Source organism: Dongia sp., assembly GCF_041905885.1.
Taxonomy (GTDB): domain Bacteria; phylum Pseudomonadota; class Alphaproteobacteria; order Dongiales; family Dongiaceae; genus Dongia.
Genome location: NZ_JAYRKD010000040.1, coordinates 1 through 49,380, shown reverse-complemented (window position 1 = coordinate 49,380; position 49,380 = coordinate 1). Strand labels below are relative to the sequence as shown.

Here is a 49,380-nt window from a genome sequence, read left to right as displayed (position 1 = left end):
CAAAAGCCAGTGGTAAACTCGTGATCGTCGCAGCTTGCTGTGGCATGGGGGTGCTCCTCTTGTGTGCTTGGCAGTTCACATCTGGAGTACCCCTTCCTTGCCCTGACACAAAATCTCTTACGTCACCTGCAATGCAAGCTGAGAGACGCGCAGCGACGGTCATGGTATAATCGTTGCGCTGTTTGAAATCGTGAATGCGGCACCGAACATCGTGCCCGCGGGATGCTCACCCCGTGGGGCGAAGCCGGAACCTTTACCAACCTTTACGCCAGCGGGATAAGGTCTCCAGCCTCTCAAATGGAAAAATCGTTCACCGGCAAAGGCCTGGCGTAGCTTTCTACCCCTTCCAACCGGCGGGGTCGTAAAGGTTCGCGCGGGGTCTCGCCGAGGGGCGGCGCTACTTCTTCTTGCCGTCGCTATAGGCCAGCCGCACCGCGGCCTGCGGCGACAGCACCTGGAAGGTGAAGCTCTCTTCCAGATAGAGCGTCACGGTCTTCGCGGTATGGTCGAGATAGCCGATCGAGAAATCCTCGCCGACCGTGATCTTGAAATCGTCGCCGCGCATCGAGAGCACCACCGCGCCATCCACGGCCGGCGCATAGACGATCGGCCCGTCGATCAGCCGGCGTACATGCTGAATGACCGGATAGCCGTTCTTCGTGCTGTCAGTGAGACCGGTATAGCATTGCGGCCCGAGCGCAATCGCATAAGGACCGTCGACGCCGGCATTCCTGAGCCGGGTGATCGCCTGCGCGACCGCGACCGGGTAGTCCTCGTAATTGTGGGTGATCGCGATCGACCCACCGGGCGCCGCCTCGCAGATGCCGGCGATCTTGCCCGCGGCATAGCCGTGGAACACCGCTCCATCCTCGGCGAGCGCAATCTGTCGCGCCGCGGCGATCACCGGATCGAGATCCGGATTGTCGGCGCCGCGATCCACCGCATCCAGCTCTTCGCGTGAGAGCTCGAACACGGCGCGCAGCTCGGTCAGCGGCTGCACCCGGCGGACTGCGGCGGTGACGCCCTCGCGCGGCGCCGGCTCGGCCGGTTTCACCCGGCCGGTCGAGACCGCGGACTTCTGCCAGCCCTTGGGCCCTTCGAAATCGACCAGCTTGCGCGCGGCCAGGGTGGTCTTCAGCGTTTGCTTGGCTTCCTCGTCGATCTGGGTCCAGGCTTCGGCGGAGATCGGCGCGAGATGGCGATGCAGATGGCTCATGTTCAGGCTCCCGTGACGACCAGGCTGCCGGTGCCACGCAGGCTGCCGATGCCGAGCGATGAGTCGGCCGGCGCGCCTCCACCACCGCTTGCCTCCGCTTCCTCATCGCCTTCGCCCCCGCCGTGTTCCGCGGCGACTTCGATGTCCAGGATCGAGCCTTCGGTGAAGAGATAGGTCCTGAGATGCTCATCAAGCTTGGGATCGCCGCGGCGCAACCATTCGAGCACCATCGCCGCGTGTTCCTTCTCCTCGTCGCGGTTATGCGCCAGGATCGCCGCGAGTTCCGGGTCGGTCGCGGCCTCGAAGCGCTGGTTGTACCAGTCGGCGGCTTCGAGCTCTTCTTGCAGCGAGACGTAGGCGCGGTGCTGGTCGATCGTTTTCGGGCTCAGATTTTCTTCGTGCAGCGAAGCGCTGGAACTGGCCATGGTGCTTCCCTCTGGGTGATCGCCTGGAGTGATTCTAACGACGGGCGGTGCCGGGATGGAATCAACCCAGGGGGAAGACGCGAGTTCCGCTAACCCAATGGGTTATCCAAGGGCCTTCTTGAACAAGGCCTTGCTGCGCGCCTCGGCGGTCATCGCCGAGGCCTTGTCATAATGGTCGCCGCCGGTCCGGGCGAAGGCATGGTCCTGGCCGTGATAGACATAGATCTCGATCTCCGGCCGCGGCGCGAAATGCGCCTTGATCCGCTCGATCGCTTCCTTGGGGACGAACTGGTCCTTATCGGCGAAGTGCATCACCATCGGGCATTTGATGTTCTGCGATTCATCGAGGTTCTGCTCGATGCCGACGCCGTAGTAACAGACCGCGGCATCGACCTTCACCCGGCACGCCGTGAGGTAAGCGAGCTTGCCGCCGAGACAGAAGCCGAGCGTGCCCACCTTGCCGGTGCTCTCCGGGCGCGTCCGCAGCGCTTGCGCCGCGACGCCGATATCCTCGATGCCCTTGTCGACGTTGAAGCGCTTGAAGAAGTCGAAGGCGCGCTCCCATTCCTTTGGCGAGTAGCCCATATCGACGTTGGGCTCCATGCGCCAGAACAAGTCGGGCGCCAGCACGGTATAGCCTTCAGCCGCATACTGATCGGCCACCTCGCGGACATAGGCGTTGATGCCGAAGATCTCCTGGCAGAGCACGATGCCCGGGCCTTTGCCGGAGGCGGCCGGCGCCAGGTAGGCGCGGAAGGTGCCGCCGTCCTTTGCGGTCAAGGAGATGTACTTGCCGGCCATGTCGCCTCCTCATTGTGCAGCTGGATCGGCGCGCGGGATGAGCGCGCCACGGCGACATGCTACAGCAGCCGCCGCAGCGAGCGCAAAGCGCCGGGTTTTTGTGAGATTTTTCGACGCTCTAGCCCACGCCGGTTCTGATGGTCCGGCTCAGCGATCGGTCTTTTGCCCGGACAGGACGCGCTCGATCGTCTCTATCAGCGAGGCATTGGAGAAGGGCTTGTCGATCACGGCGACCGCGCCGAGATGCGTGGCGACCGAGAGGTTGTCATAGCCGCCGACCCGGCCGCCGCCCGACATCGCCACCACCGGCACGTTCAGATTGTGCTGGCGCAGGGCGTTGATCAGCTCGAACCCATCGGCGTCGGGCATGTAGATGTCGGTCAGCACCAGGTCCGGCTGCTGCTCCGACACTGCGGCGATGGCCGCTGCGGCGTTGGCCGCCATGATCACGGTGTAGTCGTAGGCCTCCAGCAGGACGCGCAGGGACTGCAGGAGATCCGGGTCATCATCAACGACCAAAACAGTGGCTTCCGGCTTCTCCACGTCAGGCAATCCCGTCACCCTGCATGCATCCAGCCACCCACCGACCAATGGTTGCTGTGTTATCCTGCGGGAACCTTGATACAGATCAACCGAACATTCAAGCGAGAGCGGGCCGCCGCGACCTTTGAGATCGCAGGGCCCGCTCCGCCTCGGGAATGAAATGCTATTGATATATCAGGTGGATTCGCCTTCCAGCAGATCGGCGACGCCTTTCGGGTCGGCGCGGCCGGACGCGACCAGGCAGCCCTGGTTGAAGAAGGCCACCAGCACGTAGGACGCCGGCTGGCCGGTCTCCACGACTTTCGCGCCGAGCACGATCACATGATCGGCCGACAAATGGGTCTTCGGCGGCTCTGCGTTCACCCGCTCGACCACCTGCTTGGCTTCCATCCCGTCGATATTCGCCAGGACCTTGATCGCGACACCGGTGGACTTGTCGCGCACCACAGTCGCCCAATCCTGAGCGCTGATGCATTTGCCACCTTCACCCTCGGGCGGTGCGGCAAGGGCGCCGGTTCCGATCATCAGGCCGAATAAGGCCGAGCCCGCGGCCAGGAGCGCGCGTTTCATCTGAACCTCCAAAGTCCCAGTGAGCTGGCCGGTCCGACCGCTCCAGCGGTTCAGGCGGCGCCATCGGTCATGGGAAAGAAACCGGTGATCCGGCGGCGTGATCCATGGGACCCCTCAAAATGGAGCCGCTCCGAACCGTATTGGCCGCCAGCGCGGGTGTGGGAACGCCCCGGGCGCTGCGCTGTTGGGAATCCCCTTCCGCGGCACTGCCGGGTTTTTCCTCTCAAGATTTCACTTCAAATCCCCCGGAAAACCGCCTGAATTTCATCAAATGTTAGGAAGCTGTCCCCAATATTAATGCCCGTTACATCGATCGGACGGCTTCTGGAGGCGGCGATGCGGGCGTTTTCGAACTGGAAGATCCTGTTCAAGCTGCTCACCCTGGTCGGCGCCATGTCGATGGTGATCGCCATCGTCGCGATGGTCGGCGTGCACGGCGTGACCGAGCTCGATCACGAGGCCGAGGACGTCGCCGGCAGCGGCCTCGATTCAGCGCTCGGCGAGCGCATCCATCAGGACGTGCTCGGCCTCAACCGCGCCGAGTTCCGCCTCGCCGCCGATCCCTCTGCCGCCAGCCTCGCCGCCGCACTCGAGGAGATTGAACGCCGTCGCACCGGCCTCGCCGACAAGCTGGCGCAGGCCGGCAAGCAGGCCGATCCGCAACAGACGGCCAAGCTCGCCGAAGTCGCGAAGGCGCTGGAGGCTTATCTGCCCGAGCTCGACGAGACCGTCGCACGCGCCAAGGCGCTGGGTGACAAGGTCGAGGCGAACGAGGCGCGGCAAAAGATCATCGACGCCGCGGTGCAGAGCCGCGCGGAAGCCGATGCCCTGGGCGACGCGGTCGAAGACTACGCCGCCCTCTCGCAGCAGGAGATGAACCAGGAGGTCGAGGAAGCGCTGGCCACCGGCAGCCGGCTGAAGCTCATCATGATCGGCACGGCGATCATCGGCGTTTTGGGCGGGCTGGGGCTCGGCTACCTGATGGCATCCTATGCGATCGCCCGCCCGGTCGCCGCCTCGGTGGCGCGGCTGCGGCTGCTCTCCGAAGGCGACACCGATACCCCGATCGCCGGCACCGAGCGCAAGGACGAGATCGGCCAGATCGCGGCGACCATGCAGGTCTTCCGCGAGAACCTGATCCGCAACCGCGAAATGCAGGCGCGCGAGATGGCGGAGGCGGAGACCCGCGCCCGCCGTGCCCGGGCGATCGAGACTCTGACCGAGAACTTCGACCGCGCCGCCAGCGTCGTCCTCAAGACAGTGGCAGCTGCGGCGACCGAACTGCAGGCGACCGCCACGACCATGACCGCGACCGCCGAGGAGACCGCACGCCAGGCGACGGTGGTTTCCGGTGCGGCCGAGGAAACCACCGCCAATGTTCAGACCGTCGCCACGGCGACCGAGGAGCTCTCCGCCTCGATCCACGAGATCAGCAACCAGGTGACGGAATCGACCCGCATCGTCGGCCAGGCGGTGGTCGAGGCCGAGGAGACCAACGGCAAGGTGCAGAGTCTCGCGGATGCGGCGCAGAAGATCGGCGACGTCGTGCGCATCATCAACGAGATCGCCGGTCAGACCAACCTGCTCGCCTTGAACGCCACGATCGAGGCGGCCCGCGCGGGTGAGGCCGGCAAGGGCTTCGCCGTGGTCGCCTCGGAGGTGAAGACGCTTGCCACCCAGACCGCGCGCGCGACCGACGAGATCACCGGCCAGGTGAAGGCGATCCAGGATGCGACCGCGGGCTCCGCGGAAGCGATCCGCGGCATCGGCACGACCATCCATCGCGTCAACGAGATCTCGACCGCGATCGCTTCGGCGGTCGAGGAGCAAGGTGCGGCGACCCAGGAAATCTCCCGCAGCGTCCAGCAGGCGGCGCAAGGCACCCAGGAAGTCTCGGCCAACATCGGGAGCGTCAGCACCGCTGCGCAGGATACCGGTAGCGCCGCGGCGCAGGTGCTGGAAGCTTCGAGCGAGCTTGCGAAGCAGGCCGAAGTGATGCGCGAAGAGGTCGAGCGCTACATCGCCGGCGTGCGCGCGGCGTGACCGGCCCCGGCGCGCCGGATTGGCGACCCCGGCTGGACTTGAACCAGCGACCTACCGCTTAGAAGGCGGTTGCTCTATCCGCTGAGCTACGGGGCCGTGCTGAGGCTTGTGGTCAATGCGTCCAGTTGCCGATCCGGTCGAAGCGGAAGTTGTCGGCATAGGCCTTGGGCTGGACCTTTCTGACCGCGGGCTCCTCGACAATGTAGGGAATGCCTTCGCGCTCGGCATAGGCGACCGCCTCTTCCCGGGTCTCGAAGGTGAGGCGCAGTTGCCGGCGGGTGTCGTCGGAGCTGGTCCAGCCCATCAGCGGGTCGGCCTCGCGGCGCGAGGAGGGTGCGAACTCCAACACCCACTTCTGCTGCGCACCCGCGCGTCCCGATTGCATCGCATTCTTGGTCGGTTTGAAAATTCGCGCCTGCATCTTCCGATTCCGCTTTCTCGCCGTTTGCTTTTGCCGCTGGTCGGGGTGACTGGATTCGAACCAGCGACACCCTGCTCCCAAAGCAGGTACTCTACCGGGCTGAGCTACACCCCGAAACCCGCGGCAACCGCGCGGAAACTAAAGGAAAGCCCCGGTTTTCGCAACCGCGGCTATGGCGCTTTCCGAGTCTCTCGATTAGGCTGGCGGCTACAACTGCAGGCGGCATTTCGGGGGTTTGATTGCGTTTGAAATTCTGTGCGGCGGCGCTGGTGGCCGCGTTTCTCGGCTGCAGCGACTGGGCCTTGGCCGCCCCGCGGGACCTCCAGGCCTGCTACGACGCCAATGATGCGCAGGACTGGGCGCGGGCGATCAAGCTCTGCAGCCATGCCGCGCAGTCCGGCGGCCTTTCCGATGTCGATGCCGCAAGGGCCTACAACGACCTCGGCATGGCCTACCACGCCCAAGGCGACTACGACCAGGCAATCGCCAGCTTCGATCAGGCCATCAAGCTCCGGCCCGACTATTCGCAAGCCTTCTATGATCGTGCCATGAGCCTGGAGTCCAAGGATGCCTACGAACAGGCGATCGCGGACTACAGCAAGCGGATCGAGCTCAAGCCGCAGGATGCGACCGCCTACTACAACCGCGGCAGCGACCGCATGCTGGTCGGCCAATACGCGGAAGCCGTCTACGACTTCGACCAGGCCGCGCAGATCGACGCCGACTACACCGAGCTTGCCGCCTGGAACAAGGGCATCATCCAGTACTATCTCGGCCAATACCCGGAGGCGGTGACGTCGATCAAGCAATACCTGGCGGTGAAGCCGCGCTACACCTTCGGCGGGCTCTGGCTCTACCTGGCCGAAACCGGCGCCGGGCGTGCGGCGAAACCCAACCTGATCGCCCGCTTCGGCGGCGCGGATCTCAGCGAATGGCCCGGTCCGATCGTCTCGCTCTATATGGGCGTCGCCACGGCCGACGAGGTCCGCGCCGCGGCCAAGCAAGGCGATCCGGATTATCGCGACGACCAGGCCTGCCAGGCCGCCTTCTACATCGGCGCGCTGGCGCTCGTCTCCGGCCAGATCGAGGACGGCCGCCGCGATCTCAACGAAGCCGCAACCACCTGCCCGAAGAGCTTCTTCGAGCGCGGCGCCGCGCAGGTGATGCTGGATCGTTAGTGCAGCCGGCGCGAGGCGGTGTGGGTCGCCCGGATCGGCGTTTGCGGCTGCGGCCGTGCCGGCTGGCCGGCCATGGCGGCGAAGTCCTCGATCGGCATCGGCTTGCCATACAGATAGCCTTGCACCACCTCGGCCCCGGCATCGCGCAGGAACTCGGCCTGCTGCGGGGTCTCGACGCCTTCGGCGATGATCGCCATGCCCAGGCTGTGGGCCATCGCGATCGCGGCCCGGACCACGGCCTGCGGGCCCTCGCCGCTCTCGAGGTCGATCACGAAGCTGCGGTCGATCTTGAGATAATCCACCGGAAAGCGGCGCAACTGCGCCAGCGATGAATAACCGGTGCCGAAATCGTCGATCGCCAGCTTGCATCCCAATGTCGCCAGTGAGCGCGTGGTTTCGCTCGCCCGCTCCGGCTCCAGGGCCAGCATCGATTCCGTCAACTCCAGTTCCAGGCGCTCCGGCGCGAAGCCCGTCACGTCGAGCGCGCCGCGGATCGACTCCACGAACTCGTCTTCTGCGAACTGGCCGAAGGAAAGATTGACCGAAAGCGTGAGATTCTTCTCGACATAACCCGGAATGGCCGCGGAGAAATCCATGATCGCGCGGTGCAGGATGTAGAGGCCGAGTTCGCCGATCAGGCCGGTCTCCTCGGCGATCGCGATGAACTGCAGCGGCGAAACCATGCCGAGCTCCGGATGCTTCCAGCGCGCCAGCGCCTCGCAGCCGATGACCGTCTCGGTCTTCAAGTCAACCAGCGGCTGGTAGACCAGGAAGATCTGCCCCTCGCGCATCGCCGCCGGCAAGGCGGAGGCGAGCTTGGCGCGGGTCTGCGCCGCTTCCTGGAGCGCCGGCGTGAAGTAGCGGACGCTGCCGCGCATCTCGGTCTTGGCCCTGCGCATCGCCAGTTCCGCCTTGGTCAGGAGTTCATCCGCCGTCCCCTGATCGGCCGGGAAGACGCTGATACCGATGCTGGCGCCCAGCCGCACCTCGACCGGACTGGCCTCCATCCCGCTGTTGAGCGCGGCGGAAAGCCGGCGCGCCAGATTGGCCGCGTCGTCGGCGCTCTTCGCCATCCGCTGCAGCACCACGAACTCGTCTCCGCCGCAGCGCGCCACATTGTCGGTTGGCCGCAGGCAATCGTTCAGGATGACGGCGATGCGCTGCAGCACCTCGTCGGCCGACTGGCGACCGACCCGGTCGTTCACCACCTTGAAATGATCGAGCCCGACATAGATCAAGGCGAAGCCCGGACCACCGCGCTCCTGCTCGGCGATCGCGCGGTCGATCACGTCGACCATGCTGGCGCGGTTGAGCAGGCCGGTCAGCTCGTCATGCTGGCGGAGATAGACCAGCCGGCTCTCGACCGACTTGCGCTCGGTGATGTCCTCGGAAATGGAGATGTATTTCTCAATCTGGCCGCCGGCGCCCAGGACCGGCGTGATGACCTGCTCGACTGTGACCAGGCTGCCGTCCTTGCGGCGGTTGACGAACTCGGCGGTGAAGGAACGCCCGTCCTTGATCGTCTCCCAGAGTCGCCGATAGAAGGAATCCTCGTGCTCGCCCGAGCGCAGCAGGCGCAGGTCGTGCCCCATCATCTCCTCGAGCGCGTAGCCGGTGATCCGCTCGAAGGCCGGATTGGCCCATTCGACAAGGCCTTCCGGATCGGTGATGACGATGCCGTTGACCGCGCTCTGCAGCACGCGCGACTGGATCTCGAGCTTGCGTGCCTGCCGGATTCTCTGCACCAGCCGCCAGGCTTCGATGCCGATGACCTGCAGGCTCGCCGCATCCTCGGCGTCATAAGCGCCCGATCGGCCGGCGACGCTCAGGCGCGCGACGATCCTGCCGCCGTCGCGGATCTCGCCATCGAGCTTCAGCTCGCCGGCGCGCCGCGGATGTTCGCCAGGTCCGAAGCGATAGGTGGCCTCTATCGCGCCTTTGTCGTCGAGCACATAGAACACCCCGCGCGGGCTGTCGGTGATCCCCGCCGCATGCTCGGCCGCGCAGGCGAACAGCGCGGATTCCGATCCTTTGTCGCCCAGCGCCACCAGGTCGAGCTGGGCCTGGCTGCGGCGGTTGTTGCGCTCCAGCGCCAGCTCGGAGTTCTTGAGCTCGGTCACGTCGAGATGCGAGCCGATGATCTGGCGCGGCATGCCGGTCATCGGATCGACCTCGGTCACCTCGGCGATCGCCGAGACCCAGAACCAGCCGCCGCGGCCGTTGTCGAGCCGGTGCTCCATGCGATAGCGCCCGAGCCGGCCGCCGATGAAATCCTGCATCGCGCGCAAGGTCGCCTCGCGCTCGGCCGGATGGATGCGCTCGGCCCAGAGATCCAGGCTCTCGGTGTAGGAGACCGGCCCGATCCCGAGCTGCCAGGCGTAGATGTCGTTGTAGCTGATGCTGCGCTTCTGGACGTCGATCTCGAACAGGCCGAGCCTTGCGGTGCGCGTCACCAGGGCGAGGCGCGCCTCGCTTTGGCTGAGCGCGCGTTCCTTGGCGAAGAGGTCGGTCACATCGAACACGAATACATTGAGGCAGGCGCCGGCATCGGTGACCGCGCTCAGGAGATAGACCCGATCGCCGATCTCGAAGCGTCGTTCGGTGCGCCCGGTGCCGCGCATCGCGCGGACCGCTTCCTGCCACTGCGCCCAGAGTTCTGGTTCCGCGCCGATCCGCCCGAGCAGCGCATTGGCCGCGGCGTTGGCATAACGCACCTCGCCGGAAGCGGCGATGCGCAGGATCGGATGCGGGTTGTCCTCGGGAACGCCCGCGAGCTGGACCAGCTCGGCATGATGCGCGGCGCGCAGCCGCGCGCGCTTGGCCAGCAGGAACAGCACCAGCGCACCGACAACGGCGCCGACCGCGAGACCACCAAGGGCGGTGCGCGCCAAGAGACCGCCCTGATCCTCGAGCGCGTGAGCAGGCGCGCCGCCCAGCACGGTCTGGGTGACGATCAGGACAATACTCGCCGCTAAAACGCGCATTCGCTTCAACAGGCGCATCCGGACGACCGGACCTCCCCTCGATCTTTGAAACGATCTTATTCCTAGATTCGCGGGACGCGCCCGAGACTCCGATCCCAACTAATCCTGATTTAGCGCCCCGAATGGCTAAGGTTCCCTTACTGCGGATGGTTAACGAACGCTTAAAATCCAAGGATCTGGCGTTCATAAGTCATTGCTTGACGACATCATAAGCATGCTTATGTTATGCATCCATATCAACCGCGCAGATTTTGCCAGATGCTTCAGATCACCTTCGGGTTTCTCCTCCACGACACCGCGCGCCTGCTGCGCCGGGACTTCGAGCGGCGCTCCAAGGGCACGGGCCTGACCCGCGCGCAATGGGCGGTGCTCGCCTATATCGCGCGCAACGAGGGCTCCAACCAGGCGGCCCTCGCCGACATGCTGGAGATCGAGCCGATCACCCTGGTGCGCCTGCTGGACAAGCTCGAGGCCGCCGGGCTGGTGGAGCGCCGCCCCGATCCCAACGACCGCCGGGTCCGCCGCCTGCACCTCACGGAAGCGACCGGGCCGCTGCTGGTCCAACTCCAAGGCCTCGCCTCCGAAACCCGGGAGTCCGCCCTGGCCGGACTGACCGACGCGGAACGCGAGCAACTGACCGACCTTCTGATGAAGGTGCGCGGCAATCTCTCCGGCCGCGAACTCAAAGCGAGCGACGAAACCATTTCAACACCGAGTGCAAGAACAGCCAACCATGCCTGATTCAGGTTCAGCCGCAGACGCCGCCGCGCCGACCAGCGGGCCGGGCACCGCGCCACAGACCCTTGCGCCCCGCGACGGGATCACCCTCGCCTTCCGCAAGCGGCGGCGCTGGCGCCGCCTGCTGCTGGCACTGGGCCCGGTCGCGGTCATCCTGGTCTCCGGTTACGTCTACCTGACCGGCGGCCGCTTCCAGGGCACCGACAACGCCTATATCAAGGCGCATATGACCTCGATCAGCCCGGAAGTCTCCGGCCGCGTGGTCGAGGTGCCGGTGCAGGAGAACCAGGTCGTCCGGCAAGGCGAGATCCTGCTGCAGATCGATCCGGAGCCGTTGAAGATCACCTTGACCGGCGCGCAGGCGGAACTTGCCGCCGCCCGCAACGACATCGAGGCGCAGAAGGCCGCCTATCGCCAGCGCCAAGCCGACCTGCAGATGGCCAACGACAATGTCGGCCTGGCCAAGCGCGAATACGCGCGCCGCGAGAAGCTGTTCAACGCCAAGACCATCTCGGAATCCGATTACGACGAGGCGCGCAACCAGTACAGCGTGGCGCAGGCCCAGGTCTCCGGCGTGAAGCAGGACATTCAGCGCATCCTTTCGGACCTCAGCGGCAATCCCGACATCGCGCCCGAGAACCATCCGCGTGTCCAGGCGGCGCAAGCCAAAGTCGACCAAGCCGAACTCGATCTCCGCCGTGCGACCGTCGTGGCGCCGAGCGACGGCATCGTCAGCCAGATCGACAATATCCGCACCGGGACCTATCTGACCGCCGGCCGTCCCGCCTTCAGCCTGGTCTCGGACCACGATCTCTGGATCGACGCCAACCTGAAGGAAACCGACCTCACTTACGTGAAGCCGGGCCAGGAGGCGCATATCAGCGTCGACACCTATCCGTCGGTCGACTTCGTGGCCGAGGTCGAGAGCGTCGGCGCCGCCACCGGCTCCGAGTTCAGCGCCCTGCCCGCGCAGAACGCGACCGGCAACTGGGTGAAGGTGGTGCAGCGCATCCCGGTGCGCCTCAAGCTAGAGCCGAAGCCCGACCAGCCGCAGCTTCGCGCCGGCATGAGCGTCGAGGTCGAGATCGACACCGGCCATACCCGCTCGCTGCCCAGCCTGATCCATTCCGCCATGGCCTGGATCGACGGAGAGAAGTGACGACCAACTTAGGTCGTCATGGTACGCGAAGGCGTACCATCCACGAGTTTGCATCCCTCGCACGGTAGAAACTCGTGGATCCTCCGCCTTCGCGGAGGATGACGAGGAAGAAAGATGACAGCTAAGCCCACGGCCTCGCCGTTCCTGATCACCTGCTCGATCATGCTGGCGACGATCATGCAGGCGCTGGACACCACCATCGCCAACGTCGCCCTGCCGCATATGCAAGGCTCGCTCTCGGCGACCCAGGACCAGGTCGCCTGGGTGCTGACTTCCTACATCGTCGCCGCCGCCATCATGACGCCGCCGACCGGCTTCCTCTCGGCCAAGCTCGGCCGCAAGCGGCTGTTCGTCTGGTCGGTGGTCGGCTTCACCATCGCCTCCATGCTCTGCGGCATCGCCGCGACACTGGAGCAGATGGTGCTGTTCCGCCTGCTGCAGGGCGTGTTCGGCGCCGCGCTGGTACCGCTCTCGCAGTCGGTCCTGCTCGACACCTACCCCAAGGAGAAGCACGGCGCCGCCATGGCGATGTGGGGCGTCGGCGTGATGGTCGGCCCGATCCTCGGCCCCACCCTCGGCGGCTACCTCACCGAATACTATAACTGGCGTTGGGTGTTCTTCATCAACCTGCCCTTCGGCATCCTGGCCTTGATGGGCATCCTCGCCTTCGTGCCCGAGACCGAGAAGGAGAAGGACAAGCCGATCGACTTCTTCGGCTTCGCGCTGCTCGGCCTCGCCATCGGGTCACTGCAGATGATGCTGGACCGCGGCGAGCTCCTGGACTGGTTCTCCTCCAATGAGATCATCGTCGAGACCGTGCTGGCCGGCCTCGCCTTCTACATGTTCATCGTGCATATGCTGACGCACGAGCATCCATTCATCACGCCGCGCTTGTTCAAGGACCGCAATCTGGTCACCGGGCTCTGCTTCATCTTCCTGATCGGTATCGTGCTCTTGGCGACCATGGCGCTGCTGCCGCCCTTCCTGCAGAACCTCAAAGGCTATCCGGTCATCACCGTCGGCTTCGTGTTGGCGCCGCGCGGCATCGGCACCATGATCGCGATGATGCTGGTGGGCAAGCTGGTTGGAAAGGTGGACACCCGCCTGCTGATCCTGACCGGCCTGCTGCTGACCGCCTATTCGCTCTGGCAGATGGTCGGCTTCAACCTCGACACCAGCCAGGCCGACATCGTCGAGAGCGGCATCATCCAGGGCTTCGGCCTCGGCTTCATCTTCGTGCCACTGAGCACGATCACCTTCTCCACCCTCGACCCGAAGCTCCGGACCGAAGCCGCGGGCCTGTTCAGCCTGCTGCGCAACATCGGCTCGTCGATCGGCATCTCGGTGGTGATGGCGCTGCTCTCGCAGAACACCCAGATCAACCACGCCGACATCGCCGAGCATGCCTCGCCCTACAAGCCGATGATGCAGGACGGCTTCCTGCCCCCGGCCTGGTCGCTGGATAGCGCATCCGGGCTCGCCGCCCTGAATGCCGAGGTCACGCGTCAGGCGGCGACCATCGCCTATCTCAACGACTTCCAGTTCATGATGTGGGTCACTCTGGCCGCCGTGCCGCTGCTGATCTTCCTCCGCCGGCCCGCGAAGCCCAGCGGCGCACCGCCCGCGGCGGCTGCGGTGGTGGACTAGGCGACCTCCGGCATCCGCTCGATCATCTTGTCCAGGGTGATCGGATAGTCCCGCACGCGAATACCGGTCGCGTTATAGACCGCGTTGGCAACCGCCGCCGCGACGCCGCAGATGCCGAGTTCCGCGACGCCCTTGGCCTTCATCGGCGAGGAGATCGGGTCGGCTTCGGGTAGGAAGAAGGCTTCCTGATGCGGGATATCGGCGTGGACCGGCACCTCGTAGCTGGCGAGGTCGTGGTTCACGAAGAAGCCGCGCTTCTTGTCGATCACCAGCCCCTCCATCAGCGCCGCGCCGGCGCCCATGGTCATGGCGCCGATGATCTGGCTGCGCGCCGCCTTCGGGTTGAGGATGCGTCCGGCGGCGCAGACCGCCAGCATCCGTCGCACCCGGACTTCCGCCGTATAGGCATCGACGCCGACCTCGACGAAATGCGCGCCGAAGGTCGATTGCTGGTATTTCTCAGCGAGGTCGCCGAACTCGATCGCGTCTTCACCGACCAGTTCATCGCCCGCCGCCGCTTCCAGCAAGGGAACACTGCGGTTGCCGGCCTGCACCGCGCCATCGGCGAACAGCAGCTCCTCTTCCGCGTTGAAGCCTAGATTCTGGGCCACGGCCTGCCGGAGCTTCACGCAGGCGGCATAGACGCCGGAGGTGGAGTTGTTGGCGCCCCACTGCCCGCCCGAGCCGCAGGAGACCGGAAAGCGCGAGTCACCCAGCTTCACCTTCACCCGTTCCAGGGGCACGCCCATCATCTCGGCTGCGGTCTGCGCGATGATCGTGTAGCTGCCGGTGCCGATATCGGTCATGTCAGTCTCGACCGTGACGTTTCCGTCGGGATTCAAGCGCACCCGGGCCGCCGACTTGGTCACCAGGTTGTTGCGGAACGCGGCCGCGGTGCCGAGCCCGGTCAACCAGCGCCCGTCGCGCATTTGCCCAGGTGTCGTCGCGCGCTGCATCCAACCGAAGCGGTCCGCACCTTGCCGGAAGCACTCGACCAGCTGGCGCTGCGAGAAGGGACGTTTCGGGTCCTCCGGGTCGACCTGGGTGTCGTTGCGGATGCGGAACTCGACCGGATCGAGCTTCAGCTTCTCCGCCATCTCGTCGATGGCGATCTCCAGCGCCATCATGCCGGAGGCCTCGCCGGGAGCCCGCATCGCATTGCCCTCGGCGAGATCGAGTTCGGCCAGGCGCATCGCGGTCATCCGGTTGGCGCCGGCATAAAGCAGCCGGGTCTGGCTGACCGCGGTCTCCGCCTCGCCGCCCGGGAGATTGCCCGACCAGCTCTCATGCGCGATGGCGGTGATCTTGCCGTCGCTGTCGGCGCCGATGCGGATGCGTTGGATCGTCGCCGGCCGATGCGTGGTGTTGTTCATCATCTGCGGCCGGGTCAGCGCGACCTTCACCGGCCGGCCGGCCGCCTTCGCACCCAATGCCGCCAGCAAGGCATCGGCCCGCAGGAACAGCTTGCCGCCGAACCCGCCACCGATGAAGGGCGAGGCGATTTGCACATTCTCCTTCGGGATGCCGAGCGTCTTCGCCACGTCGCCGACGGTCCAGGCGATCATCTGGTTCGAGGTCCAGATCGTGAGCTTCTCGCCTTTCCATTCGGCGATCGAGGCATGCGGCTCCATCATCGCATGGGTCTGGTCCGGCGTGGTGTAGGTCTGGTCGAGCTGCACCGCCGCGGCGGCAAAGGCGCCGGCGAAATCGCCCACGGCAGTGTCGGCCGGGCCGCCGAAGCTCGGCTTCGGCTTCTTCGCGGCATCCTTGGCCGCGGAAAGGTCAAAGGAGCCGTCGCCTTCCACGTAGTCGATCCGCACCAGTGCAGCGGCGGACCGCGCCTGTTCGAAGGTCTCGGCCACCACCACCGCCACGGCCTGGTGATAGTGCTCGATCTCGGGGCCAGCCAGCAGCTTCGCCGTGTTCTTGTCGCCCTTGCCGAGCTTGCCGGCATTCTCCGCCGTGACGATGGCCAGCACGCCCGGCGCCGCCTTCGCCTTGCCAAGATCCATCGCGGCGATGCGTCCCTTGGCAATCGCGGCGCCGATCACGCAGCCATAGGCCGGATTGCGAACGACGTCGTGCCGCTCATAGGCATAGGGTGCGCGGCCCGTGGTCTTGAAGCGGCCATCGATGCGGTCGGTGGGCTTGCCGATGACCTTGAGCTGGTCGATCGGATTGCTGCCGGCTGGCTTGTCGAATTTCATGACTTCACCCTCTCGCTTCGGCCAGCACGGCGCTCAAGCTGCGCTCAGCCAGGACCAGCTTGAATGCGTTCTCCCGGGTCGGCTTGGCGTCCGCGAAGAGGCCGGCGGCAACCGCCTTGCCGCCCTTCGGCAGCTCCGCTTCGGCCGCCTCGACCCGCCACGGCTTAGGCGCCACGCCACCCAAGGCGACGCGGCCCGTCCCGTCCGGCTGCACGATCGCCGCAACCGAAACCAGGGCGAAGGCATAGGAGGCACGGTCGCGCACCTTGCGATAGATGTGCTTGCCGCCGCGCGGCTTGGGCAAGGTGACCGCGGTGATCAACTCGCCAGGCTCCAGCACCGTCTCGATATGCGGCGTGTCGCCGGGGAGCTTGTAAAAATCGGCGATCGGGATGCCGCGCGTGCGCCCGTTCGGTTTCACGGTCTCGACCGTGGCATCGAGCACCCGCATCGCCACCGCCATGTCGCTCGGATGGGTCGCTATACAGGCATCGCTGCCGCCCACCACCGCGAGCTGGCGACTGAACCCGCCGAGCGCCGCGCAGCCGCTGCCGGGTGCGCGTTTGTTGCAGGGCATGTTGGTGTCGTAGAAATAGGGACAGCGGGTCCGTTGCAGCAGATTGCCGGCCGTGGTCGCCTTGTTGCGCAGCTGGCCCGAAGCGCCGGCGACCAAGGCGCGCGACAGCACGGCATAGTCGCGCCGCACCCGTGGGTCGGCGGCAAGATCGGTGTTGCGCACCAGCGCGCCGATCCGCAAGCCGCCCTCCTCCGTCTCCTCGATCGCGTCGAGGGCGAGGCCGTTCACGTCGATCAGATGCGCCGGCGCCTCGATCTGCAGCTTCATCAGGTCGAGCAGGTTGGTGCCGCCGGCGATGAACTTGGCGCCCGCGACCCGGGCCGCCGCCGCGGCGGCATCGGCCGGCGCGGACGCGCGCTCGTAGGTGAAGGGCTTCATGCCGGCCTCCGGGCGACTTCGACGATCGCCTCAACGATGTTGGAATAGGCGCCGCAACGGCAGATGTTGCCGCTCATCCGCTCCCGGAGCTCGGTCTCGTTGAGCGCGACCGGTGCGGTGAGGTCGGCGGTTACGTGGCTCGGGATGCCGGCTTTGAGCTCGTCGAGCACCGCCACCGCGGAGCAGATCTGGCCGGGGGTGCAGTAGCCGCATTGATAGCCGTCATGCTTCACGAAGGCGGCTTGCATCGGGTGCAGATTGTCCGGATTTCCCAGCCCTTCGACGGTGGTGATGGATTGGCCTTCATGCATGACCGCCAGCGTGAGGCAGGCATTGATCCGGCGACCTTCGACGATGACCGTGCAGGCGCCGCACTGGCCATGATCGCAGCCCTTCTTGGTGCCGGTGAGCTGCAGGTGCTCGCGCAGTGCGTCGAGCAGGCTGGTCCTGGTTTCGAGCTCGAGCGCGTGCTCGGCGCCGTTCACGGTGAGGGTGACTTTCTGCGTCACGGGCGTCTCTGCCGGATCCGCTGCTGCGGCGTCGGCGCGAATGGGCACCGCGGTGACCGCGGTCGACGCGGCGGCCGCGATCATCGCCTCCCGCCGCGTTATTCCGAATTGGCTGGGGTCCTGCATGGCGCATTCCCTTGCTGGATTTATGGAAGACAAGAAGACGCGAGCGCGTCGCGCGGACCCGCGAATCCGCGTGTCGTCCACAAAGCAATGCAGGTTCACCCGAGGAGTTGCGCGCCCCTTGCAGCGCGCTTCGTCAATCTCGCCGAAGTTTGGAAAGGGCAGCTCCGGCTACGCCGCGGCCTCCGCCTGCAGCAGGCGCGTTCCATGGGGCGCAACCGTGGAACCCAAGCCCGCACCGCCGAGCTCTTCGAACAGCCAGGCGCGGAAGGCCTTCACCGCGGCGCGCTCGGCCTTGGTGGCGGGATAGACCAGGTAATAGGCGAAGGCTTCGCTGAGTTCGGCGCTGGCCAGCCGCACCAGGCGGCCGGCGGCGAAGTCGCCGTCGACCAGGGCCGCCGGCGCCAGCGCGACACCCAAGCCGGCCGCCGCCGCTTCGATCGCCAGCACTGTCTGGTTGAAGCGCGGGCCCTTGCGCCAGTCCACATCGTCGATGGCGGCGGCGCGAAGCCACATCTTCCAGCCGGGCAGCGCCTCGTTCTGGTCGGCGCTGTCGTCGTGCAGCAGATTCACGCTGTTGAGGAAATCGGCGCTCACCTTGTTCCTCTGCCCTTGCAACAGCTCGGGGCTGCAGACCGGGAAGACCATCTCGCGCATCAGCAATTCGGTCTCGAGATCCGGGTAGCCGCCGCGGCCGTAGCGGATGCCGAGATCGGCATCGCGCTCGAAATCGGCGAGCTCGACCGTCGCCTTGATGCTGACCTCGATGTCGGGATTGGCGGAGAGGAAGCGGTTCAGCCGCGGCAGCAGCCACTTGGCCGCGAAGGACGGCGCCGCCGAGACGGTCAGCACCGCGCCCTCCTCCGCCTCGTTCAGCGCGGCGAAAGTGGTACGCAATTTCTCGAAGGCCGCGTTCACGTCCGGCAGCACCCGCGATCCGGCGGTGGTGAGCGCCAGACCCTTGGGCGTGCGCTCGAACAGCTTCAAGCCGAGTTCGTCCTCGAGCTGGCGGATCTGCAGGCTGACCGCGGAGGCGGTCACATGAAGCTCATTGGCGGCCTTGACGAAGCTGCCGTGACGCGCAGCCGCCCAGAACACCTTCAGCGCGTTCAAGGAGGGGAGACGTTGGGCTCTTGTCGCCATGAATGACCTCATCCCTGCCTGGTTATTTCACACAATGCGTTCGTTATAATTAGCCTTGTAACTCTATCAGCCTAGTCGTGATAAAGCGGATCGGTCAAGGGCAAGCTCAAGAACAGGAGAAGATGTATGCGACGCTGTGGCGGATCTACCCCGACGGGCCATCCGAGGGTGCCATAACCGCCTGATCTTTAATTGATTTTTTGTACTATCGTAAGATACGAAGATGATTCTGTCGGGGTCCTGTCGGGGTTGACCCGCAACCATCAGAGCATTGTACCTTATTTGTTCTTGCGATGCGAGCCCGCAGCGCGGCCGCGCCTCGCGTGGTGAGTCGGCCTACATCCCCCAGCGCAAGGCGGCGGTGTGGATCGGGCTGTCCCAGAGCTTGGCGAGCCTGTCATCGACCAGGGAGACGGTCAGCGAGCAGCCGGCCATCTCCAGCGACGTCACATAGGCGCCAACCAGGGTGCGGACCGGCGTCACGCCCCGCCCCGCCAGGATCCGGTTGGCGGCGTTGCACATCAGATAGAGTTCCATCGACGGCGTGCCGCCGAAGCCGTTCACCAGCAGGATCGCCTCCGAGCCGCTCTTGGGTGCCAGATCGTCGAGGATCGCCGTCATCATCTCCTGGGCGATGTCGTCGGCGCTGGCGAGTTTCACCCGCCGCCGCCCCGGCTCGCCGTGAATGCCGACGCCCATCTCCATCTCATCCTCGGCGAGGGTGAAGGTGGGCTTGCCCGCGGCCGGCACCGTGCAGCTGGTGAGCGCGACACCCATCGAGCGGGTGCGGGTGTTGACGTCCTTGCCCAAGGCCTGGGCGTCGTCGAGCGAAGCGCCCTGCTCCGCCGCGGCGCCGACGATGCGCTCGACGATCATGGTGCCGGCGACGCCGCGCCTTCCGATCGAGTAGGTCGACTTCTCGACCGCGACGTCGTCATCGACCACCACGGTCTTGACCGGCGTCTCCGCCATGTCGGCCGCCATCTCGAAATTCATCACGTCGCCTTCATAATTCTTCACGATGAAGAGCGTGCCCTTGCCGGTGTCGATGGCGCCGACCGCGGCCGCCATCTGGTCGGGCGTCGGCGAGGTGAAGACCTGGCCCGGGCAGGCGCCGTCCAGCATGCCGTGACCGACGAAGCCGGCATGCAGCGGCTCATGCCCCGATCCGCCGCCGGAGAGCAAGGCGACCTTGCCCGGCTTCAAGGTCTTGCGGCGCAGGAACAGCCGATCGGCGCCGAGGGTGACGATATCCGCATGGGCCGCGGCGAATCCGCCCAGGCTCTCCGCGAGCACGGTATCGACGCCGTTGATCAGCTTCTTCATGGCTTTTCTCCCCTCAATCTTCGGTCAGTTTTCCGATCCGCGCGGCGATGTCGGACAGCAGCCGATCGAGCGCGTGATTCTTGGCCTCGTCCTCGAGATCCGGCACATAGACGGTGACCGGGCGCAGGCGGTGGTGATCCTTTCGCTGCCGGCGCTCGACCTTGCCGGGATGGGCGCGGCCATAGGCATCGAGGAAAGCGCGCCGCTCGGTCGCGGGAAACAGGCAGATCTCGAAGATGGTCTCGAGATGCTGTGCCGGGATCGGCGTCGCATAGCTCGGGTTGGCGATCTGCGAGATAAAGCTGCGATTCTTGCCGAGCGCCACCGCCAGCCGCTGCCGCGTGCCCGAGGGCCGGTTCTCCAGCACCTTGGCCAGAATACGCTTGTATTCGGCGACCGCGTTCTCGCGCTGCTCGACCACGATTGCCATCAGAGCTCGATGCCGGCGATCGCGGCCTTCACGCGCCCAACCGCGCCCGGCGCGGCCGAAAGCTTGCGCAGCCCGCTCTTCAGGAGATGCGGGACCAGCGCCGGATCGGAGGCGGCGTCGCCGCAGAGGCTGACCTCGACACCCTGGCAGGCGCCGTGGTCGACCACCCGCTCGATCAGATGCAGCACCGCCGGATCCGCCGTGTCGGCCAGATGCGCGACCGAGCTCAAGTCGCGGGCCGCGGCCATGACGTATTGGGTAAGATCGTTGGAGCCGATCGAGAAGAAATCCGCATCGAAGCGCTCCGGCATCACCGCGACGCTCGGCACCTCGACCATGATGCCGAGCGGCGGGCGCTTGTGTGCCACACCCGCCTTGGCCAGCGCGGCGACGACCGCGTCGAGATGCCCGCGCGCCTCTTCCAGTTCCGCCGGCACGGTCACCATCGGCAGCATGATCTTGAGCTCGCCGGCGACCGCCGCGCGACAGAGCGCGCGCAGCTGGGTGCGGAACACCTCGGGTCGTTTCAAGGACAGCCGCAGGCCGCGCAGGCCGAGGAAGGGGTTGCTCTCCTCAACCGTGAGGCCCGGGATCGGCTTGTCGCCGCCGGCATCGAGCGTACGCACGATCACCGGCCGGCCCGAGGCCCAGGCCAGGATGCGCTGGTAGACCGCGACCTGCTGCGCTTCGTCCGGCAGTCCGTGGTCGGCATGGAACAGCAGCTCGGTGCGCACCAGGCCGATTCCGTCGCAGATCGCGGGATCGAGACCGTTCAAGTCCTCCGGCGAGGCGACGTTGACGAAGACCGCGACCGCGGTGCCGTCGCGGGTCACCGCCGGGCGCTTCAGGAAGTGCTGCGCCTCGGCTTCCAGCCGAGCCTCCTTGGCGATCTGGCTGCTGGCCTGTTTGCGCGATTCCACTTCCGGGTCGAGGATGATCATGCCGGCGCCTCCATCGACGATCGCCGGCGCACCGGCTTGCAGCTTCGCGGTATCAAACCCGAGGCCGACTACCATCGGCACATGCCGCGCCCGCGCCAGCATGGCGACATGGCTCGATGGGCTGCCCTTCGACAAAGCGATCGCACCGCCGCTGCGCCAGTCATGGCTCAGGAAGCGCGACGGCGTCATATCCTCGGCGGCGATCACAGCGCCCTGCGGCAAGGCCTGGACCTGAGCGCCGGAGAGATGCTGCAGCACCCGGTCGCGGATATCCACCAGGTCGCTGGCCCGCGCCCGGAAATACTCGTCGTCGGCCGCGGCATAGTCGGCGATCTGCGCATCCAGCGCCTGGCGCCAGGCAAGATCCGCCGAGGCGCCACCCGCGATCTCGGCTCGGGCCGGCGCGGTGAGCGCTTCATCCTCCAGCATCGCGACCTGGAAGGTCAGAATCTCCGCCGCCTCGCCTTCGGTCTGGGCGATCAGTTCCGCCAATTCGAGCTTCGCGACTTCGATCGCGCCGTCCAGCGCGCCGGCCTCTTCCGCCGCGGTGCCGATGCCGCGCACCCGGTGGATCGCCGCCTGCAAGACAAAGAGCGTGCCGATCGCCACACCCGGAGACGCCGTCCGCCCGGTGCAGCGGATCTCAGCCATGGGCTGCCTTTTCTCCATCGGATCCCTCGTCGAAATCGCGATCGACCAAGGCGACGATCGCCGTCACCGCTTCCTCTGCCTTGTCGCCGCTGGCGCGGATATGCAGCGTGACGTCCTTCGGCACCTTCATCGCCATCACCCTCACCACGCTCTTGGCGTCGATCCAGGGCCCCTCGGGCTTCGCCGCGATTTCGATCTTCGCCGCGAAGGTCTTGGCCAGCATGGTGAGCTTCAAGGTCGGCCGCGCATGCAGGCCGGCCGAATGCGTGAGCAGCGTGCTTCCGGTTGCCTCGCTCCCGTTGGATTCAATCATTGCGGCGACAGCTCCTCGGCGGTCTTCTTCACGAGGTCGAGCGACGCGCCGCTGGCGGCTTCGGCCGCGGCGATCACCGCGCCCTCGACGATCGGCGCGTTGCAGATCACGACCTTCGACTGTTTCTCGGCATCCAGCATTTCCACCGCCATCTCGCTGTTGGTCTCGGCGCCGCCGAGATCGACCAGGATCGCAACGCCGGATTCCGACCAGGCCTGGTCGATCGCCGCGATGATCGAGGGCACGCTGGTGCCCAGGCCGCCGTCGGGATTGCCGCCGGTCCAGGCGACCGGCACCGCCGCGCCCACCATCTGCCGCACCATGTCGGCGGCACCCTCCGCAACCTTTGGCGAATGGGAAACGATGACGATGCCGACATTGCTGCTCATTTTGTCTCCAGGAAATCGACGACGGCGGCGATCATCAGCGCCGAGGAACAGGCGCCGGGATCCATATGTCCGATCGAACGGTCGCCGAGGAAAGAGGCGCGGCCGCGGATCGCCTTCATGGGGACGGTCGCCTCGGCCGCTTCGGTCGCGACGCGCTTCAACCGGTCGCCGAGCTGCGGGTCGGCCGCAGCGCCGGCCAGCGCATCGCTGACCGGCCCCAGCACGTCGAGCATGGTCTTCTGGCCGCGATCGGATTTGCCGCGCGCCTTCACCGCTTCGAAGGCGGCGGCGAAAGCCTTGGCGAAATCGGCCAGGCCCGGCGCCGCCGGCAGCTCCTTGCCGATGGTGAGGAAGAGCGTGCCGTAAAGCGGGCCGGAGGCGCCGCCCACCTTCATCACCAGATGGGTTCCGATCGCCTTGATCGCATCGGGGAGCGGCTTGCGCGCGAGACCGTCAAGATCGGCCAGCACCGCCTCGAAGCCGCGCTTCATGTTGAGGCCGTGGTCGCCGTCGCCGATCGCCTGGTCGAGCGCGGTCAGCCGGTCGGCCTCGGCGATCACGGTCCTGGCCAGGGTCTCGATCAGGCCTTTCAACTGCTCGGGTGTCATGCCCATGGTCATGCCTTGGCCCAGCCGTCGCGGATCACGGTGAAGCCTTCCTGATAGACCTGCTTCGGATCCGGGAAGAAATCGCGCCAGACCTTGGTCGCGGCGGCCAGCTCGACCAGGCCGCGCCCGAAGGCTTCGATGGTGAGCCAGCCGTCATACTTCACGGCCTTCAGCGCCTTGAAGGTGGCGGCGAAGTCGATATGGCCGCGCCCCGGCGTGCCGCGGTCGTTCTCCGAGATGTGGACATGGCCGATCGCCTTGGCGTGTTTCGCGATGGCGCCGATCGGGTCCTTCTCCTCGATGTTGCAATGGAAGGTGTCGTACATGCCCTGGATGAAGGGGTGCCCGACCCGCTCCACATGGGCCTGCAGGTCCGCCATCGTGTTGGCGAAATAGCATTCGAAACGGTTGAGCGCCTCGAGGTTGACGACGACGCCGACCGATTTCGCGTGGTCGCCGACCGCCCGGCAGAACTCGACGCAGCGCTTCTTCTCGTCCTCGGTCGGACCGCTGCCGCTGAAATGACCCAGCACCGAATGCATCGGGCCGACGACCCGCGTGGCGCCGAGCGCCGCACAACCGTCGAGCACGCCTTTCATGAAATCGACCGCCTTGGCGCGGGTCGCCGCATCGGCGAGGGGATTGACCTCGGTGCTGGTCAGCGCGGAAACCGCAGTCCGCTCCAGGCCCATGTCCGAGAGACGTTGGCCCAGCATTTTGAACTGCGCGGGATCGCCGCCGAACACCGGCACTTCGACGCCGTCATAGCCGGTCTTCTTCAGGTCCTCGAGGATCGGCATATGCTTGTCCTCGACATTGATGGTCCAGAGCAGAAGGTTGAAACCGATCTTCATGAGCTCACGCGCTCCCCTGCGCTGATTTTTGTTTAGTAAACACCAAATCACTAAACACCGCAAGCGCGCAAAATCCGCCCGCTATTTCGCAGTCGCAGCAATTTTGTTTAGTGAATTACAACAGCGGCCTACTCGGCCGCGTTGGCCTCGGCCTTCATCTTCGATTGCGGCATCTCATCGCCTTTGATGCCGGTGCTCTCAGCGGCATTGAAGACCAGCTCGATATGGACGCCGTTCGGATCGACGATGAAGAGCTGGTGCTGCTCGAGGGCGGGCACGACCCGCTCGCGGAACTTCAGGCCGAAGCCGGCCAGGCGGTCCTGATACTCGGCGAGGCCCACGCAGCGGAAGGCGATGTGATCGATCGAGCCGGAGCCCGGCCCGTCCTTGCGCTCGCCGACATAGTCGCGCAACGCCTTCTCGTCGTCGGTGATGGTGATGATATGCACCGTCGGCACATCGCCGATATAGAGCCAATGACCCGGGAAGTTGAACGGCGGGCGCCAACCTTCCTTCAGGCCGAGATACTCGGTGTAGAAGCGCACCGTCTCTTCCGGCTTCCGCGTGCGAAGCGTGTAGTGATCGAGCTTCATGGCTGCTCTCCTTCACTGATGATGCTGGGGGCGTCAGGCCCCCAGCTTAACCCACTTCCCGCCCTTGGCAGAAGACTTCAGCACCGCCTCGATGAAGGCCATGCCCTTCACGCCGTCGTTGATGGTCGGGAAGATGACCGCTTTGTCGGGCTTCTTCTTCGACCGTGCCGCCCGGATCGCATGGGCCGCTTCGGTGTAGATGTTGGCGAAGCCTTCCAGATAGCCCTCGGGATGTCCCGGCGGCACGCGGGTGACGCGACCGGCGGACGCATTGGCCGAGGGCGAGCCGCGGGTGATCAGCTGCGGCGCCTGGCCGAACGGGAACCAGTGCAGATGGTTCGGGTGTTCCTGGTGCCATTCGAGGCCGCCCTTGGTGCCGTAGACCCGGACCTTGACGTTGTTCTCGTTGCCGACGGCGACCTGGCTGGCCCAGAGCATGCCCTTGGCGCCGCCCTTGTAGCGCAGCAGCACGTTGACGTTGTCATCGACCTTGCGGCCCTTGACGAAGGTGTCGACATCGGAGAGCACGGAATCCAGCTCGAGGCCGGAGACGAAGGCAGCGAGGTTGTGGGCGTGGGTCCCGATATCGCCGATGGCGCCGCCGCCCGACTGCTTCGGATCGGTGCGCCAGGCGGCCTGTTTCTGGCCGGTCTTCTCGATCGGGTTGGTCAGCCAGTCTTGCGGATACTCCGCCTGCACGACACGGATCTCGCCCAAGTCGCCGTCCTGCACCATCTGCCGCGCGTGCCGCACCATCGGATAGCCGGTGTAGTTATGCGTCAAACAGAAGACCAGGCCGCTCGACTGCACGAGCTTCTGCAGCGCCAGCGCGTCTTTCAGGTTGGTCGAGAGCGGCTTGTCGCAGATGACATGGATGCCGGCCTTCAGGAAAGCCCGCGCCGCCGGAACGTGGACATGGTTCGGGGTGACGATCGCCACCGCTTCGATCCCGTCCTTGCGCGCTTTCTCGGCCGAAGCCATGGCCTCGTAATCGCCGTAGGAGCGGTCGGCGGCGATGCCGAGCGCCTTGGCCGAACGGATCGCCTTCTCCGGCGAGGAAGATAGCGCCCCCGCCACCAGCTCGTAGTGATCGTCCATACGCGCGGCGAGACGGTGCACGGCGCCGATGAAGGCACCCTCGCCGCCGCCCACCATGCCGTATTTGATCTTGCCGAGCGCGCTGTCGCCCCTGCCTTCGATGGCCATCTTACTTCCCCTTACGCCAGACCGAGGGCGCGGCGATTGGCCTTCTCATCGACGCCGGCGGCGGCGAAATCGTCGAAGGCCTTCTCGGTCACGTGGATGATCTGATCGCGGATGAAGGCCGCACCTTCGCGCGCACCGTCTTCCGGATGCTTGATGCAGCATTCCCATTCCAGCACCGCCCAGCCCTTGTAGCCGTACTGCGCGAGCTTGGAGAAGATGCTCTTGAAATCCACCTGGCCGTCGCCGACCGAGCGGAAGCGGCCGGCGCGGTTGATCCAGGGCTGGTAGCCGCCATAGACGCCGGTGCGGCCGCTCTTGTTGAACTCCGCGTCCTTCACATGGAACATCTTGATGCGGTCGTGATAGAGATCGATGTATTCGAGATAGTCGAGCTGCTGCAGCACGAAGTGCGACGGGTCGTAGAGGATGTTGCAGCGCTTGTGGCCCTTCACCTTGTCGAGGAACATCTCGAAGGTGGCGCCGTCATAGAGATCCTCGGATGGATGGACCTCGTAGCAGAGATCGACGCCGACCTTGTCATAGGCGTCGAGGATCGGCTTCCAGCGCCGCGCCAATTCGTCGAACGCCGTTTCCACGAGGCCAGCCGGGCGCTGCGGGAAGGGATAGATGAACGGCCAGGCCAGCGCGCCGGAGAAGGTGACGCTGGCCTTGAGGCCGAGATTCTTCGAGGCCTTGGCTGCCAGATACAATTGATCGACCGCCCAGGCCTGGCGCTTCTTCGGGTTGCCGCGCATCTCCTTCGGCGCGAAGCCGTCGAACTGCTCGTCATAGGCAGGATGCGTCGCGACCAGCTGCCCCTGGAGATGGGTCGAGAGCTCGGTGATCTGGATGCCGTTCTTCTTGGCGATGCCTTTGAGCTCGTCGCAATAGTCCTTCGACGCGGCGGCCTTCTTCAGGTCGAACAGGCGGCCGTCCCAGGTCGGCACCTGAACGCCGACGAAGCCATGCCCCGCCGCCCATTTGGTGATGCTGTCCCAGGTGTTGTGCGGCGCGGTGTCGGCGGCGAACTGCGCCAGAAAGATCGCCGGGCCTTTGATGTTGCTGAGTGCCATGGTGCGTCTACTCCCCTAACGCGACTTACAGATAGCTGTTGACCAGATTCTCCAGGTACTCCTGCCGGCCGGAGCGCGGCTTGGGGTCGCTGTTGCTGCCCTCGACCTTCTTGGCGAGGTCGGCCAAAGAGACCTTGCCGGCGAGGATCGCCTTGCCCTCGGCGCTGTCCCATTCGGAATAGCGCTCCTTCACGTGCTTGTCCAAGGCGCCGTCCTCGATCATGCGGCCGGCGATGGTCAGCGCCCGGGCGCAGACGTCCATGGCGCCCGCATGGCCGTAGAGCAGATCGGCCGGGTCGAGCGACTGGCGGCGGATCTTGGCGTCGAAGTTCAAGCCGCCCGTGGTGAAGCCGCCCGCCTTCAGCACATAGTAGAGGGCCAGTGCGGTGTCCGAGATGTTGTTCGGGAACTGGTCGGTATCCCAGCCCAGCTGCGGGTCGCCACGATTCATGTCGAGCGAGCCGAAGATGCCCAGGGCCGCCGCGAGTTCGATCTCGTGCTCGAAGCTGTGGCCGGCGAGCGTCGCGTGGTTGTTCTCGATGTTGACCTTGATCTCGTTCTCGAGGCCGTAGGCCTTCAGGAAGCCATACACCGAGGCGGTGTCGAAGTCGTATTGATGCTTGGTCGGCTCGCGCGGCTTCGGCTCGATCAGGATCGTGCCCTTGAAGCCGATCTTGTGCTTGTGCTCGACCACCAGGTTCATGAAGCGGCCGACCTGGTCCAGCTCGCGCTTCAAATCCGTGTTGAGCAGGGTCTCGTAGCCCTCGCGGCCGCCCCAGAGCACGTAATTGGCGCCGCCCAATTCATGGGTCGCCTCCAGCACGTTCTTCACCTGCGCCGCGGCCCAGGCGAAGACTTCCGGGTTCGGGTTGGTGGCCGATCCCGCCATGTAGCGGCGGTGCGAGAAGAGATTTGCCGTGCCCCAGAGCAGCTTCACCTTGGTCTCCTCCATCTTCTGATGGAAGACGTCGATGATGGTGCGGAGGTTGCGGTTGGATTCGGCGAAGCTCGCCCCTTCCGGCGCCACATCGCGGTCGTGGAAGCAGAAGAACGGCGCGCGCAGCAGGCGGAACATCTCGAAGGCGACGTCGGCCTTCATCTTCGCCATCGCCATCGGATCGCCATCCGCGAACCAGGGGCGCTCGAAGCTCTGGCCGCCGAAGGGATCGTTGCCCTGCCAGCAGAAGGAATGCCAGTAGCAGACGGCGAAGCGCAGGTGATCCTCCATCCGCTTGCCCAGCACCTTGGCATCGGGGTCATACCATTTGAAGGTGAGCGGGTCCTTGGAGTCCTTGCCCTTGAACGGGATCGGATCGGAGATCGGGAAGAACTTTGAGATCGGCGCGTTCATGTGAAGGCTCCCTTCAGTGCGGGGTAGAGAGAACGGTAACGGCGAAATGTCTCGTTGTAGTGCTGGACCAAAGCCGGCATGGGCGCGATGGTCTCGACGCGCTTCGGCGGCTTGCAGACTGCGGACGGACTCTCGCCGGTCGCGGCCATGCGCCCCAAACGCGCGGCGCCGAAGGCACCGCCCTGCTCGCCACCGGCAAGACGGCTCAACGGCAGGCCGAGCACATTGGCCATGATCGCGACCCAGAGCCGCGACTGCGAGCCGCCGCCGATCGCATCGGCCGCCTTGATCTTCGTGCCGGCTTCGGTCAGCGCCACGAGGCAGTCCCGGAAGGCGAAGGCGACGCCTTCGAGCACCGCCTGGGTCATCTGGGCGCGCGTGGTGTCGTGCGAGATGCCGTAGAAGGCGCCGCGGATGTTGGGATCGTTGTGCGGCGTGCGCTCGCCCGAGAGATAGGGCATGAACAAGAGCGGGCTGGGTTCCGTCACCTCGCTGCCGAGCTCGGCGACCAGCTCCTTCTCCGTGCTCTTGGCCGCATGCGCCCACCAGGTGAGCGACGACGCCGCCGAGAGGATGACGCCCATCTGGTGCCAGGTGTTGGGGATCGCGTGGCAGAAGGCGTGGATCGGCAGGTTCTTGTTGGGCGCAAAGCCGGCTGTGGTTGCCCAGAGCACACCCGAGGTGCCGAGCGAGACCGAGGCATCGCCCGGATGGATCGCGCCGAGGCCGACCGCGGCGGCGGCATTGTCGCCGCCACCGCCGGCGATCACCGGCGGCTTCGCCATGCCCCAGCGCTGCGTCAGCTCGGGCTTCAAGGTCGCGGAGACGGCGCTGCCTTCGACCAGCCGCGGCATCTGCTTGCGCGACATATGCTGGCCGGCCAGCAACTCCTCCGACCAGTCGCGCTTGGCGACATCGAGCCAGAGCGTGCCGGAGGCGTCCGACATGTCCTCGACCATCTCGCCACTCAGCAGATAGCGCAGATAGGCCTTCGGCAGCAGGACAAAGGCGACCTGTTTGAAGATCTCCGGCTCGTGGCGGCGGACCCAGAGCAGCTTCGGGCCGGTGAAGCCCGGCATCGCCGGATTGCCGGTGAGCTTCGAAATCTCCGGCCATTGCTTGGCGATCTCGATGCATTCCTGCTCCGAGCGGCCGTCGTTCCAGAGGATGCAGGGCCTTAAGGGATCGCCGTTCTTGTCGAGGAGGGTGGCGCCGTGCTGCTGGCCGGAAAGGCCGATGCCCAGAACCGCCGCCATCTCCTTCGGGTGCTTCGACTTGATCTCGTCGAGGGTCTTCAAGGTCGCGGTCCACCAGTCGGCCGGCGCCTGCTCGGACCAGGTGGGATGCGGGCGCGAGACTTCGAGCGGCGCGCTCGCGGTCGCGATCACCGTGTCGTTGCCGTCGACCAGGATGGACTTGACCGACGACGTGCCGAGATCGATGCCGATGAACAACGCCTAACCTCCCCTATCCGGCCTATTCTTTTTTTGTTTCGCCGCGGCCGATGCGGCTTCGAATTTATGGCAGATTGTCCCGCACGAAGATATCGATCCGGATGCGTTCCTGGTCGGGAACGATCGCCTGTTTCAATCCCAGGGCCATCAGCACGCGGGCGGCGGAACGCGCCTCGTGGCCGGGGTCCTGGTTGATGACGGCATCCATGGTGCCGCGCATCAGGAAACGCCTGGAATGTGCGGTGAGCTCATGGCCGACGAAGATCACGTCGCGGGCGCGGCCGGCGGTCTCCAGCGCCTCGGCGATGCCGCGGTTGCCCGCACCGGCGTTGTAGATGCCGACCAGGTCCGGATGCTCGGCCAGCAAGGCCTCGACCACCGCGCGGGCGCGCTCGCCTTCGTCGCGGCCCTCGCGCACGGCGAGCGCGCTGAGCTGCGGATAGTCGGCGGCGAGCACCTGCTGGAAGCCATAGATGCGCTCGGCATGGTCGCGCAGCGAGAGACTGCCGGCGAGGATCGCGACCGGGCCGCGGCATCCGCCGGCGAAGCGGCCGAGCAAGGTCGCTGCAGTTCGGCCGGCCGCGGAATTGTCGATGCCGACGAAATGCGCGCGCTTGGAGCCCGGCACGTCGGAGACCAGGGTCACCACCTCAATGTCGCGGGCCTCGAGATCGTCGATCGCCTGGCGCACCATCGGGTGGTCGAGCGCCACCACGGCGACGCCTTCATAAGAGTCGTCGATGCCGTCGAGGGTCTTGGCGAGAGCAGCGGGATCGAACACGTCGGTCCAGATCACGTCGGCGAAGGCGCGCTGATTCTCGAGCCAGCTGCGCGCCGCCTCGACCTGATCGGCCAGCAGGCGCATGAAAGTGTTGTTGCCGGCGGGGAGCACGAAACAGAAGCGCTGCACCGATCGGCGCGCCAGCTTGGCGGCGATCGGATCGGGGCGATAGCCGAGCTTTTCCAGGCTCTGCTCGACCGCATAGACCGAGCGCGAGGAGACGCCGGGACGCCGGTTGATCACGCGATCGACGGTGGCGAGGCTCACCCCCGCTTCACGCGCCACATCCGACAAGGTCATGCGCATCGGCCGTTCGATCATGGCCGGTACTCTGCAAATCTCGACTGAGGTACGCAAGTCAAAACACGTCAGCGCACTGCAGCAAAGTGCACGGCAGGGACCGGCGCGGATGATGTCGGGGTTGAAAAGGGGAACCGCCGGCCAATGGGTCCCTGCCTTGGGGAGAGGCGGGGGATGGCCGGCGGTACCGAGCGCCACCCTTGGGGGGCAAGCGCTCTGGGGACTTCGCCAAGCTGCGGGGCCAGGCAGGGGTTACCGGCGGCGCAGCGGGATTCTCGAGTTGTTGTGAGGATTATCCTACGCGCCGGCTCTTAAATTTGCGTTACCAAAGCGCGATAATGGGATTAAGAGCCCAGATCAGCGCAGCACTGCAAGGCTTTCGATTTTCAGCATTCACGCGAATCGCCGCGGTGCAGCACCCGAAATAATTATCGCAGCGCCGGCTGGGGAAATACCGGGGCGACTGCAAAACCTCGGCCGATGCTATGGTCGCTCGCCGCGGATAAGCACGCGTATGTTCATGCCCGAGGAAGGATGCGAATGACCCTGTTCAGCCGCGACTCGCTCAACGAAGCCGCCGCCCTGGTGCACCAGACCGTGCCGCCGACGCCGAGCTTTGCCTGGCCGCTGCTCGCCCGCGAGATCGGCACGACGGTGGTGGTGAAGCACGAGAACCACACGCCGACCGGCGCCTTCAAGGTGCGCGGCGGGCTGGTCTACATGGATTCGCTGCGCCGCGCGGGCAAGCTGCCGATGGGCGTGGTGACCGCGACCCGCGGGAACCACGGGCAGTCCGTCGCGCTCGCCGCGGCGAAATTCGGCGTGCATGCGGTGCTGGTGGTGCCCGAGGGCAATTCGGTCGAGAAGAACGCGGCCATGGCGGCGCTGGGCGGCGAGGTGGTGATCTCCGGCCGCGATTTCGATGAGAGCCGGGGCAAGGCCGCCGAGATCGAGCGCGAGCGCGGCTATCACTATGTCCCCTCCTTCCACGCCGACCTGGTGCGCGGGGTGGCGACCGCATCGCTGGAACTCTTCACCGCGCACCGCGACCTCGACGCGCTCTATGTGCCGATCGGCATGGGCTCCGGCATCTGCGCGGCGATCACGGCCCGGGACATCCTCGGCCTCAAGACCGAAATCATCGGCGTCGTGGCCGAAAATGCGCCAGCCGTTGCCATCTCCTTCGACGCCGGCAAGCCGGTGCCGACCGCGACCGCCCGCACCTTCGCGGATGGCCTGGCCTGCCGCGATCCGCAGCCCGAGGCCCTGGCGATCATCGCAAAGGGCGCGGCGCGGATCCTGCGGGTGACCGAGGACGAGATCGCCGCGGCGATCCGGCTCTATTACACGGCGACGCATAACATGGCCGAGGGCGCCGGGGCCGCGGCGCTGGCCGCCTTGATCCAGGAGCGCGACCAGCAGAAGGGACGCCGCATCGGCGTGATCCTTTCCGGCGGCAACATCGACATGCCGGTCTTTGGCCGCGTGCTCGTCGGCGAGACGCCGAAGGTTTAGGCCGCCGCGGTCGCCGGCTGCTTGCCGAGGATGATCATGCCAAGGACGTCGTCCTTGGTGACGTCCTTGGTGTGGACGGTGCCGACCAGCTTGCCGTTCTTCATGACGCTGATCCGGTCGGAGAGATCGAAGACGTCGTGCAGGTCGTGGCTGATCAGGAAGATGCCGAGGCCTTCCTTGCGGAGCTGGCGGATCAGTTCATGGACGCCGCGGGCCTCCTGCACGCCCAAGGCCGCGGTCGGCTCGTCCATGATCAGGATGCGGGCGTTGAAATGCACCGCCCGGGCGATCGCCACCGATTGCCGCTGGCCGCCGGACAGGACCGAGACCGGCGAATGGAACTTCACGAAGTTCGGGTTGAGGCGCTTCATCACCTTGCGGGTGGCGTCCTCCATCGCCGCCTCGTCCAAGAGCCCGCTGGGCAGCAGGATTTCGCGGCCGAGGAACATGTTGGCGCAGGCGTCGAGATTGTCGGCCAGCGCCAGGGTCTGGTAGATGGTCTCGATGTTGTAGTTCCGCGCGTCGCGGGCGTTGTGGATCGGCGCATGCTTGCCGTCGATCCAGATTTCGCCGGAATCCGCGTGATAGGCGCCGGACAGCACCTTGATCAGAGTCGACTTGCCGGCGGCGTTGTGGCCGACCAGGCCCACCACCTCGCCGGGATAGAGGTCGATCGTCACGTCATCGACCGCGCGGATGCCGCCGAAGCTGACCGAGATATGCCGCATCTCGACCAGCGGCGCCTGTCCCTGTCGTACGGGGCCCTGCTGATGCAGGTCGTTCATTGGGGTCCCTTGGGTCATAGCCGGCGCCGCCGCTGATAGAGTTGGTCGACGAAGACCGCGACCACCAGCACCAGGCCGGTGACGATGTTCTGCAGCGAAGCGTCGAAGCCGAGCAGCGACATGCCGCTCTGCAGGCTCTGGATCACGATCGCGCCGAGGATGGCGCCGGCGATGGTGCCGACCCCGCCGGAGAGCGAGCAGCCGCCGATCACCGCGCCGGCGATCACCTTCAATTCGTCCAAGGTGCCGATCGAGTTGCCGGCCGATTGCAGGCGCGCCGAGGCGATCGAGGCGGCGATCCCGCAGAGCGCCCCCATCAGCACGAAGACCCACAAGGTCATGCGCCGGATGTCGATGCCGGCGAGGTTCGCGGCTTCCGGATTGCCGCCCATGGCGAAGACATAGCGGCCGAAGCGGGTGCGGTTGAGCACCAGCGTCCCGCCGACGGCGAGCACGATGACGATCAGCACCGGATAGGCGATGCCCTCGGCGATGCTCAAGCCGCCTTCGGGAATGGTCCAGCCCTTGAGCTCGGCCAGATGCTTCACCGCGCCGGACGGCATCTCATAGGCGATCATGGTCGCCGCAAAGGCAATCACCAGGGCGCATTGCCCGCCCACCACGATCACCTCGGCCCAGACCGGGCGAACCGGGAATCCGAAGCGCACCTTGCGCCGCCGCCGGTGAATGGCGGCAAAGGCGATCGCCACCACGGCCAGACCGGCGACGATCCAGCTGCCTGTATCGCCGAGCGTGCCATAGGCGCCGCCGCCCAGCAGGACGAAGGTGTCGTCGAGCGGCGCCACCGTCTGCCCGGTCGTGACCCACCAGGCACAGCCGCGCCAGATCAAGAGACCGCCCAGGGTGACGACGAAGGACGGCACGCCGAGATAGCCGATGATGAGCCCGTTGATCGCGCCGAGGAAGGCGCCGATCAGAATCCCGGAGATCACCGCGACGATCCAGATCGAGGGATGGCTGAGGCCGACCAACTGCGGCAGCCAGCGCGCCTGGATCACGCCCATGATCATGGCGGTCACGCCCAGCAGCGAGCCGACCGAAAGATCGATCTGGCGGATCACGATGACGAAGACCATGCCGATGGTCATCGCCGCCACCGAGGCGGTCTGGGTCGAGAGATTGTAAAGGTTGCGCGGCGTGATGAACTTGCCGTCGGAGAGGATGTGGAAGCCGACCCAGATGACGATCAGGCTGGCGACCATGCCGAGCAGGCGCTCGTCGATCTCGAGGCGGGCGAACAGGCGGCGGAAGGTATTCATCCCCTGACGATCACCGGCGGCGGCTGTCGTAACGCTCATCGAGAATAGTCCAAGTGAAGAGACGATGAAATGTCCCGCCCGCCCCCTCAGCGATCGATAGAGAGGGCCGGGCGGGTTCAGGTGTGGAGAGTGAGTCTTACGCTAGAGCCCTAATTGCAGCCCCTACTTGCAGACGGCGATCTTGCCGGCCGGGACGCCCTGGCAGACCTCGTCCTTCGAGATCCAGCCGGCGTCGATCACCACATTGAGGTTGTCCTTGGTGATCGGAACCGGCTTCAGGAAGGTCGAGTTCATGGTGTTGCCGCCCGGGCTTTTGAACTGCACGGTGCCCGGGACGTCGGTGAGCTTGGTGCCCTTGGCGAGCTGCACGGCGATCTCGCCGGCGGCCTTGCCGAGCTCGCGGGCGTCCTTCCAGACCGAGACGGTCTGGGTGCCGACCGCGACCCGGTTCAGAGCGGCCTTGTCGCCGTCCTGGCCGGAGACCGGAATCCCCTGCAGGCCCTGCGCCGTCAGCGCCGCGACCACGCCGCCCGCGGTGCCGTCATTGGAAGCCACCACCGCATCGACCTTGTTGTCGGCCTGGGTGAGGATCTGCTCCATGTTCTTCTGCGCGTTTTCCGGCTTCCAGCCGTCGGTGTATTGCTCGCCGACCACCTTGATGTCGCCGCTGTCGATCGCGGCCTTCAAGACCTCGAGCTGGCCTTCATGCAGGAAGTCCGCGTTGGGATCCGCCTGCGAGCCCTTGATGAAGACGTAGTTGCCCTTGGGCTGCACCGCAAAGACGCCCTGGGCCTGCATGCGGCCGACTTCCTTGTTGTCGAAGGTGAGGTAATAGGCGCCCGGATTCTCGATCAGGCGGTCATAGCCGATCACCGGGATGCCTTCGTTCAAGGCCGCGGTGATCGCGGGCTCGATCGACTTCGCGTCCTGGGCCAGCACGATCAGCGCCTTGGCGCCGCCGGCGATCAGGCTCTGCACGTCGTTCAATTGCTTGGTCGGATCACTCTGTGCATCGGCACTGATATACTTGGCGCCGGCCGCGGTCAGCGCCGCCTTGATCGCGGCTTCATCGGTCTTCCAGCGCTCTTCCTGGAAATTCGACCAGGAAACGCCGACCACCAGGTCCTGGGCGCTGGCCATTGCAGAGCCGAAGACCGTCGCGGCGAGTGCCATTGCCGGCACCGCCCATCGCAGATGTCGCTTCATTGTCAGTCCCTCCCGTCAAAGGTGCCTGCTCGTTGCCTCAGGCCCATCGTCTCGATTGGTTCGAGGCGATTGGTTTCACAGCCCGTTATTAACTTCGAGCATTGAACTTAATTTGCGGTGGATGAGCCGGAAGCGTCAAGGGGGATTCCCATCAGACAAAAGTCGAAGCTGGGCAGGCGCGCGGTTTTGCGGCGCAACATATTGCTGTCGCAAGGAAAGACCGCCGAAGTTGATGTTCATCATTCGCATTGACAGCCGAGCGCCGGTCTTCCATTTGTTTCAGTGCTGAACAAAAAGAGACATATTCGTCGTACAAATCCACCCAGATCGGGCCAATCCGCATAACGGGCTATGAACCGAATCAGTCCCCCACCCCCGACCTCGCCCACCCGCGACCGCATCCTGCAGGCCTTGCGCGTCCACGGACCGCAGGCCCGGGTGGACCTGAGCAGCATCGTCGACATGAGTCCGGCGACCGTCTCCGGCGTCACCGGCGAGCTGGTGCGCGCGGGTGCCTTGCGGGAAATGTTCGGTCGCGATGAGGCCGGCGATGCGGGCCGCAGCCGCGGCCGGCCCAAGGTCATGATCGCGCTGGTGCCGGAGACCGCGCATGTGATCGCGGTGAAGCTGTCGATCAACGAGATCCAGGTGGCGCTCGGCGATTTCACCGGCGCGATGGCCGCGACCGAGACGCTGCCGCTCGACACCCGCGCCCTCTCCGCCACCGACATCGTGACCGTGATCGGCGATGCGATCGAGCGCTGCCATCGCAGCATGGCGCCGGGCTATGGCCCCTGCCTCGGCATCGGCCTCGCGGTGCAGGGCCTGGTGCGCGATTCCGACATCATCGCCTGGAGCCCGGCCTTGAGCGTGCGCGACGTCGATATCGTGCAGCCGCTGCTGCGCCGCTTCGGCCTGCCGGTCTACGCCGCCAACGACGCCAACTGCATCGCGGTGGCGCTGCGCAACAAGCCGGAATTCCAGGCGATCGACAACATGGCGGTGCTGATGCTCGGCACCGGCGTCGGCATGGGGCTGATCGTCGGCGGCCAGGTCTATGACGGCCGCACCGGCGCTGCCGCAGAGTTCGGCCATACCAAGTACCAGATGGATGGTCCGTTCTGCCATTGCGGCCGCCGCGGCTGCATCGAGAGCTTCGTCGGCGACTACGCGCTCTATCGCGACGCCCGGGCGATGCTGGACCTGCCGAACACCGACGCGCTCCACCCCTCGGAAGAGCAGATGCAGGTGCTCTGCGATCTCGCCGCCAAGGGTGACCCGGTGGCGCTGGGCCTGTTCGAGCAAGCCGGGCGCGCGCTCGGCTTCGGCCTCACCAACCTGATCGCCCTGATCAGCCCGAGTTTGATCCTGGTCTCGGGAAGCGGCGTGCGCGCCTACCAATATCTGGAACCCAGCATGCAGCGGAGCTTGAGCGACGGCCTGGTCGAGACCCTGCTGGCCAACACCGAAATCCGTCCCCAGCCCTGGGATGAGGACCTGACACTCCGCGGCATTACCGCGCTGGTGCAGGCCAACGTGCCGTATCAGCCGAACTGACGACGCCCCCTGACAAAGCGGCGCGCGGCGTATAGTCTCGCGCGTCGAATGTATGACAATTCTCCCAAGGAGGAGCGGATGGCTGCGGGTAAGCGCGTCGGGTTGATCGGTGTCGGGCTGATGGGCTACGGCATCGGCAAGAATATCGTCACCAAGGGCCATAGCCTGAAGGTGCTGGCCCACAAGAACCGCGAGCCGGTCGAGAAGCTGCTGAAGCTCGGCGCCACCGAAGGCAAGAGCCCGAAGGAGATCGCGGCCGAGAGCGACATCGTCTTCCTCTGCGTCACCGGCTCGCCCCAGGTCGAGGAGGTGGTCTATCGCGAGGACGGGTTGCTGGCCGGAGTCCATAAGGGCCTGATCGTCGCCGATTGCAGCACGGCGGAGCCGAGCTCGACCCTGAAGGTCGCGGCCGACATCCAGAAGAAGGGCGGGCGCTTCGCCGACACGCCGCTGACCCGCACGCCGGTCGAGGCGGAGGCCGGCAAACTCGGATTGATGACCGGCGGCGACGACGCGACCTTGAAGGAGCTGCGGCCGGTGCTCGACTGCTTCGCAGAGGCGATCATCCATGCCGGCGGCATCGGCGCCGGGCATAAGCTGAAGCTGATCAACAATTTCATCGCGCTGGGCACCGCGACGGTGGTGGCCGAGGCGATCACCGCCGCGACCAAGGCCGGCGTCGATCTGCAGGCGCTGCACGACATTGTGGTCGCCGGCGGCGCCAAGTCGGTGATGTTCGAGCGGTTGATGAAAGTGCCGCTCGCCAACGACGACACAGCGCTGAAATTCGCCGTCGCCACCGCGCGCAAGGATCTCCGCTACTACACCAACATGACCGAGCAGATCTCGGCCACCTCCTTCGTCGCCGAGGTGGTGCACCAGAACTTCATCATGGCCGAGAATGCCGGCTATTCGCAGCGCTTCGTGCCGCGGATGGTGGACTTCTTCGCCGGCCTGAACGGAGTCGAGAACCGCAAGAAATAGCCGCGAGAAATTCCCGAGCGGACGCCGAGAGTATAACGCTCTTGACTCCACAACCCCGGCTTGATCGGATGAATGCGAGGCGGTTCCGCGATGGATCGCCACCCCTTTCGGCGAAATTGGGGGAATGCTTGCAGAATCGTCGCGCATCGGCCATCCAGAAGCCGATTCAGTAAGCCGACGGGGAGAAGCATGAGGCAGATCCCCCATAAAACACGATGAGGAGGGGTTCCAACATGATTCGCACAGCTACCTGTGCCCTGCTGGCCGCTTTCCTGCTCGCCGGCTGCGGCGAGAAGAAGGAAGAGCAGGCCGCGAGCAACGACCAGGCCGCCACGACCGCGCCCGCCGCCGCACCGGCGGCCGCCGGCGGCAAGATCGGCAACTGCGACGTGGTCGGCCCGAAGGGCTCGATCCCGATCGCCAGCCCGGCCAAGGCCGGCCAGCTGACCGTCGAGGTCTCGCTGCCCGCCCCGATCTGGTGGAACGGCGACACGCCGGAAGCGATCAAGGACGGCATGGAATACTGTCTGGCCGCCGAGATCGCCTTCCGCGCCGGCTTCGAGAAGCTCGAGGTCGTCAACGTCGGCTGGGATCCGCTGGTGACCGGCCAGACCTCGGGCTTCGATCTTGCGATGTCGGAAATCTCGATCACCGACGAGCGCAAGAAGGTGGTCGATTTCTCGGTCCCCTATTTCAGCTCCGACATCGGCGTGCTGTCGCGCACCGACAAGCCGATCGATGACAAGAACATCAAGGAAGTCACCGTCGGCGTGCAGCAGGCGACCACCGGTGCCACCTTCGCCACCGACACGCTGAAGCTCACCAAGGTACAGGTCTATCCGGACCAGGGCGACATGTTCACGGCGCTCCGCGCCGGCCAGATCGACGCCGCGATCACCGACACCTCGATCGTGCTCGCCGAGGAAGTCCGCGGCGAAGGCAAGATCAAGGTGCCGGGCCAATACAAGACCGGCGAGTCCTACGGCGCGCTCTATCCGAAGGGTGGGGCCAACAACGCGACGATCGACAAGATCATCCAGTCGATCATCGACGACGGCACCATGAAGAAGCTGGGCGAGAAGTACCTCGCCGCCGCCTGGGGCAAGGACCCGGCCACGCTGCCCTACTGGAACCCGTAAGCACGAAGTTGTTCTCCCGGCCGCGGTCCATCGCGGCCGGGAGACCTTTCGAGATCGAGACCGATTGAAGTGACTTCTCTGCCGCAAGGGCGCGCCGTCGCGAACGGAACCAGGCAAGGCGCCGACGGCCTTTCTCTCGCCGCCATCCTCTTCGCCGCCCTCTGCGTCCTCGCCGCCTTCGGCGCGACGGTCCTGGTGCGCAGCGCGCTGAACCATCTCAACGCCTACAGCGGCAGCTGGGAAATTCCGCTGATCGCGACCATCGCGGTCGCCTGCCTGCTGTTCTGGCCGGCTCTGCGCGCGATGACCTATTCGCGCAAGGCCCGGGGCTTTCTCGCCGCCGGCGATGCCGTGCATGCGCGCATCGACACCGCCGCCGCCAAGGAAAGCGCGGTCCTCACCTTCGGCTGGGGCGTGTTCTTCCTGATCGCCATCGGCACGGTCTGCTTCGTGCTGCTGAACAACGCCGAGGTCGGCAAGACCTTCTTCTTCCTGCCGCTGATGCTGGAGAAGTGGCCGCTGGTGGTGAAGGCGTTCTGGAACAACGTCTTCATCTTCATCGTGGCCGAGATCCTGGTGCTGATCTGGGGCTTGATCGTCGCCATCCTGCGGCTGCTGCCCGGCCCGGCCGGCCTGCCGATCCGCGCGCTCGCTATCATCTATTGCGACGTCTTTCGCGGCCTGCCGGCGATCGTGACGCTCTACCTGGTCGGCTTCGGCCTGCCGCTCTCGGGCCTGCCGCAGATGATCATCCCGCCGATCGCCGGGCTGTTCGTCGATGATCCCGCGGTCGCGGCGGAATACGCGAAGATCCCGCTCACCTGGTATTGCATCCTGGCGCTGACCTTGACCTACGGCGCCTATGTCGGCGAGGTCTACCGCTCCGGCATCGAGAGCATCCACTGGAGCCAGGTCGCGGCGGCGCGCTCGCTCGGCCTCTCCTATCTGCAGACCATGCGCTACGTGATCGTGCCGCAGGCGGTGCGCCGGATCGGCGCGCCGCTCTTGAACGACTTCATCGGGCTGCAGAAGGATACCGCGCTGGTGCAGGTGATCGGCGTGGTCGATGCCTTCAACCAGTCGCGCATCATCGCCTCCAACGCCTTCAACCTCTCGGCGGTCACCATCGTCGCCATTCTCTTCGTCCTCGTCACCATCCCGCAGGCGCGCTTCGTCGATAAGCTGATCGAGCGCGACAATGCGCGCATCCGGGCCGGGGGCTGAGCAAAGCCATGGCCTTCCTGGAAATGCGCGATGTCCACAAACGCTACGGCGACCACGAGGTGCTGCGCGGCCTCGATCTTTCGGTGAACGAGCATCAGGTGGTGTGCCTGATCGGCCCCTCCGGCTGCGGCAAGTCCACCCTGCTCCGCTGCATCAACGGCCTCGACCCGATCCAGTCCGGCGAGATCCGGCTGGAGAACGATCGCGTCTCCGGCCCCGGCGTCGATGTCAACAAGCTCCGGCAGCAGGTCGGCATCGTGTTCCAGAGCTTCAACCTCTTCCCGCATATGTCGGTGATCGAGAACGTGACCCTGGCCCCGATCAAGGTACTGAAGGTGGGCAAGGCCGAGGCGGAAGCCAAGGCGATGGCGCTGTTGAAGCGGATCGGCCTCGAGGCCAAGGCCAAGGCCTATCCGGATCGGTTGTCGGGCGGACAGCAGCAGCGCGTCGCGATCACCCGCGCGCTCGCCATGGAACCCAAACTATTGCTGCTGGACGAGATCACCTCGGCGCTGGACCCGGAGCTGGTCTCCGAGGTCTTGAACATCGTGCGCGATCTCGCCGGCCAGGGCATGACCATGCTGCTCGCCACCCATGAGATGGGCTTTGCCCGCGAGGTCGCCTCCAAGGTCTGCTTCCTGCACCAGGGCGTGATCCACGAAGAAGGCCCGCCCGAACAGATCTTCGGCGACCCGCATGACGAGCGGACCCGGGCGTTCCTGAAGCGGATCATCGAAGCCGGACGGCTTTAGCGGCGCACTGGATCGTCGTCCCGCCAGTGCTTGCGGGATTGCAGCTGCAGGTACCCCCATCCCTACCTTCCCCCTGAAGGGGGAAGGAGTCCGTTGGTGCAGTCGCTCGCTTCTTCTCCTTCCCCCTTCAGGGGGAAGGCCGGGATGGGGGTGCGAGCCACAAACCGGTCACCTTAAGTCTGCGCCGCCCGCTTCGCGTCCAATGCGTCCAGCGCCTCTTGCAGCGTCCGGATCGTCCTTGCCGCGGTCTCGCGGTCGATCACGTCGAGGTCGACGAAGAGGTCGACGCCGGTTTCGTGCTCGCTGATGACCCGGGTGCGCTGGGCCAGTTCGCCCAGCAGGCCCTCGACCGAATAGGGCACCACCGGGCGGCTGATGCCTTTCATCTGGATCGGCGCCAGCGGCTTCGCGCGGACCAGGTCGCGGACGATGGTGTAGGTCTCGTAGGCGAGCACGATGCCGTTGGGATCGGCGATCGACTGCAGGCGGGCGGCGAGGTTCGCCTCGGCGCCGATGATGGTGTAGTCCATGCGGTCGGCGCTGCCGAAATTGCCGACGTTGCAATAGCCGGTGTTGATCCCCATCCGGGCCCGGAACGGATTCTCGATGCCGCGGCGGCGCCATTGCGCGTTCAATTCGCGCAGGCGGCGTTGCATATCGACCGCCATCAGCAGGCAGGAACGCGCATCCTCCTCCACGCCCTTGGTCTCGGGATCGCCGAAGAAAACCAGCATGGCGTCGCCGATGAACTTGTCGATCGTGCCGCCGTGGAACAAAGCGATGCGCGACATCTCGGTCAGGTATTCGTTGAGGAGCTCGGTCAGCTCCTCCGGCTGCAGTCGCTCGGTCGTGCCGGTGAAGTCCTGGATGTCGGAGAAGAAGATGGTGAGCTTCTTGCGCTCGGTCTGGATCGTCGCGTCGCGCTGGCCGCTGAAGATCTGCTTGTAGATCTGCGGCGGCAGGTAGCGGGCGATCTTCATCGAGACCGTGGCCAGATATTCGTTGGCCACGGTGAGATCATTGTTCATCTCGGAGATGGTCGCCGACTGGCGGCGCTGCATCCGGATGAAGGCGATGCCGCTGATCGCCGCCAGCGCGAAATAGATCAGCGAGTATTTGAAGGCGAAGATGTTGGCGGCCAGCGGCTGCTGAATGGTGATCTCCTGGATGCCGCGCACGTCGCCGACCTTCCAGTCCTTCTTCGGACTGTCGGGATGGCTGTTGTGGCAGGTGACGCAAGCCTGCCCCATGATAACCGGGCTTACCATGCGCACCGAACGGTCGAAGATCTCGCCGTAGACCTGGACGATCTGCTGCTTCGGGTTCTGCCGCAGGCCGGCGAGCGCGGCGGTCTCGAATCCGTCCAGCGGATGCTGCTCGCGGCCCTTGAAGGGAAAGTCGGAGACGAAGCGATATTGCACGGCGGCGTTGCGGGCGCTGATCCGCTGCCCGAGCTCGATCGAGAGCGTGGCCGGGATCGGGATCGCGCCATCGACCTCGGTGTAGTTGTGGACCGGCTTCACCTGCTGCTTCGCCGCCTGCACCCGCGCGACCACGTCGGAGGCGTAGAAGCCGCGCATATCGTCGATGATCTTGCCGGTCTGGAAGGCCTGCTCCTCCAGGATATTGCCGGAGAGCGCCCGAAGGTCCAGCCAGACCGCCAGCGGCAGGCCGAGCAACAAGAGCAGAACCAGCGCGATGCTGCGCGGCAGGTTCGCCTTTCTGGTTTCGGCGCGCGGCTTGGCGGCAGCGCCGGTGTTTGCAACATTGGCCATCGGCTTCCCCCGTGGCGATCCCGCATTGCCCGCTATTGTTGCATGGGCCCGCGCGTGCCCGCAACGCGGTCCCGACGGCGGATACAGTCGATTCGGCCGGGCAGCAACCGCCGCTACATGAGATCGCGCTTGATCTTCCGGTCCCAGCTGCGGGTGAAGATCTTCGCGTCGTTCTCGTAGAGGTCGAGGGTGACCTCGATGCGGAAATGGGTCGCGTCGCAGGTCATCCTGCCGATGCTGTGGTGCATGACCGTGGTGTCGGGCCGTTTCAGCTTCACCCGATAGTCGGTCTCGATCGTCGATGACAGCGGGTCGCCCTCGAGGATCGTGTAGCGGCAGAGGCCCTGGGCATCCACCGTCTGGTTGATGTCGCTGAGCTCGGTATGGCCGGTCCAGCGCGGGAAATAGACGGTGATCTTGCCGGTCAGCAGATCGCGCGAGACCGTGCGGCGGCAGAGCGGCGACGGCGTCAGCTTGTTCAACGGCGTATCCGCCGCCTGTTCGGGTTCGCCGAACGGCGTGAGCTGGGCATCCGCCGGATTGGCACGCCGCACCGGCAGGCGAAGGCTGGTGCGGCTGCCGAACACGGTGACGGTGGCGAGTTCCGGCGAGGGCCAGGCGATCGGCCAGTAGACCGTAGAGATCGAGACCGCGATGCGATGCCCGGCCGGAAAGGCATGGGCGATGTCGTCGAGATCGACGGTCGCCTTGTATTTCGCCCCGGGCCGCAGCCGCACCGGCTTCTCATGGCTCTTGTGGTGGTTGAGATTGAGCAGGCCGACGGTGACGCGGGTCGAGCTGCCGTCCGGCGCGACGTCGTTGAGGCGCACCGCAACCAGGGCCTGCGGCTTGTCCGAGGCGAAGACCAGATCGAGCTGCGGCGCGCCGAGGATTTCGGTGCGCTCTGCCAGAGGCTCGGTCACGAAGACCAGCGAGCCGCCGTCATCCTCGCGCTGGTCGGTCGCCCATTCCGCCTGGTCGCCGTAGCGCCCCACTTCACCGGCCGCCATGCCGACCCAGAGCGGCGAGCAGATTGGCAACGGCGCGGTGCGGCGCTTGCGTTCCTCGAGCGCACCGCCGGCGTTGAGATGCAGCTTGCGCCAGACGATGTTCTCGGACGGCCAGTGCGGCTCGGCGACCCAGCGGCCCGGGCGCTCGTGGTAGCAGGTCTTCGGCGACAGGCTCTCCTGCATCCAGACGCGATAGCGCGGCTCGTCCATGATGCCGGTCTCATTGCCCTTCAGCCACTGGTCCCACCAGCGCAGGGCCTCCTGCAGCCAGCCGATCTCCGGCTTCACCGTGGCATGATGCGGGTAGGAATGGGCCCAGGGGCCGATCAGGCCCTTGCACGGGACGTCCAAGCCGGCCAACAGGCGCGGGATCGATTCCGAATAGTTGTCGGCCCAGCCGTTAACCGCATAGACCGGGATCTTGATCCTGGAGAAATCCTCGCAGACCGAGCCCTGCTTCCAATAGTCGTCGCGGCGCTGGTGCTTCAGCCAGTTCAGGATCCAGGGTGAGTTGTGGCGCATGCGCGCGTCCCACATCGCGCGCCACTTTTCGCCGACGATTTCCGGATCGGGCGGCAGGTCATTGTTCGCCATCATGGTGGCCGACCAGTCGAAATTGTCCTTCGAGAGGCAGCCGCCGACCCAATGGATGTCGGTCGCATAGCGATCGTCGGTCGAGCCCACGGTGATGATGGTCTTCAGCGCCGGCGGCTGCAGCGCCGCGATCTGCAAGCCGTTGAAGCCGCCCCAGGAGATGCCGACCATGCCGACATTGCCGCTGCACCACTTCTGCGCCGCGATCCAGGCGATCGCGGCGACGCCGTCCTGCTGCTCCTGCGGCGTGTATTCGTCGTCGATCAGGCCTTCGCTGTCGCCGCTGCCGCGGATGTCGAGGCGCAGGCAGGCATAGCCATGCCCGGCCCAGTAGGCGTGCGAACCCTGGTCATAGGTGCGGGTGCCGTCACGCTTGCGATAGGGGACGTATTCCAGGATGGCGGGAACGGGGCTCGCCTCGGCGTCTTCCGGGAGCCAGAGCTTGGCGGCGAGCTGTATCCCATCCGGCATCGGAATGAAGACATTCTCGACCACCCGGACCTTGCGCGGAAACTGCGTGATAACCTTCGCCAAGCCGTTGCACTCCCCCGATCGCGCGAGCGGCGCGTCGGGAGGAATAGCATTATCAAGGCTGGGAACTCAAGGAGCTGTGTACAGCTAGCCCTTCACCCGCAAGGGGGCGTCGCGGTCCTGCTGAATCAGGTCGAACGGGTCCTTGCCGGTGATCGGCTTGGTGTCGCCGCGCTTCGAGACGATGGCGTCGTCGTCGATCATGCGGCGCAGCTCGGCGCGGGCTCTGGAGACCCGGCTCTTCATCGTGCCGACCTGGCAGCCGCAGATCTTCGCGGCGTCTTCGTAGTTCAATCCGCTGGCGCCGACCAGGATCAGCGCTTCGCGATGATGCTCCGGCAGCTGCCAGAAGGCGCGGCGGAAGTCGCAGAATTCCAGGCTCGCCTCTTGGGTGGCGCTTTCGGACGGCTCGTCGACGGTCAGGTCGTCGATCGACGAGAAGCGCGATTTGCCGCGACGGCCCTGGTTGTAGAACAGGTTGCGCAGGATGGTGAACACCCAGGCGCGAAAGTTCGTGCCCGGCGTGAACTGATTTGACGCGGCGATCGCCCGCACGATGGTGTCGTTGACCAGGTCATCCGCCTGGTCGCGGTTGCGCGTCAGCGATCGGGCGAAGGCGCGGAGATGCGGGACCGCTTCAAGCAAAGCGGTGCGCATTTCCGTCGACATTTCCTCGAAGGTCGGCTGACCCATTCGAACCTCGCCCTTAGCCTCACCCTTGGCCGGCATAGCCGGCTTGATACCTTTGGCCGGCATAGCCGGCTTGAATTCCGACGTCGCTGGCATCGGACCGATAGAGGTTTGCACCCCGACACCCCATCCGCTGTTTACTGGGACTTATTGGATTTCAGCTTGTCGAGAAGGCTCAACATTTCCTTCGGCACCGGCTCGGAAGCGAGGTCGGCATACATCCGGCTCAATTGGGTGTCGAACCAACGGTCCTGCACCGGGGGCGCCTTCGCGTTGGGATTAACCTTATTTCCCTGAGGGACGTCCATTGCACCTTCCGATGCCTGCTTTTCAGGCCGCGCCTTCATCGACTCATCTTTCTTGTCGATCATCCAATCTCGCCCCGACAGCCCGCCAGACGGCGCCGCCGCATTCTGTAATGCCATTGTCCAATCGCCCCGACGGCCGGTCGTCTGATACGCACCGGAATTTCGGTCCCGGATGTATTAAGATCGCCGACCGCGAAAGGTTGCGAATTATCGTATATTTCACACATGAGGGAACCCTCCCTGTGGTCCGGGGTTCCTTCGCAACGGGAAAAATTACGCAACAATCGACCAACTCATTGCCGTCGAGCCATTAATTCGGGGCCAAAAGGGATCAGCATGTCAGACGTGACCGAGCAGCTTCTCACCATCATTCCGTATCTGCGCCGCTACGCGCGGGCCCTGGTGGGCGACCAGGGCGTCGGAGACACCTATGTCCGGATCTGCCTGGAAACCCTGGTCCAGGAACCAGGCCGGGTCAAAGCCGGCCCGGACGCGCGCGTGCAGATCTTCTCCCTGTTCCATGAAGTGCTGACCCGGACCGGGGTGCGCGACAGCGCCTCGGATTCTCTCGATCCCGGCGAGCTCACCGATCTGACGGTCGAGTCGCGGCTGAAGGCCCTGCCGCCGGCCGAGCGCCAGGCGCTGCTCCTGACCACGCTGGAAGGCTTCTCGGTCGAGCAGGCCGCGGAGATCCTGAAGGTGCCGGAGACAACCGCGACGCAACTGGTCGCCGATGCCTGGTCGATGGTGAACCAGCAGATGGCGACCACCATCCTGATCATCGAGGACGAGCCGGTGATCGCGCTCGACATCGCCGGCCTGGTCAACGACATGGGCCATTCGGTGGTCGGCGTCGCCGCCAGCCAGAGCGAGGCCGTGCAGATCGCGCGCAAGGCGCAGCCCGGCCTGGTGCTGGCCGACATCGACCTCGGCGCCGGCGGCTCGGGCCTCACTGCGGTGAAATCGATCCTGCAGAGCATGACGGTGCCGGTGATCTTCGTCACCGCCTATCCGGAACGGCTGCTGACCGGCGAGCGGCCGGAGCCGACTTACCTGGTGACCAAGCCATTCGAGCCGGATACCCTGAAGGTGACGATCTCGCAGGCGCTCTCCTTCTTCGGCACCCGCCCGCAGGAGACCCGCCAAGCGGTCTGATTGCGCCGCCTTTCGCCGCCGCAGATTTGAGGAAACGCGGAGAACATGATTCGGCAGTTCCTCGGACCGCAGTTCCTCGGACCTCTGCGGCGGCGCCTCCTCCTGGTCTTCTCAATCGTGCTCGCGGTGCCGACCGGCTTCGGCATCCTGGCGGCGGTCGACCATTACCAGGGCCAGGTCGAGCAGGCGCGCCGCTCGACCGAGCGCTATGCAACGCTGGCCTCGAACAACGAGACCAACCTGCTCTGGCAGTCGCAGCGCATCGTCGACGATCTGGCGCATGACCCCGTCATTCGGGGCGTGATCGGCGGCGGCGCCGATATCGCGCAGTGCGAAGCCACGCTCAAGAAGGCAATCGACCCCTATCCCGCTTACGCGGTTGCATCGGTGCTGACCCCGGCCGGCGATGCGCTCTGCCGCTCGACCGGCAACCGCGCGAAGAGCACCGCCACCAACCAGGCGTGGTTCAACGAGGTGATCAGCGGCGGCCGCTCGGTGTTGAGCGGCTATACCTTCGCCCCGATCCTGAACGAGCCGATCCTCGCCTTCGGCATGCCGGTCAGCGATGCCCAGGGCAAGGTGATCGCCGTGCTCGGCCTCGGCATCCGGCTGCGCTGGCTCGCGGCCAGCGGCCAGGAACCCGGCCTGCCGCCGGAAGCCAGCGTCGACCTCCTGGACAAGACCGGCTTGCCGCTGGTGATCTCCGACGCCAACAGCGGCTCGGGCGGCCTGCCGGCGGAGGAGTATCTGACCCGGGTGGTATCCGGTGGCGCCCTCACCTTCGAGACCGCCGGCCGCGACGGCGTGCAGCGCTACTACGCGGTGCACCCGATCGCCGGCGGCAGCCTCTATATCCTGCTCGGCCAGCCGACCCGCACCCTGATCGCGCCGCTGCAGCGCGATCTTGCGATCCAGATCGCCACGCTGTCGCTGGTCGTGCTGGGCGGCCTCGCCGCCGCCCTGATCGGCTCGCAGCTCCTGGTGACCCGCTGGATCGCGCGGCTCACCGAAGAGGCGCGCATCATCACGCTGGGCGAGGTGCCGATCCCGTTCAATTTCAGCGGCGCGCCCACCGAGATCCGCGAGTTGAACGACACGCTGATGACCATGGCGGCGCGGATCAAGGCGCGCGAGGCCGAGCTCAATGAATCGGTCGCGCAGAAGCAAATGATGCTGCGCGAGATTCACCACCGGGTGAAGAACAACCTGCAGACCGTGACCAGCCTGCTCAACCTCTACGCCCGGATCCCGCGCGGCGAGGCGATCAAGCAGGCCTTCGCCGATGTGCAGACCCGGATCAACACGCTGGCGCTGGTGCATCGCCATCTCTACGAGAGCCAGGACCTCCGGGAGATCGACCTGGCCGCCTTCATGTCCAACCTGGTGCGCCTGATCCAGGACGGCAGCGGCGTGCCGACGCGGCGCGTGAAGCTCAAGGTCGATATCCCGTCGATCACGCTGTCCGGCGACCGCGCGGTGCCGCTGGCCCTGCTCACCACCGAAATCCTGACCAACGCCTTCAAGCACGCCTTCCCGGATCACCGCGCCGGCAACATCCTGGTGCAGATGCGCGCCGAGCCGGATGGCCGCGCGATGCTGACCATCGCTGATGACGGGATCGGCACGGCCGAGCCGGAGACCGTGATCGGCGCCAATACGCTGGGCTCGATGGGCCAGAACCTGATCAGCGCCTTCACCCGCCAGCTCGGCGGCAAGCTCGACGTCTCCGGCCCGCCGGGCACGACGATCATGCTGGAGTTCGACCTGGAGCCGAAGCCGGCCGAGCCGGTCCCTTCCGCGGAGAACGCGGCCTAGCTGTCGTTGCTATAGAGGTTGTTCACCCGGGCCGACCGGAGGAAGCTGGTTGTTGCGAAGCAAACAGCGTCTTTCTGGGGGCCCGGATGAACGTGCATAAGAATGCGCGCACCACCCCGTTCAGTCGA

General features: G+C 65.6%; 44 protein-coding genes and 2 tRNA genes. 13 read left to right on the top strand and 33 right to left on the bottom strand.

Going from position 1 to position 49,380, the window contains the following annotated elements:
* Positions 1 to 397 precede the first annotated feature (397 nt).
* The 5 genes from ACH2CY_RS26460 to ACH2CY_RS26440 form a co-directional block, all read right to left on the bottom strand.
* A complete protein-coding gene (locus ACH2CY_RS26460) occupies positions 398 to 1,216 on the bottom strand; it encodes a family 1 encapsulin nanocompartment shell protein (RefSeq protein WP_395022931.1) in 819 nt (272 codons plus the stop codon).
* A 2-nt stretch (positions 1,217 to 1,218) separates the two neighbouring features.
* On the bottom strand, positions 1,219 to 1,641 hold the full coding sequence (locus tag ACH2CY_RS26455) for an encapsulin-associated ferritin-like protein (protein ID WP_395022929.1): 423 nt from the start codon (positions 1,639 to 1,641) through the stop codon (positions 1,219 to 1,221).
* A gap of 102 nt (positions 1,642 to 1,743) precedes the next feature.
* Positions 1,744 to 2,442: a dienelactone hydrolase family protein gene (locus tag ACH2CY_RS26450; RefSeq protein WP_395022928.1), complete on the bottom strand. Its 699-nt coding sequence runs from the start codon at positions 2,440 to 2,442 to the stop codon at positions 1,744 to 1,746.
* A 147-nt stretch (positions 2,443 to 2,589) separates the two neighbouring features.
* Entirely contained in the window at positions 2,590 to 3,003 is a 414-nt protein-coding gene (locus tag ACH2CY_RS26445; RefSeq protein ID WP_395022927.1) for a response regulator, read from the bottom strand.
* 156 nt (positions 3,004 to 3,159) lie between these two features.
* A complete protein-coding gene (locus ACH2CY_RS26440) occupies positions 3,160 to 3,555 on the bottom strand; it encodes a hypothetical protein (protein ID WP_395022926.1) in 396 nt (131 codons plus the stop codon).
* Between the two features lie 336 nt (positions 3,556 to 3,891).
* Between ACH2CY_RS26440 and ACH2CY_RS26435 the strand changes: the two genes are divergently transcribed.
* Entirely contained in the window at positions 3,892 to 5,598 is a 1,707-nt protein-coding gene (locus ACH2CY_RS26435; RefSeq protein ID WP_395022925.1) for a methyl-accepting chemotaxis protein, read from the top strand.
* 20 nt (positions 5,599 to 5,618) lie between these two features.
* Here the strand turns inward: ACH2CY_RS26435 and ACH2CY_RS26430 are convergent.
* From ACH2CY_RS26430 to ACH2CY_RS26420, 3 genes are all read right to left on the bottom strand, one after another.
* Positions 5,619 to 5,694, bottom strand: a tRNA-Arg gene (locus ACH2CY_RS26430).
* A gap of 16 nt (positions 5,695 to 5,710) precedes the next feature.
* Entirely contained in the window at positions 5,711 to 6,019 is a 309-nt protein-coding gene (locus ACH2CY_RS26425) for an ETC complex I subunit (RefSeq protein WP_395022923.1), read from the bottom strand.
* A gap of 37 nt (positions 6,020 to 6,056) precedes the next feature.
* A tRNA-Pro gene (locus ACH2CY_RS26420) sits at positions 6,057 to 6,133 on the bottom strand.
* Between the two features lie 125 nt (positions 6,134 to 6,258).
* On the opposite strand from ACH2CY_RS26420, the gene ACH2CY_RS26415 reads away from it, so the two are divergent.
* The gene (locus tag ACH2CY_RS26415) at positions 6,259 to 7,197 is read left to right on the top strand and encodes a tetratricopeptide repeat protein (protein WP_395022921.1); all 939 of its coding nucleotides are present in this window, start codon (positions 6,259 to 6,261) and stop codon (positions 7,195 to 7,197) included.
* Here ACH2CY_RS26415 and ACH2CY_RS26410 read toward each other — a convergent pair.
* The gene (locus tag ACH2CY_RS26410; RefSeq protein WP_395022919.1) at positions 7,194 to 10,181 is read right to left on the bottom strand and encodes an EAL domain-containing protein; all 2,988 of its coding nucleotides are present in this window, start codon (positions 10,179 to 10,181) and stop codon (positions 7,194 to 7,196) included. The two genes, ACH2CY_RS26415 and ACH2CY_RS26410, sit on opposite strands and share 4 nt — an antisense overlap.
* 258 nt (positions 10,182 to 10,439) lie before the next feature.
* Here ACH2CY_RS26410 and ACH2CY_RS26405 point away from each other — a divergent pair, with 258 nt between their 5' ends.
* From ACH2CY_RS26405 to ACH2CY_RS26395, 3 genes are all read left to right on the top strand, one after another.
* Positions 10,440 to 10,922 (top strand): MarR family winged helix-turn-helix transcriptional regulator, encoded by a 483-nt coding sequence (locus ACH2CY_RS26405; protein ID WP_395022917.1) that lies wholly within the window; start codon positions 10,440 to 10,442, stop codon positions 10,920 to 10,922.
* A complete protein-coding gene (locus ACH2CY_RS26400; RefSeq protein WP_395022915.1) occupies positions 10,915 to 12,078 on the top strand; it encodes an HlyD family secretion protein in 1,164 nt (387 codons plus the stop codon). Before ACH2CY_RS26405 ends, ACH2CY_RS26400 begins: the two co-directional genes overlap by 8 nt.
* A 114-nt stretch (positions 12,079 to 12,192) precedes the next feature.
* Entirely contained in the window at positions 12,193 to 13,725 is a 1,533-nt protein-coding gene (locus ACH2CY_RS26395; protein ID WP_395022914.1) for a DHA2 family efflux MFS transporter permease subunit, read from the top strand.
* Here the strand turns inward: ACH2CY_RS26395 and paoC are convergent.
* The 17 genes from paoC to ACH2CY_RS26310 all read right to left on the bottom strand — a co-directional run bounded on the left by paoC (position 13,722) and on the right by ACH2CY_RS26310 (position 30,953).
* Entirely contained in the window at positions 13,722 to 15,932 is a 2,211-nt protein-coding gene (gene paoC / locus ACH2CY_RS26390; protein WP_395022913.1) for an aldehyde oxidoreductase molybdenum-binding subunit PaoC, read from the bottom strand. The genes ACH2CY_RS26395 and paoC overlap by 4 nt on opposite strands.
* 4 nt (positions 15,933 to 15,936) lie before the next feature.
* Positions 15,937 to 16,887 carry an FAD binding domain-containing protein gene (locus ACH2CY_RS26385; protein ID WP_395022912.1) on the bottom strand — a complete coding sequence of 317 codons (951 nt, stop codon included), beginning with the start codon at positions 16,885 to 16,887 and terminating at the stop codon, positions 15,937 to 15,939.
* Positions 16,884 to 17,522: an aldehyde dehydrogenase iron-sulfur subunit PaoA gene (paoA, locus tag ACH2CY_RS26380; protein WP_395022910.1), complete on the bottom strand. Its 639-nt coding sequence runs from the start codon at positions 17,520 to 17,522 to the stop codon at positions 16,884 to 16,886. Before paoA ends, ACH2CY_RS26385 begins: the two co-directional genes overlap by 4 nt.
* Positions 17,523 to 17,690: 168 nt before the next feature.
* Entirely contained in the window at positions 17,691 to 18,662 is a 972-nt protein-coding gene (gene gcvA / locus ACH2CY_RS26375; protein WP_395022909.1) for a transcriptional regulator GcvA, read from the bottom strand.
* 336 nt (positions 18,663 to 18,998) lie between these two features.
* Complete coding sequence (dhaK, locus tag ACH2CY_RS26370) at positions 18,999 to 19,988, bottom strand: dihydroxyacetone kinase subunit DhaK (protein WP_395022908.1); 990 nt, start codon at positions 19,986 to 19,988, stop codon at positions 18,999 to 19,001.
* Between the two features lie 13 nt (positions 19,989 to 20,001).
* On the bottom strand, positions 20,002 to 20,418 hold the full coding sequence (locus tag ACH2CY_RS26365) for a hypothetical protein (protein WP_395022907.1): 417 nt from the start codon (positions 20,416 to 20,418) through the stop codon (positions 20,002 to 20,004).
* Positions 20,418 to 22,010: a phosphoenolpyruvate--protein phosphotransferase gene (gene ptsP, locus ACH2CY_RS26360; RefSeq protein WP_395022906.1), complete on the bottom strand. Its 1,593-nt coding sequence runs from the start codon at positions 22,008 to 22,010 to the stop codon at positions 20,418 to 20,420. Before ptsP ends, ACH2CY_RS26365 begins: the two co-directional genes overlap by 1 nt.
* Positions 22,003 to 22,323 (bottom strand): HPr family phosphocarrier protein, encoded by a 321-nt coding sequence (locus tag ACH2CY_RS26355; RefSeq protein ID WP_395022904.1) that lies wholly within the window; start codon positions 22,321 to 22,323, stop codon positions 22,003 to 22,005. Before ACH2CY_RS26355 ends, ptsP begins: the two co-directional genes overlap by 8 nt.
* Positions 22,320 to 22,712, bottom strand: coding sequence for a dihydroxyacetone kinase phosphoryl donor subunit DhaM (dhaM, locus tag ACH2CY_RS26350; protein WP_395022903.1), 393 nt, complete (start codon positions 22,710 to 22,712; stop codon positions 22,320 to 22,322). Before dhaM ends, ACH2CY_RS26355 begins: the two co-directional genes overlap by 4 nt.
* Complete coding sequence (dhaL, locus tag ACH2CY_RS26345; RefSeq protein ID WP_395022901.1) at positions 22,709 to 23,332, bottom strand: dihydroxyacetone kinase subunit DhaL; 624 nt, start codon at positions 23,330 to 23,332, stop codon at positions 22,709 to 22,711. Before dhaL ends, dhaM begins: the two co-directional genes overlap by 4 nt.
* On the bottom strand, positions 23,329 to 24,174 hold the full coding sequence (locus tag ACH2CY_RS26340; protein ID WP_395022899.1) for a sugar phosphate isomerase/epimerase family protein: 846 nt from the start codon (positions 24,172 to 24,174) through the stop codon (positions 23,329 to 23,331). The genes dhaL and ACH2CY_RS26340 overlap by 4 nt, the downstream gene beginning before the upstream one ends.
* Before the next feature lie 128 nt (positions 24,175 to 24,302).
* Positions 24,303 to 24,767: a VOC family protein gene (locus ACH2CY_RS26335; protein ID WP_395022898.1), complete on the bottom strand. Its 465-nt coding sequence runs from the start codon at positions 24,765 to 24,767 to the stop codon at positions 24,303 to 24,305.
* Positions 24,768 to 24,800: 33 nt separating this feature from the next.
* Positions 24,801 to 25,973, bottom strand: a complete 1,173-nt coding sequence (locus ACH2CY_RS26330; RefSeq protein ID WP_395022896.1) for a Gfo/Idh/MocA family protein — start codon at positions 25,971 to 25,973, stop codon at positions 24,801 to 24,803.
* An 11-nt stretch (positions 25,974 to 25,984) separates the two neighbouring features.
* Positions 25,985 to 27,046, bottom strand: a complete 1,062-nt coding sequence (locus ACH2CY_RS26325; protein ID WP_395022895.1) for a sugar phosphate isomerase/epimerase family protein — start codon at positions 27,044 to 27,046, stop codon at positions 25,985 to 25,987.
* 25 nt (positions 27,047 to 27,071) lie between these two features.
* Positions 27,072 to 28,397, bottom strand: coding sequence for a xylose isomerase (gene xylA, locus ACH2CY_RS26320; RefSeq protein WP_395022894.1), 1,326 nt, complete (start codon positions 28,395 to 28,397; stop codon positions 27,072 to 27,074).
* The gene (gene xylB / locus ACH2CY_RS26315; RefSeq protein ID WP_395022893.1) at positions 28,394 to 29,851 is read right to left on the bottom strand and encodes a xylulokinase; all 1,458 of its coding nucleotides are present in this window, start codon (positions 29,849 to 29,851) and stop codon (positions 28,394 to 28,396) included. Before xylB ends, xylA begins: the two co-directional genes overlap by 4 nt.
* 64 nt (positions 29,852 to 29,915) lie before the next feature.
* Positions 29,916 to 30,953, bottom strand: coding sequence for a LacI family DNA-binding transcriptional regulator (locus ACH2CY_RS26310; RefSeq protein WP_395022891.1), 1,038 nt, complete (start codon positions 30,951 to 30,953; stop codon positions 29,916 to 29,918).
* 519 nt (positions 30,954 to 31,472) lie between these two features.
* Between ACH2CY_RS26310 and ACH2CY_RS26305 the strand changes: the two genes are divergently transcribed.
* Positions 31,473 to 32,447: a threonine dehydratase gene (locus ACH2CY_RS26305; protein ID WP_395022890.1), complete on the top strand. Its 975-nt coding sequence runs from the start codon at positions 31,473 to 31,475 to the stop codon at positions 32,445 to 32,447.
* Here the strand turns inward: ACH2CY_RS26305 and ACH2CY_RS26300 are convergent.
* The 3 genes from ACH2CY_RS26300 to xylF all read right to left on the bottom strand — a co-directional run bounded on the left by ACH2CY_RS26300 (position 32,444) and on the right by xylF (position 35,718).
* The gene (locus tag ACH2CY_RS26300; RefSeq protein WP_395022888.1) at positions 32,444 to 33,232 is read right to left on the bottom strand and encodes an ATP-binding cassette domain-containing protein; all 789 of its coding nucleotides are present in this window, start codon (positions 33,230 to 33,232) and stop codon (positions 32,444 to 32,446) included. The two genes, ACH2CY_RS26305 and ACH2CY_RS26300, sit on opposite strands and share 4 nt — an antisense overlap.
* A gap of 14 nt (positions 33,233 to 33,246) precedes the next feature.
* On the bottom strand, positions 33,247 to 34,551 hold the full coding sequence (locus tag ACH2CY_RS26295; RefSeq protein WP_395022887.1) for a sugar ABC transporter permease: 1,305 nt from the start codon (positions 34,549 to 34,551) through the stop codon (positions 33,247 to 33,249).
* Positions 34,552 to 34,674: 123 nt separating this feature from the next.
* A complete protein-coding gene (gene xylF, locus ACH2CY_RS26290) occupies positions 34,675 to 35,718 on the bottom strand; it encodes a D-xylose ABC transporter substrate-binding protein (protein ID WP_395022885.1) in 1,044 nt (347 codons plus the stop codon).
* A 351-nt stretch (positions 35,719 to 36,069) separates the two neighbouring features.
* On the opposite strand from xylF, the gene ACH2CY_RS26285 reads away from it, so the two are divergent.
* The 5 genes from ACH2CY_RS26285 (at position 36,070) to ACH2CY_RS26265 (ending at position 41,374) form a co-directional block, all read left to right on the top strand.
* On the top strand, positions 36,070 to 37,275 hold the full coding sequence (locus ACH2CY_RS26285; RefSeq protein WP_395022884.1) for an ROK family protein: 1,206 nt from the start codon (positions 36,070 to 36,072) through the stop codon (positions 37,273 to 37,275).
* A 48-nt stretch (positions 37,276 to 37,323) separates the two neighbouring features.
* A complete protein-coding gene (locus ACH2CY_RS26280) occupies positions 37,324 to 38,259 on the top strand; it encodes an NAD(P)-dependent oxidoreductase (RefSeq protein ID WP_395022883.1) in 936 nt (311 codons plus the stop codon).
* Positions 38,260 to 38,492: 233 nt separating this feature from the next.
* Positions 38,493 to 39,398, top strand: coding sequence for an ABC transporter substrate-binding protein (locus ACH2CY_RS26275; protein WP_395022882.1), 906 nt, complete (start codon positions 38,493 to 38,495; stop codon positions 39,396 to 39,398).
* A 69-nt stretch (positions 39,399 to 39,467) separates the two neighbouring features.
* On the top strand, positions 39,468 to 40,622 hold the full coding sequence (locus tag ACH2CY_RS26270; protein ID WP_395022881.1) for an amino acid ABC transporter permease: 1,155 nt from the start codon (positions 39,468 to 39,470) through the stop codon (positions 40,620 to 40,622).
* Between the two features lie 8 nt (positions 40,623 to 40,630).
* Entirely contained in the window at positions 40,631 to 41,374 is a 744-nt protein-coding gene (locus ACH2CY_RS26265; RefSeq protein WP_395022880.1) for an amino acid ABC transporter ATP-binding protein, read from the top strand.
* 173 nt (positions 41,375 to 41,547) lie between these two features.
* Here the strand turns inward: ACH2CY_RS26265 and ACH2CY_RS26260 are convergent, their stop codons facing one another.
* The 4 genes from ACH2CY_RS26260 to ACH2CY_RS26245 form a co-directional block, all read right to left on the bottom strand.
* Positions 41,548 to 43,149, bottom strand: a complete 1,602-nt coding sequence (locus ACH2CY_RS26260) for an adenylate/guanylate cyclase domain-containing protein (protein WP_395022879.1) — start codon at positions 43,147 to 43,149, stop codon at positions 41,548 to 41,550.
* A 113-nt stretch (positions 43,150 to 43,262) separates the two neighbouring features.
* Positions 43,263 to 45,287, bottom strand: coding sequence for a CocE/NonD family hydrolase (locus tag ACH2CY_RS26255; protein WP_395022878.1), 2,025 nt, complete (start codon positions 45,285 to 45,287; stop codon positions 43,263 to 43,265).
* Between the two features lie 84 nt (positions 45,288 to 45,371).
* On the bottom strand, positions 45,372 to 45,977 hold the full coding sequence (locus tag ACH2CY_RS26250) for a sigma-70 family RNA polymerase sigma factor (protein ID WP_395022877.1): 606 nt from the start codon (positions 45,975 to 45,977) through the stop codon (positions 45,372 to 45,374).
* 134 nt (positions 45,978 to 46,111) lie between these two features.
* A complete protein-coding gene (locus tag ACH2CY_RS26245; protein ID WP_395022876.1) occupies positions 46,112 to 46,345 on the bottom strand; it encodes a NepR family anti-sigma factor in 234 nt (77 codons plus the stop codon).
* 273 nt (positions 46,346 to 46,618) lie between these two features.
* On the opposite strand from ACH2CY_RS26245, the gene ACH2CY_RS26240 reads away from it, so the two are divergent.
* Both ACH2CY_RS26240 and ACH2CY_RS26235 read left to right on the top strand, forming a co-directional pair.
* Positions 46,619 to 47,437: a response regulator gene (locus ACH2CY_RS26240; RefSeq protein ID WP_395022875.1), complete on the top strand. Its 819-nt coding sequence runs from the start codon at positions 46,619 to 46,621 to the stop codon at positions 47,435 to 47,437.
* A gap of 45 nt (positions 47,438 to 47,482) precedes the next feature.
* Positions 47,483 to 49,252 (top strand): histidine kinase dimerization/phosphoacceptor domain -containing protein, encoded by a 1,770-nt coding sequence (locus ACH2CY_RS26235; RefSeq protein WP_395022873.1) that lies wholly within the window; start codon positions 47,483 to 47,485, stop codon positions 49,250 to 49,252.
* The last annotated feature ends 128 nt before the right edge of the window (positions 49,253 to 49,380 follow it).

Excerpts from the sequence above, each read along its gene's own strand:
- ACH2CY_RS26460 (WP_395022931.1), bottom strand. The coding sequence starts at position 1,216 with ATGAGCCATCTGCATCGCCATCTCGCGCCGATCTCCGCCGAAGCCTGG.
- ACH2CY_RS26455 (WP_395022929.1), bottom strand. The coding sequence starts at position 1,641 with ATGGCCAGTTCCAGCGCTTCGCTGCACGAAGAAAATCTGAGCCCGAAA.
- ACH2CY_RS26450 (WP_395022928.1), bottom strand. The coding sequence starts at position 2,442 with ATGGCCGGCAAGTACATCTCCTTGACCGCAAAGGACGGCGGCACCTTC.
- ACH2CY_RS26440 (WP_395022926.1), bottom strand. The coding sequence starts at position 3,555 with ATGAAACGCGCGCTCCTGGCCGCGGGCTCGGCCTTATTCGGCCTGATG.
- ACH2CY_RS26435 (WP_395022925.1), top strand. The coding sequence starts at position 3,892 with ATGCGGGCGTTTTCGAACTGGAAGATCCTGTTCAAGCTGCTCACCCTG.
- ACH2CY_RS26425 (WP_395022923.1), bottom strand. The coding sequence starts at position 6,019 with ATGCAGGCGCGAATTTTCAAACCGACCAAGAATGCGATGCAATCGGGA.
- ACH2CY_RS26410 (WP_395022919.1), bottom strand. The coding sequence starts at position 10,181 with ATGCGCGTTTTAGCGGCGAGTATTGTCCTGATCGTCACCCAGACCGTG.
- ACH2CY_RS26405 (WP_395022917.1), top strand. The coding sequence starts at position 10,440 with ATGCTTCAGATCACCTTCGGGTTTCTCCTCCACGACACCGCGCGCCTG.
- ACH2CY_RS26400 (WP_395022915.1), top strand. The coding sequence starts at position 10,915 with ATGCCTGATTCAGGTTCAGCCGCAGACGCCGCCGCGCCGACCAGCGGG.
- ACH2CY_RS26395 (WP_395022914.1), top strand. The coding sequence starts at position 12,193 with ATGACAGCTAAGCCCACGGCCTCGCCGTTCCTGATCACCTGCTCGATC.
- paoC (WP_395022913.1), bottom strand. The coding sequence starts at position 15,932 with ATGAAATTCGACAAGCCAGCCGGCAGCAATCCGATCGACCAGCTCAAG.
- ACH2CY_RS26385 (WP_395022912.1), bottom strand. The coding sequence starts at position 16,887 with ATGAAGCCCTTCACCTACGAGCGCGCGTCCGCGCCGGCCGATGCCGCC.
- paoA (WP_395022910.1), bottom strand. The coding sequence starts at position 17,522 with ATGCAGGACCCCAGCCAATTCGGAATAACGCGGCGGGAGGCGATGATC.
- gcvA (WP_395022909.1), bottom strand. The coding sequence starts at position 18,662 with ATGGCGACAAGAGCCCAACGTCTCCCCTCCTTGAACGCGCTGAAGGTG.
- dhaK (WP_395022908.1), bottom strand. The coding sequence starts at position 19,988 with ATGAAGAAGCTGATCAACGGCGTCGATACCGTGCTCGCGGAGAGCCTG.
- ACH2CY_RS26365 (WP_395022907.1), bottom strand. The coding sequence starts at position 20,418 with ATGGCAATCGTGGTCGAGCAGCGCGAGAACGCGGTCGCCGAATACAAG.
- ptsP (WP_395022906.1), bottom strand. The coding sequence starts at position 22,010 with ATGGCTGAGATCCGCTGCACCGGGCGGACGGCGTCTCCGGGTGTGGCG.
- ACH2CY_RS26355 (WP_395022904.1), bottom strand. The coding sequence starts at position 22,323 with ATGATTGAATCCAACGGGAGCGAGGCAACCGGAAGCACGCTGCTCACG.
- dhaM (WP_395022903.1), bottom strand. The coding sequence starts at position 22,712 with ATGAGCAGCAATGTCGGCATCGTCATCGTTTCCCATTCGCCAAAGGTT.
- dhaL (WP_395022901.1), bottom strand. The coding sequence starts at position 23,332 with ATGACCATGGGCATGACACCCGAGCAGTTGAAAGGCCTGATCGAGACC.
- ACH2CY_RS26340 (WP_395022899.1), bottom strand. The coding sequence starts at position 24,174 with ATGAAGATCGGTTTCAACCTTCTGCTCTGGACCATCAATGTCGAGGAC.
- ACH2CY_RS26335 (WP_395022898.1), bottom strand. The coding sequence starts at position 24,767 with ATGAAGCTCGATCACTACACGCTTCGCACGCGGAAGCCGGAAGAGACG.
- ACH2CY_RS26330 (WP_395022896.1), bottom strand. The coding sequence starts at position 25,973 with ATGGCCATCGAAGGCAGGGGCGACAGCGCGCTCGGCAAGATCAAATAC.
- ACH2CY_RS26325 (WP_395022895.1), bottom strand. The coding sequence starts at position 27,046 with ATGGCACTCAGCAACATCAAAGGCCCGGCGATCTTTCTGGCGCAGTTC.
- xylA (WP_395022894.1), bottom strand. The coding sequence starts at position 28,397 with ATGAACGCGCCGATCTCAAAGTTCTTCCCGATCTCCGATCCGATCCCG.
- ACH2CY_RS26310 (WP_395022891.1), bottom strand. The coding sequence starts at position 30,953 with ATGATCGAACGGCCGATGCGCATGACCTTGTCGGATGTGGCGCGTGAA.
- ACH2CY_RS26305 (WP_395022890.1), top strand. The coding sequence starts at position 31,473 with ATGACCCTGTTCAGCCGCGACTCGCTCAACGAAGCCGCCGCCCTGGTG.
- ACH2CY_RS26300 (WP_395022888.1), bottom strand. The coding sequence starts at position 33,232 with ATGAACGACCTGCATCAGCAGGGCCCCGTACGACAGGGACAGGCGCCG.
- ACH2CY_RS26295 (WP_395022887.1), bottom strand. The coding sequence starts at position 34,551 with ATGAGCGTTACGACAGCCGCCGCCGGTGATCGTCAGGGGATGAATACC.
- xylF (WP_395022885.1), bottom strand. The coding sequence starts at position 35,718 with ATGAAGCGACATCTGCGATGGGCGGTGCCGGCAATGGCACTCGCCGCG.
- ACH2CY_RS26285 (WP_395022884.1), top strand. The coding sequence starts at position 36,070 with ATGAACCGAATCAGTCCCCCACCCCCGACCTCGCCCACCCGCGACCGC.
- ACH2CY_RS26280 (WP_395022883.1), top strand. The coding sequence starts at position 37,324 with ATGTATGACAATTCTCCCAAGGAGGAGCGGATGGCTGCGGGTAAGCGC.
- ACH2CY_RS26275 (WP_395022882.1), top strand. The coding sequence starts at position 38,493 with ATGATTCGCACAGCTACCTGTGCCCTGCTGGCCGCTTTCCTGCTCGCC.
- ACH2CY_RS26265 (WP_395022880.1), top strand. The coding sequence starts at position 40,631 with ATGGCCTTCCTGGAAATGCGCGATGTCCACAAACGCTACGGCGACCAC.
- ACH2CY_RS26260 (WP_395022879.1), bottom strand. The coding sequence starts at position 43,149 with ATGGCCAATGTTGCAAACACCGGCGCTGCCGCCAAGCCGCGCGCCGAA.
- ACH2CY_RS26250 (WP_395022877.1), bottom strand. The coding sequence starts at position 45,977 with ATGGGTCAGCCGACCTTCGAGGAAATGTCGACGGAAATGCGCACCGCT.
- ACH2CY_RS26245 (WP_395022876.1), bottom strand. The coding sequence starts at position 46,345 with ATGATCGACAAGAAAGATGAGTCGATGAAGGCGCGGCCTGAAAAGCAG.
- ACH2CY_RS26240 (WP_395022875.1), top strand. The coding sequence starts at position 46,619 with ATGTCAGACGTGACCGAGCAGCTTCTCACCATCATTCCGTATCTGCGC.
- ACH2CY_RS26235 (WP_395022873.1), top strand. The coding sequence starts at position 47,483 with ATGATTCGGCAGTTCCTCGGACCGCAGTTCCTCGGACCTCTGCGGCGG.